Below are 53,554 nucleotides of genomic sequence, written 5' to 3' on the forward strand. Positions count from 1 at the left end.
TCGAGTCCCGGCGTGCCCGGATCACTCCGGCCATGGTCGGCATGCCCGTCGGCGGCGGGCTGCGCCGGGTCCCCGGTCTGCGCCGCGAAGAGGTCGCGATGCTCGCCGGCGTGAGCGTCGACTACTACAACCGGTTCGAACGCGGCAACCTCGCCGGCGCCTCCGAGGCGGTCCTCGAGTCGCTCGCCCGAGCACTCCGACTGGACGACGCCGAACGCCAGCACCTCTTCGACCTCGCGCGCGCCGCGAACCAGGGCCCGGTCCCCCGGCGCCGGCGGCCTGCGACGCCGCTCCGCAGTGGCGTGCAGCAGCTCCTGGACGGCATGACCGGCATCCCCGCCTTCGTCCGCAACGGGCGCATGGACGTCCTCGCCATGAACGACCTGGCCCGTGAGCTCTACCACCCCGGTGGGGACGCCCCCGAGCCGACGAACTACGCGCGCTACCTCTTCCTCGACGCGGCGGCGCACGAGGAGACGGCGGACTGGGACGGCATGGCCACCGACACTGTCGCCATCCTCCGGCAGGAGTCCGGCCGGGCTCCGCACGACGGCGACCTGGCCGCGCTCATCGCCGAGCTCAGCGCCGGGAGCGCGGAGTTCCGTGCGATGTGGGCCTCCCACGAGGTCCGCTTCCACCGCAACGGCGTCAAGCACTTCACCCACCCCGCCATCGGGCAGTTCGACCTCTCCTTCGAGGCCATGGAGCTCCCCGGTGACGACGGACTGACCCTCATCGCGTACTCGGCCGAGCAGCAGTCGCGCTCGCACGACGCCCTCGCGCTGCTGTCATCCGTGGTGGCGACGGCCCGCGAGGACCAGCGTCGGTGACGTCGACCGCCTCCGTCCGGAGGCGCCTCGTCCTCGACTCAGTCGTCGGGGTGCAGGCTCGCGTCTGCCGGTCCGGTCCGCCACGCGGTGAAGTGGACCGTGAGGTCGTCCCGCGACGGAGCGCAGCACATCGGTCCCGCGGTGACGACGGCGTCCGGGTCGAGCGGCGCCACCCGCACCAGGCGCCACGGCTCGTCGTCCACCCGGGCGCGGACGGTCAGGGCGTCGCCGGAGCGGCTGGCGCGGACCGTGACGACCCGGTCGTGCCAGCCGGGGACGGGTGAGAGCGACCAGTCCGAGACTCCCCGAGTGACGACCGCGCCGAGGCTGTCCTCGCCGTCGCTGCGTTCCACGCCGGTCTTGATCCAGGTGCTGTCGTCGACCTTGACGAAGACGCCGGCCTGGTCGAACTGCGCGGAGAAGTCCAGGAGGAACGACACCTCCACGGCGGTGTCCTGCTCGAACGGGGCCAGGAGCGCGTGCTCGGTGTCGTGCACGAAGCCGTACGAGGTGATCCGCCAGGCATCGCTCTCCTCGACGGCGGTGACGTGCATCCCGTCGTCGGCGATCTCCACGTGCGCGGGCGCGGTCGTCCAGGTGCCGGAGTCCCAGTCGATGTCGGTCATGGCCCGAACGTACCGGCCGGCCGATCGACCGGTGGTGGAACCGGCCGCCCGACGCAGCCGCGGTACCGTCGACCCCGTGAAGTGGTTGATCGGGTTCTCCTCGCTCCTGAGACTGCCGTTCCTGGTGCTCGCGGCTGTGGCAATCGTGCTGTTCGCCACTGCTCACGGTGACCTCGGACGGGTCGGACAGGGTCTCCTGGCCGCGGCGGGCGCGGCGGTCTGCCTCGCGGGGATGTGGCTCGCTGAGCGAGCGGCTCGGAACCGCGCGGCGGACGACGCCATCGCTCGGCGCATCGAATGGGATGCCGCTGCGGATGGTGAGGGGGCGGCTTCGGCCGACAGCGACCCGGACCGTCCGGAGAGCGAGCGCCCGGGCGTCGGTACCGAGCCGTAGGCTGAACACGGCTCGCCGCCGCCGGGGAGGACCCCGAGCTCGGGCGCCCGACACCTGCGTCGGGCCTGGAGCCCAGGGAAGGAACCGCAATGAGCATGGAAGGCGTGGCCTGGAGCTCGCTCTACAAGATCTCCACCGCCAGGGACGGCAAGCACGGCATCTCCCGCGAGTCCGTGCGGCGGATCATGACGTTCGCCGTGCCGTACCGGTCCAAGCTGGTGGTCTTCATCATCCTCTCCGTCGTCGGGGCGGTCCTGGCGGTCGCGACGCCGGTGCTCGCCGGCCAGGTGGTCGACGTCATCGCCGCCCGGGGCGCGGTCGGCACGATCGTCTGGCTCGCCGTCGTCATCGCCCTGGTCGCCGTCGCCGACGCCGCCGCGTCGCTGGTGACCCGCTGGTACTCGGCGCGGATCGGCGAGGGCGTGATCCTGGACCTCCGCACCGCCGTCTTCAACCACGTGCAGAAGATGCCGATCGCCTTCTTCACCCGCACGCGCACGGGCGCGCTCGTGAGCCGGCTCAACAACGACGTGATCGGCGCGCAGCAGGCCTTCAGCGGCACGCTGTCCGGCGTGGTCACGAACATCGTGGCGCTGGTCCTCACCCTGGCCGTCATGCTCAGCACGTCCTGGCTCGTGACCGTGCTCGCGGTGGTCATGCTCCCGGTCTTCCTCATCCCCGCGCGCCGGATGGGCAGTCGTCTCGCCGCGCTCCGCCGTGAGGCCGCCGACCACAACTCCGCGATGAGCACGCAGATGACCGAGCGGTTCTCGGCGCCCGGCGCCACGCTCGTCAAGCTCTTCGGCCGTCCCGACGAGGAGGCGGAGGAGTTCCGCGTCCGCGCTGCCCGCGTCCGCGACATCGGGGTCCGCAGCGCACTGCTGCAGTTCGTCTTCGTCACCGCGCTGACCCTGGTCTCCGCGCTCGCACTCGCGCTCGTCTACGGGGTCGGCGGTTCCCTCGCCCTCGGTGGCAGCCTGAACACCGGCGACGTGGTGACGCTGGCCCTCCTGCTCACCCGCCTGTACGCGCCGCTGACCAGCCTCGCGAACGCCCGGGTGGAGATCATGAGCGCCGTGGTCAGCTTCGAGCGCGTGTTCGAGGTGCTGGACCTCGAGCCGCTCATCAAGGAGAAGCCCGACGCCGTCACCGTGCCCGAGGGGCCGGTGTCCGTCGAGTTCGACGACGTCCGCTTCGCCTACCCGTCCGCGGACAAGGTGTCCCTCGCCTCGCTCGAAGAGGTCTCCACGCTGGACACCCGCGGCGGCGACGAGGTGCTGCACGGCGTCTCGTTCCGGATCGAGCCCGGGCAGACGGTCGCACTCGTCGGCACGTCCGGCGCCGGCAAGTCCACGGTGGCGCAGCTCCTGTCGCGGCTGTACGACGTCGACAGCGGGGCCGTGCGCCTGGCCGGCACGGACGTCCGCGACGTGACCTTCGCCTCCATGCGGCACACGATGGGCATGGTGACCCAGGACGGCCACCTGTTCCACGAGACCATCCTCTCGAACCTGCGCCTGGCGCGGCCCGAGGCGACCGAGGACGAGGTCTGGGACGCCGTCCGCCGTGCGCGGCTCGAACCGCTCCTCCGGTCCCTGCCGGACCAGCTGGACACCATGGTCGGAGAGCGCGGCTACCGGCTCTCCGGCGGTGAGCGTCAGCGGATGACCATCGCGCGGCTCCTGCTCGCCCAGCCACGTGTGGTCATCCTCGACGAGGCGACGGCGGCGCTGGACTCCACGTCCGAGGCCGCCGTGCAGGAGGCCCTCAGCGAAGCACTCGAGGGACGGACCGCGATGGTCATCGCACACCGTCTCTCCACCATCCGCAGCGCGGACCTGATCCTCGTGGTCGAGGACGGCTCGATCGTGCAGCGCGGGACCCACGAGGAACTACTGGCTGCTGGCGGGCGCTACGAGGAGCTGCACCGGACCCAGTTCGCGGTGCAGAAGGACGTCGCGCCCGACGAGGAAGCACTGAGCGGGACCGAGTCCGCCAGCCGCGTCTAGGGTCGGCGCACCAGGGCGGATGAGACCGTCCACAGTCGCTCCGCCGCCACCGGGTCGAGCGCCCAGGCCTTGACGCCGTGCGGGTGGTCAGCGAGGTCGGCGTCGTCCGGCACGGTGTACGCCTCCTGCGCGTCGTCGAGGTAGTGGCCGCCCGTGTGCGCCAGTTCCGGTCGGACGGCCGCGACGATGGTGGTCGCGGCGCCCTGCTGCACGGTCTTCCAGGAGAACACTCCCGCGGCCTCGGCAGCGTCGAGTGAGGCCTTCTGCCCAGGTGTGAAGTGGCGCTGGAGCCCGGTGGCGACTCCCCCGGGGTTGACCGTGTTCGCGACGATCCCGTCCGACGACCACCGACGGGTGGCCTCCACGGCGAACAGCGAGTTCGCCGTCTTCGCCTGCGCGTACGCGATCTGCGGGTCGTACGGGCGGTGCTCGAAGTGCAGGTCGTGGAAGTCGATCCCCGACCGCATGTGCGCCGTCGAGCTCAGCGACACGATCCGAGCACCGTCCCGCTCGGCGGCACCTGACGCCAGGGCACGGTGCAGGCCGACCGTCAGCGCGAAGTGCCCCAAGTGGTTCGTCGCGAACTGGAGCTCCCAGCCCTCCGGCGTGCGCTCGAGTCCCCCGGTCACGAGTCCGGCGTTGTTCACGAGCAGGTGCAGCGGCCCGTCCCAGGAGCCGACGAACCGGGACACGGACGCCTGGTCGGCGAGGTCGAGCAGCGCGACCTGCGGTCGATGGGGTGCGCCGAGCCTCGCGATCTCGTCCGCGACGGCGTCGCCCGCGGCCAGGTCACGGACAGCGAGCGTCACGACGGCACCCGCGGCGGCGAGGGCGCGCGCGGTCTCCCGGCCGAGGCCCGACGACGAGCCGGTGACGACGGCCCAGACGCCGCCGAGGTCGACGCCACGCAGGACGTCGTCGGTCGTGCTGTCGGCGGTGAAGGGCGTCGCGATGCGGGGTCTCGGGGCAGTCATGAGGACGACTGTACGCGTTGGTCTCGTTCTGTTTAGTGCGTCCAGCGTTGCGCTACGCTCTGGTCATGCCCGAACACGACGTGACCACCAGCGACGGAGCGGGGCGACGCGAGTCCGTCCTCGACTCGGCGATGCAGACGTTCGTGCGGTTCGGGTACCGGAAGACCTCGATGGACGACGTCGCCCGCGCGGCACAGGTGTCCCGCCAGGGGCTCTACTTCCTGTTCGACTCCAAGCCAGCCCTCTTCCGCGACGCCGTGACGCGAGCACTCACCCGCGATCTCGACGCCGTCGCGGACACCCTCAGCGACGGACGCCCGCTCCGTGAGCGGCTCCTCACCGCGTTCGACCGGTGGGCCGGCTCCTTCATCGGCCCGCTCACCGACCAGACCGGGAGGGTGCGCGACTTCGACCCGGCACTGCTCGGACCGATGCTGCACTCCGCCCCGCGACGCTTCGAGGACCTCGTCACCGCCGCGATCGCCGAGTCGCATCCGACGGATGCTCCGGACCGCGCACGCACACTCATCAGCGCCTCCATCGGGATCAAGCACCAGGTGCAGACGCGGGAGCAGTACTCGGAGTCGATGGGGATCGCCCTCGACTTCGTCGTCGGCGCTCCGCCCCGCGGCTGACCGCTGAGGACGGGCGCGACCAGGAGCCGGACGGGAGGCTCGGTGCCAGCTGGTACCGAGCCTCCAGTCCGGCGGCTGGTCACCGCACGGCAAGTGCTTGTGCCTCCACTGTGTTTCCGGGCATCATGTCGGTGAACCGCGGTGTCGTGGCGATCGTCGAAGCCCAGGCCGACTTGTCTGCCGACAGATCACACGCACCGCGTCGGAGGCATCGTCCATGGCGACTGCACGCGTTCTCCTGCCCGCGGCGCTCAGGCTGCTCGGGTCCGCCACAGCTCGGTACGGCAGGGTCCTCAGCCAGCCCGGGGCGCTGGCGTTCGTCCTCCCGGCGGCGGCGGCACGACTCGGTGTCGCGATGACCGGGCTCGGGCTGCTGTTCTCCACACAGCACGCGACAGGGTCGTTCGCCGTCGCGGGTGGGGCCACGGGCGCCTTCGCCATCGCGGAGGCTGCGGCGGGGCCGCAGGTCGCGCGCATCGTGGACCGTTGGGGCAGACGGCGACGGTACCGGCGGCGGTCCTCGTCCACGTCGCCGCCATCGTGACGGCAGTCACCACCGCGGGGAGCGCCCCGGTCGGGGTCACCCTGGCAGCTGTCATCGTCGCGGGTGCCGCGATGCCGCAGCCCGGTGCGCTGTCTGCCGCGCGCTGGTCGGTCCTCATCCCGGAGGCGCCGACTCTGCGCGCCGCGTTCTCGGTCGAGGCGGGCATCAACGACGTGGTGTTCCTGTCCGGTCCGATCCTCGTCACGCTCGCCAGCACGCTCCTCCTCCCCTGGGCCGGTTCGGCGGCAGCCGCCGCGTTCGTCGCCGTCGGCTGCGGAGCGCTCGCGCTGCAACGCCGGACCGCCCCGGCCCCCCGCGGCGCACGGGGACACCGCGAACGGAGCGTCTCGCACTCGCTCCGCGCCCCCGGGTTCCTGGCCACGCTCGGCGTGAACCTCGGGTTGGGATGCTTCTTCGGCGCTGTCCCGCTCCTCGTGACCGCGGCGGCGTCAGCGGAGGGGCTGCGCTCGCTCACCGGTCTCGTGCTCGCCCTGTCCAGCGCCGCGAGCATCGTCGCCGGACTAATCTACGGCACACTCCGTTCCGCCCCGCGCCCGCAGATGGTCCAGCTGATCGCGACGATCGTGCTCACCGTCGCGGTGCTCGCCGCCGTCGTCTGGCCCACCATGCTCGGACTGGCGGTCATGCTCGTCATCGGCGGGACCGCCGTCGCACCGCTGCTGGCCTCGTCGTCCCAGATCGTGCAGGCGACGGTCACCGGGACCGAACTGACCCAGGGCTTCACGTGGATCAACTCGGCGTCCGCCGCCGGCATCGCCCTGGGCGCAGCGCTCACCGGGACGCTCGTCGCACACGACGGGACACGGGCCGCGGCCGCCCTGCTCGTGGTCCTGGTCCTGACCGCGGTGGCCTCCGCGGCACTCGCCGCGCAGCCGCGTCGTACTGTGGGCGGATGCCGTCGATGATCGTCCTCGTCATGGCCGAGTACATGGTCGATGACTCCCCGCTCTGGTACCGAGGGTCACGAGAGTTCATCGGGGTCGCTGCGGCCGAGGACCTCGGGCTGAGCGATGCCCTGCGGCGGGACCTGCGGGCGTGGAACGACGCCTTCGAGCAGGCCATGAGCGACGTCTTCGACGATCGCCACGGATCGGCCCCCGTCCGGTCGTCCGCCTCGGACTCCGCCGAGGTCTGGGACGGTCACCAGGTCGATGCGTTCGCCCTCGCGAGCCGCGTCCAACTCGAGCTCGGCGACGACGTCCACGTCTGGTGTGGCGGGGGCGGTGGCATCGACATGGTGACCGAGTCCGGGACCGCAGTCGTGTTGCCGAGCGAGCGACCGGGGACGGACGTCGAGTTCCTGCGTGACGGGAGGCGCGACGTCAGGTCCGCACGTGCTGCGGGCGCTCGTGAGGGGACGGCCAAGGCACTCGTCCACTGGCGTGCTCTGACCGAACGAGCCGGGACCCCGTTCGGTGACGCTGAGACCCGTGCCCTCGGACTCCGGACTGCCGGGCGGCTGCAGGACGACGTCCGGGCACAGGCGCAGGTCGTCTTCCACGCCGGCGCCGCAGGGCCGTACTGGCACGACGAATTCGACTGAGGACCGGGGACACGGACGGTGGACGGTGCCGCTCCGTCGGGTCATCCCGTGATCGCCCACAATTCGATGGGTTGCGCCGCTTGTTCTACATAGGTAGATTCAGGGGATGGACCCGATCAGACGCGTGACAGCCCCCACGCTCGACGTGCTCGATGCACTCCTCGCGAGCGACGGACCGACCTGGGGGCTGCTCGTCATCAAGGCGACGGGACGACCAGCCGGCACCGTGTACCCGATCCTGGAGCGCCTGGAGCAACAGGGCTGGACGCGTTCCTCGTGGGATGACGACGCCGACCGCTCCGGTCCACGGCGACGACTCCACGAGTTCACGGCCGACGGCGCGGTGGCTGCGCGCGAACTGGTCCAGGCTCGCGGCGAAGCCGCCCGTGCCGCAGCACGCGCTGCCGGGACCGCCCGCCCGACCCACCGGCCGGTGACCCAGTGAGCGCGCTCGACCGGCTGCTCATCGCAGCTGCCGTCGCCGCGTCGCCGCCGGAACAGCGTGCCGCCCGGCACGAGCAGTGGCTCGCGGACGTCCGCGACGCACACGAGCTCGACCTCTCGCCGACCGCCCTGGCGCTCGGCGCACTCACCACGGTGCTCTTCCACCGACGCGCCGGCCACCGATCCACCTGGGGGGACACCATGACCACGATGCCCGGCACCGTCCGCAGCACACCGCACACGATCCCGACGATCCCGGTCCTCCTGACCCTGGCCGTCGTGTCCTTCCTTGCCGGCAGCGTGGGACTCGGGCTCGTGCAGCGCTACAACGGACTCGCGGGCATCGTCCCGGCGTTCCTGCTGATCTCGATCGTCCTCACCGTGGTGCCCGGGCTCGCCGTGGCCGCGAGTGTCCTCCTCGTCACCGGGGCGCCGATCCGCCGCCGGGCGACGGGTGCACTGGTCGTCCTGGCCGTGACGGCTCTCTGGTGGTCGATCCAGACCGGGTTCTTCAACCCGCCGGTGCACCCCGCACTCTCCCTGGGGATCATCACGGGCGCATGGCTCGCCGTCTGGCTCGTCGTCCTCCGACGGCCGGGTTGGACCTGGTCGCTGCTGCTCCTGCCGGTCCTGGCCTCGGTCCTCGTGTTCCCGCTGTCCACCGGCGTGTACGGAACCCAGCTCGCCTTCTCGCTCAAGGCGGCGGTGTCCTCCGCGACCGCGCTCGTGCCCTTCCTCGCCGCGCTCCTGGCCGCGACGATCGCCGGACGGCTGTCCACGGATGCCCCCGCCGGGCCGGTCCAGCGCCCAGACGCCCTGGCGGGCAGCAGCGCCTGACCGCGCTCGACGATCGTCAGTCGGCGTCCCAGCGCAGGACGTCGCCGGGCTGGCAGTCGAGCACGCGACAGATGGCATCCAGGGTGGAGAAGCGGACGGCGCGCGCACGACCGTTCTTGAGCACCGCGACGTTCGCGGGCGTGATCCCCACGGCTGCTGCGAAGTCCCCGACGCTCATCCCACGCTCCGTGAGGAGGTCGTCGAGGAGGACCTGCACCGCCATCAGACGACCTCGTCGAGCTCGAGGCGCATGGACACCGCGTGCCGGAGCAGCGAACGCAACACCAGCACGACGAGGACGACTGCGGTCCCCGTGATGGTCGCGCCGAGGACGGCCAGTGCGAGCGCGGGAGGGCCAGGGACCGCCGGGAGGACGGCCGCGACGACCACCGTCGCCGTCGCCAGGGCGACGACCAGCGCGTCGACGAGCCGGAGCGCCCACCGTTCGAAGATGCGCCCGCTCCGGATCGCGCCGATCAACAGCGCGGTGACCGCCAGGACCACCTCGAGGCAGAGACCGAACGCGACGGCGGCTACGAGCAACGGGCCCTGCAGATGAGCGAACTCCGGGTACTGGCTGGTCAGCGAGCCTGCGGTCTCCACCGTGACGACCTCCGCGAGCACGATGCCGACAGCGAGCACCCCGAGCGCGATCCAGGAGAGGAGGGACGTGATCGGCGCAGCGACCTGCGGAGGGTGGTCCATCTATCGATATTCGATGGATACCGATCGGAAGTCAAGGGCAGGACCTCATGGTGGGGAGGGTGACTGCATCGTCGTCCTCCTTGCCGGCATGCAGTCGCTGGACGAGGGTGCGGAGGATCGTCCCCGTCACGAGCCGGTCGGCGATGCCGCGGGCGACGAGACCGGCTCGGGTCCGCGGGTAGGCGAACCGGACGAGTGCCTTCGGGGTGCGCCCGACCCGGTCGGCCATGGGCCGCATCCGGCGTTCGTAGGTGGCGAGGGCGCTCACCGGGTCGGCGTTCACGTCGTCGGTCAAGGCGGCGGCGAGGGTGTACCCGCCGATGAGCGCGAGGGAGGCCCCGCCGCCGCCCATCAGGGTCACGCACCAGGCAGCGTCGCCGACGAGGACGACTCGGCCGCGGTGCCACTGGTCGACCCGGATCTGCGTGAGCTGGTCGAAGTAGAGGTCGTCCGCGTGCTCGAAGGCGTCGAGGACGCGCAGTGCCTGCCAGCCGACGTCGGCGTACCGCGTCCGGACGCGTGCCAGCGCTTCTCGACGATCGACACCGAGGAGGTCCTCGCCGGGGGCGTAGGCGAGGATGGCGCGGGTGGTGCCGTGGTTGTCGGGGCGCAGGTGGACCGAGCGCCCGCCGACGGCGTTGTACCACCGCCAGGTCTGGTCGTCCGTGTCGATGCGCGGGATCGTCCCCACCGCCATCGTGATGTCGAGGTCCCGGCGGTGGATGGTCGCCGCGGGGAAGACCCGGTCGCGCGTCCTCGACCGAGCGCCTTCGGCGACGACGAGGAACTCGGCGTCGAGGCGTCGCCCCGCGGTGGTGACGACCTCCACCCGGTCGTCGTGCTGTCGGACCTCGGCGACGGTGTCGCCGTACACGAGCTCGACCTCGGGGACGGCGTCGAGGATGATCTTCGCGAGGTCGCCACGGAGCACCTCCAGCTCAGCGGTGGCGCCCTCCGGTCCGTCCGACGGGAGGGTCGCGCGCACCGTGCCGTCGGTGTTCACGACGACCGTCCCGGTCTCGGTGGTGTTGGCCGCCCGCACCGCGTCGAGGAGTCCCATCCGCTGCAGGACCTCCCGGGCGAGCCCGCGGACGTCGACGTTCTGTCCGCCGTCGCGGAACTGCGGGGCACGCTCGAGGACGGTCACGTGCCACCCCGCACGGTGCAGCCAGAACGCGGTCGACAGGCCGGCGATGCTCGCCCCCGACACGATCGCGCGACGCTGTTCTCCTGGTTGTGCCATGGTCCTGCTCCTCTGGAACGTCTCACCGCGAACCGAATGATTGCGCTGTTTATGACGTTAGCAGATCGACTACGCTGTTTGTGTGCCTCGTCTCAAGGAATCGACTCGACTGGAGCGTCGCCGGCAGATCGCGGCCGCTGCGACGCAGTGCTTCGCGGCCAACGGCATCAGCGGGACGTCGATGGCGGACATCATCCGAGCCTCCGGGCTGTCGTCCGGTGCCATCTACTCGCACTTCGACAGCAAGGCGGAGCTGCTCCGCCACGTGATGGCGACGATGCTCGAGGACCGCTTCACTGCGGTGGCGGCGGAACCGGACGGGTCGGCGACGACCGTCACCCCGGAGGCGCTCCTGGCCCGCCTGCTCGCCGGCCCGTCGGCGAACCAGGCGCAGACGAGCGTGCTGGTACAGGTGTGGGGCGAGATGTCCAGGGACGCGGACCTCGTGGTCGTCGCGGAGGACAACGTCGCCCATCTCCGCGCGCTGCTCGTCCGGACGCTGACACCGTGGGCGGTGCAGCACGCCGACGCGGATCAGGTCGACGGCCTCACGGCACGCACCGCGGACTGGCTGATCGCGGTCACGTTCGGCTTCGCCACCGTGCTCGCGCTGCAGTCAGCTGGCGAGCCGGAGGCCTTCCACGACAACCTGCTGCAGGCTGCTCGCTCGATCGGCGGCCACGACCACCGTTCGTGAGGATCGGGACGCCGTTCGAGCCCCCGCTGCATCACTGTCCTGTCCCTCACTGGTCCGCGGCTCCCGCTCCGGCAACGAGGTTTCGGACCGCCGTCGCGATGCTCTCGTGGCGAGACGCTGGCGTGACATCGGTTGGCTCCGCGAAGGCCGGTGCCGGGATCGCCCAGGCGAGCACGAGTGCGAACACGAAGGCGAGCAGGTGGGATGCGGGCATCCCCGCAGCGCGTTGCACGCCCGTCGCCTCGATGGCGGCGATCATCTGCCGGTAGGTCGCGTCCTCGAACTCGGGTGCCGTCGTCAGCTCGACGTTGCGCCACGAGAACAGGCGGAGGCTCGTGGTGTCGGTCATCCAGTGGTCGTAGAGACGAACCGCGTACCCGGGGAGGTCGTCCGGGGTGAACTCGACGGCCGCCCCGACACGGCGCACGTTGTCCGCCACGACCTCTTCGAACAGTGCGTTCTTGGAGCCGAAGTAGGCGTAGATCATGCGCTTGTTCGTCTCGGCGGCGTCCGCGATCGCGTCGACGCGACCGCCCGCGAGACCGTTCCGTTGGAACTCCTCGCGGGCGGCTTCGAGCAGCTTGGCCTTGGTCGCGGTCGACCGAGCGGTGCGGCCGTCAACCACGGTGGACCTGCTGCTCAGGCGTCGACGACGTGCGGGGCCTGGAGCTCCTGGAGCAGGGTGTGGTTGTCGGTGCGGACGTACTCATGGAGCAATCGTCCCGCATCGTCCGTCACGAAGACGTTGATGAGGTCGAACACGATCCGTCGACCGTTCGGAGCGAGGGGGCCCACGGGTGACTGCGTGAACTCCCGGACGAAGGTCCCCTCGATCCAGGTCTGACAGGCGATCGCGGTGCCCTCGACGACGACGATGCCGCGGCGGATCGACCGGTCGTCGAACGCCTTCCGGAGGGACGCGAAGTACGCCAGCAGACCGTCCAGGTCCGACTCGAACCCGCCTGGCCCGTGGAACGCGAAGTCCGGGGAGAAGAACCCCACCATCTCGTCCGGCTGCTCGCCGGACACCAGCAACTCTCCTGCTCGGACCAGGCGCGCGACGGCTTGCTCTCGTTGTGGTCGTTCTTCTTCTGCAGCTTCCATGATGGGTAACTATACAGTTACTTACTTCTGGGTGTCGAGGACACGACACCACCGTCGCTCCGCGAATCCGACGACCGTCAGGGCATGAGCACCGCGATCGACAGCCCACGCACCTGCTCAGCCCGCGTCAGCGCTGCAGTGGGATCGTCGATGCCGACGGTCGTGACCTCCAGCGCACTGAGGTCGATGACGCCCGCCTGGACCTGACGCCACACCCGGAACGCGGTCTCCTCCGAGCACATCCACGACCCGCGGAGGGTGATCCGGCGGCGCATCAGCTGGTCGTACGGGATGGGGAGGGACTGGCGGACGCCTCCGAGGAGCACCACCGTGCCGTCGGTCCGGACCGTGTCGAACCCCGCCATCGTGAGGTCGGAGGTCGGCGTCGGACCGAGTGCGTCGATCACGACGTCCGCCTCCCCGTCGAGCGCCAAGCTGATCGCCGCGGCGTCACCGGCGCGACCACCTACGGACCGGACAGCGCACACCCGACGGTCCAGGGCCTCCAGGCGGTCGAGGCTGGCGGCGTCACGCCCGACGGCGACCACTCGCGCCGCGCCGCGCGCGAGCGCCAGGAGCACTGCGGCGCCGCCCATCTGCCCGCTCGCTCCGAGCACGACGACCCGGTCCCCCGCGGCCATCCCACTGCGCTCCACTGCACCAGCCGCGACGCTCAACCAGGGCAGGAACGCGAGCTTCGTCGGATCCGGGTGCGCGTCGGCGCCGGGCAGCGCGAGGACTGCCGAACCGGGCATCAGGGTGCGCTCGGCGAACGTGCCCGTCCGCCACACCCGCCGCATCCGCTCCGTGGTCGCTGTCGTGACCCCGCGACCGCCGATCCCCGTCCAGCCGAGCAGCACCTCCTCGGGTTCGGCGACCCGGCCGCTCCGCAGGAAGCCGGTGCACAGCGCCGTCTCACCGACGCGGACCGTGGTGACGTCGTCCGCGACCTCCTCCACGATCCCGATGCCGCCGATGCCGAGGACCGTCGGTGTCGCGATCCCACCGCGCCCGCCCTGGACGAGCATGCGCGTGTAGGCCGGCACCTGCACCGCGAGCATCCGCAGCACCACACCGCCGCTCCGGACCAGGGGGTCGGGCACCTCCTCGAGCGTGAGTGCCGAGCCGAGTTCGTCGAGTGTCCATGCCTGCATGTCGACAGTCTTCGGCGCGACCGGAGCAGCATCCAGAGCCGCCGCATACTGGTACCCAGACCACCAGGGAGGAACCGGCGTGAGCGACGTCAGCGAGCAGCAGCGCCGGGAACTCGGCGCGTTCCTGCGGGCGCGACGCGAGCGCACACCTCCGGAGGACGTCGGGATGCCGGGCTCGCCCCGGCGACGCACACCGGGCCTCCGTCGCGAGGAACTGGCGATGCTCGCCGGAATCAGCCCCACCTGGTACACGTTCCTGGAACAGGGACGCGACATCCGGCCGTCACACCAGGTGCTCGACGCAGTCGCCCGGGCCCTCGGACTCGGCGACGCCGAGCGGACGCACCTGTTCGCGATCGCCGGGCACGCAGCCGCCGACTCGCGCCAGGGTCGACCGCTGGACCCGGAGGTCGCGCGGATCGTCGACCGCCTCGATCCGGACCCGGCGTACGTGACCGGGGAGACCTTCGACCTGCTCGCGTGGAACAGCGCGGCGGCCGATCTGTTCCGCGGTGCCTTGACCGACCACGAACACCCGAACCTGGTCCGGTGGGTGTTCCTCTCCCCCGACGCCCGCGAGGTCCTGCCCGACTGGATCGACGTGGCACAGAGCCTGCTCGCACGGGTGCGCACGCGCGCCGGGCGACAGCTGGCTCGCGCGTCCCTCGCGGAGCTCGAGGCCGAACTGCGGAGCGCCAGCCCGGAGGCCGACCAGTGGTGGCCGCGGTACGACATCGGCACCGAGGGGGCCGGCATCAAGCGCGTGCGTCTCGTCGACGGGGAGGAACAGCGTCTGGCGTTCACGTCGTTCGAGGTCGCAGAGCACCCGGGGCAGACCATGACCGTGTACCGACGGCTCTGACGCCCGCCCGCCCGCTCGGTACGGTGGAGGCGTGACCGCCCGTCGTCCTCTCAGCCCACTGTTCTGGACCCTCGCACAAGTCGGGTCGCGGGTCCGCGCCGGGTCTCCGCGCGGCCTCCCGGAACCGAGCACGCCGCTGCCCGCCCCGGCGGAACTGCAGATCCCGACGCGGCACGGCTCGATCCGTGCGGTGGTGCAACGTCCCGCCGTCGACACCGAGGACGCTCCGGTCGTGCTCCAGCTGCACGGCGGTGGGTTCGTCAACCGGTACCCCGAACAGGACCTCCACATCGCCCGAGTGATGGCCGACCGGCTCGGTGCCGTCGTGGTGCTGCCCGACTACGACACCGGACCGCGTGTGCAGTACCCGGTCGCGGAGGAAGAGGCGTACGACGTCGCCCGGTGGCTTCGTGACGAGGAAGGTGCCGGGTGGTCCGGTGACCGGCTCCTGCTCAGCGGCGTCAGCGCCGGAGCGAAGCTCGCGATCAACGTTTGCCAACAGCTGTATGCCGCGTCGTTGCCGGCGCCCACCGCCGTCACACTCGTCGTCCCGGTGACCGACGTCACGCGCACGGACCGGACGTCGGACATCCGTCGCCCCGCGATCAGTCCGTTCGTGCAGCGCTTCTCCGGGTGGGCGTACTTCCCGGACACCGTCCGTCAGCAGGAGCCGCTCGCGTCGCCGTCCCGCGACAGCGCGCTGCCCGAAGCGATGCCACCGACGCTCGTGCTGACCGGCGGTGACGACACGCTCGCCCCCGAGGGGGCCGAGCTCGTCGCGCAGCTCCGGAACGGGGGCGTCCACACGGAGCACCACGTCTTCGTCGGGTCGGACCACGACTTCGTCGCGGGCCGCGACCGGGCGGTCATCGTGGAGACACTCGACCGGCTCACTGACTTCTTCGCTGCGCAGCTCTCGCGCCCGGGCCTGGACCCGAGCGCCGACCCGGACCCGGACCCGGACGAGCGGAACGTCCGGTAGTCGACTGACCACCGGGCGGAGCCCCGTCGCAGCGCCGTGCGGCCCGCTCGTCACGTCCCTGCAGCCTGCTGATCACATGCTGCGGTCTGCCGATCCCATCGCGAGGAGCTGCGCGTTCCGGGCTGCGATCTCCTCGTCGGTGTCCGGGGAGATCATCGGCAAGCCGAACTCCTCGGTCTCCATCTGGATCTTCTCCGCGGTGGGGCGGAAGCTGCACTCGTACTCGGCGAAGGCGGCGAGGACGTCACCGTCAGCCGTGACGAAGGCGTCGTAGAGGGCGGTCGCACCGAGGATCGCGACGGACCCGCCCATGCCGGCAGCGGGTGAGGGGCAGTAGGCAGCATCACCGACGAGCGCGATCCGGCCCGCCGACCACGTGGGCAGCCGGTTCTGGCTGAGCTTGTCGAAGTAGAAGTTGTCGGCGTTCAGGGCCTGGTCGAAGACGTCCGAGAACGGCTGTCCGGCGTCGGCGAACACCTCGCGGATGATCTGCTTCTGCGCCTCGACGTCGTGGTGGTCGTACGCGATCTCCTCGTCGGACTGGAACATGAACACCACGTCGGTGCTGTGCTCGTACGAGTTCAGCAGCAGCGTGCGGCCGGGTGCGTTCTGGATGCGCGACGTCCACGGCTGGATGAACATGTCCTGGACGACCGTGACGGACGTGTAGTGGTGCAGGAAGTGGCTGTGGTCCGATTCCGGACCGAACGAGAGCCGCCGCACGGTGGAGTGGTTGCCGTCGCAGCCGAGCACCATCGCGAACTCCCGCTCCGGCCCGTGGCGGAACGAGGCTCGCACCCCGTCGGCTGTCCCGACGAGTGCGGTGATCGAGTCGCCGAACGTCACCTCGACGGTGTCCTCGATCTCGGCGAACAGGATGTCGAGCAGGTCGTCGCGGTGGACCTCGACGTCGTCGAAGCGGTGGATCTCGTACTCGTCGATGACGATGCTCTCGTCCGACGCGTCCGGGTCAGCGGTCACGACGGGGGTGCCGTCGAGGTCAGCGATCACGGTGGTCCGCGGCGGCAGCGCCTTCGCGCGGACCGCCGGGAGGACGTCCATCCGCTCGAAGATCTCCATCGCGTCGCGCCGGAGGTCGACCGGCGTCCCGCCCCTGCGGAGCCCCGGCGCCTGCTCCACGATGGTGACCTCGTACCCGAGGCGTCGCATCCAGATCGCGGTCGTCATCCCCGCGAAGCTCGCCCCCGAGATGAGGACCCGGTCGGGCTGCTGTGTGGTCTCGATGCTCATGGTGTTCCTCCCTGGCGGACTGCCAGAATCAATCGTGGAGTGACTCTACTTTTACAGCGTAGCACCGTTCTTGGAGTGACTCCACGTTTGTGGGAGGATGACGTCGTGCAGGATCAGATGGGTCTCCGGGAGCGCAAGAAACTCGAGATGCGGCAGCGGCTGGCCGACGTCGCCGCGCAGCTCTTCATGGATCGCGGGTACGACGCCGTGGCCATGTCGGACGTCGCGAGAGCCGCCGGGGTGGCAGACCAGACCGTCTACAACTACTTCCCGACCAAGCCGAACCTGGTCCTCGACCGAGCCGGCGACATGCTCGAACGCGCACGTCGCACCGTCCTCGAACGGGAGCCGGACACGACCCCGGCTGAGGCCCTGAGCGCGCAGGTGCACGGTGACATCGACCACTTCGCGGCACGTGATGCCGTCTTCGCACGCGGCGAGTTCCCCGCGCAGTCAGTCATCAGCGACTCGCTCCGCCGCCATGCGCTGGAGTTCCGCCACGACCAAGCCGCGGCGATCGCCACGGCCATCGGACAGACGGATCCCGACGTGCCCGCCCTCGTCGCCCGTGTGCACGCCGGCGCGCTCACGACCGTCATGCAAGCGGTCACCGATCGCATCGGAGCAGCGATCCTCGCCGACGCAGACCTCGCTGCGGCAGCCCGCGAACTCCACGTCGACGCCGACGTCGCACTCACGGACGCCTCGGAGGCGTTCCGGGCCACCAGAGCACGGTTCGCAGGGCCGTCCTGAGGTCGACGCGACCGAGCAGCGGCGCTCGTGGACCTGGTCCTGACGGGCACTGGGACGTCATCGCAGCATGGGTGATCGCGACGACCTGGCTGGCGGACCGCGGGCTCGGAGTCACCGTCGGGTCAGGTGAGCACCACCTGCGCGTGGACGAGGATGTCGTGCAGGTCCGGACGGAGCGTCTCCTGCGAGGGCGTCTGCACCTTCACGATGAGCGCCGCGCCGGGCTTCGCGAACGCCCGGGCCACGGTTGCCGACCACGACCCGTCCGTGGTGTGCCCAGCGATGGAGAGGAACTGCGCGGTGCCGCCGGTCATGGTCGGCAGGAGCTGCTCCTCGAGCTGCTCGGCGGGCATCCCCGCTGCCGTGAACAGCTGCTCGGTGGCGGCGCGGTCCCCCATCGACGGGTCGAGGTCGGTGATCCGCTGCTGCGTGATGGTCGCGACCGAGCCGTCGGACTTCGTGTACTCCCGCGACCCCACGGAGGAGTCCTCCCCCGTCTGCTCCCACCCGTCGAGCGCTGAGACCTCGAGACCGAACGCGGGCAGCGTGCTCGCGGACAGTGCGGCGCCGTCCTCGAACGTGAGGTCCGTGGCCGCTGCCGCTGCGTCGGTGGTCTTCGTCGGCGCCGGCGTCCGTTCCGCAGACGACGGCGACGACGACTGCGACGACTGCGAGGACTGCGACTTCGACGGTGACTGCCGGGCCTCCGGCGCACTGCCGCTGGTTCCCGCGCACCCGGAGAGCGCGACGACGGCGAGCACGACGGCCGCCCCCACGATGGTGGCCCTGCGCGTGACGGGCAGGACGGTCGTTCTGGACATGTGGTTCCCCCTTGACTCCGCCGTGCGCCCCGTGCACCGGCGAGTACGGCACCGAGCCTACGGGTCATGGCCGAGGAGGGGCTTCACGGGGCCGTGCGGACGGGATGATCACGTCCACGGACCAACCTCGACAGCGTCAAGACCGGTCCCCAGCCGTCACGAACGGCAGTTCGGACGTGTCCAGGTTCGGGTTGTCGTCCTGGGTACGCACGAGTTCACGTGCTTCCTCGGTCGTCTCGACGGCGGGCATCGACCCGGGCAGCGGCCTGCGGGAGGACTCCCGCATCCACAGCACGCCGACGGCTCCGACCACGCTCGTCGCCATCAGGAAGTACGCCGGCGCGAGATCGTCGCCGGTGGCCTGCAGCAACGCCTGCACGATGAGCGGCGTCGTCCCGCCGAAGACGGCGATCGCGATGTTGTAGGCGAAGCCCATGCCGGCGTACCGCGTCGCCGTCGGGAAGAGCGCCGGCAGCGAAGCCGCCTGGTTCGACACCCACAGCGCGGTCATCAGCGCCAGCAGCGCCAGTCCGAGGAGAGTGGACCACTGCGCACCGTGCCCGATCAACAGGAACGCGGGGACCACGAGCACCACCGTCGTGGCCGCTCCGATCCACATCACCACACGGCGACCGACCCGGTCCGACAGTCGTCCCGTCAGCGGCAAGAGCACCGCCAGCAGGATCAGCACGGGGATCGTGAGCAGGGTGCCGTCGATGGGCGAGTAGCCCAGGGCGTCGGTGAGGTAGGTCGGCATGTACGACGTCAGGGCGTAGCCGACGGTGTTCGACGCCGCCACGAGCATCATCGCGATGACGATCGGTCGCCAGTACTGGCGGACCATCGCCCACACGGAGCGCGGTCGACCCTCCGCCTCGGCCTGCCGTTCGGTGGCCTCGGCCTGGGCTGCCTGTGTCGCTCGGAACGCCGGGGACTCCTCGATCCGGAGTCGGAACCAGATCGCGACGACGCCGATCACGCCAGCAAGCAGGAACGGGAGGCGCCAGGCCCACGACGTCATTGCCTCCTGACCGAGGGCGAGCTGCAGTGCGGTCACCACGGCGGCGCCGAGCGCGAAGCCCATGTAGCTGCCCATGTCGAGGAAGCTCGCGAAGAACCCCCGGCGACGATCCGGTGCGTACTCGGTGATGAACGTCGTCGCCCCTGCGTACTCGCCGCCCGTCGAGAACCCCTGGAGCAGCTTGAGCACGACGAGGAGCACCGGAGCCGCCGCCCCGATCAGCGCGTAGGTGGGCAGTACGCCGATCAACATCGTCGACGTCGCCATCAGGATGAGCGTCGTCGCGAGCACCTTCTGTCGCCCGACCCGGTCACCGAGCCGCCCGAACACGATGCCGCCGAGCGGCCTCGCGATGTAGGTGGCGGCGAAGACACCGAGACTGAACAGGATCTGCACCGCTGGTTCGGCGGTCGGCAGGAACACCCGGCCCATGGTGACGGCCAGGTAGCCGTACACACCGACGTCGTACCACTCCATCGTGTTGCCGACCACCATGCCGCTGACGGCCCGGCGCATCATGCCCTTGTCGACGACCGTCACGTCGCTCACGCGGAGTCGACGGGAGGGATGTCGGCTCTCGGTACTGCTGGGGTCGGACCGCATGCACTGCTCCTCGCGTCGTCTGGCCGGGCCTCATGCCCGCTGGGACAGCCATCGACGCTAGCGAGATGTCGGCGCGGACGTCGGCTCCGATCCCGAGGAATCCACCGGATCGGGCACGACGCCCCCACCCGCTTCCGCAGCCTGGTGGCGATCCGACGAGGTGGATCACATCCCTGTAACGCTTGTCGCCCGACCGGTCAGCGGGTCACCGACGGCACTGCTGGAGCAGGGGCAGTCGCCGCGCCTCGGCCCCCTCACAGCGCGTCGTCGTACCGGAGGAAGACGATCGTGCGCCCGTCGGCGGTCCCGGCGAAGACCCCGACCGGGCCCGCGGTCCGACCGGTGAGATCGGCGGCGGCGGCGCTCCGCAGTGCGTCCTCCGCACGCCGGGTCAGGGCACTCGGGACGCCCTCCGCGAGCTCCGGGACGTCGACACCCGCCGGGAGGCGCACCAGGGCGCCGACGTAGCTGCCGTCCCGGGTCGCGGACGACCGCAGTCGCTCCGCGCCGTCCGGCAGGCGCACCCCGGTGCGTTGCTCGACCGTCGAGAGCGGCGTCCCGGTGCAGGGCCCGATCCGCGCGCAGTCGCCCAGTGTCCCGACCCGTGTCGCGTTCCACCGCACACCAGCGACACCCGCGGTCAGGACGGCGACGAGCAGCACCACGAGGACCACCAGTGCGGTCAACGACCGGACGACGGACGGCGGGCGGACGAGTGCCACGGCACCCGAGACGTCGTCCAGCCGTGGCCGTCGGCGGCGCAGGACCACGGCGGGGACCGGGTCGCTTGGTGCATCGGGGACGATGGGCGGTTCGTCGCCGTCGAACGGCAGGACGAGCAGCGTCGGGTCATCGCGGAACCGCCTGGAGACGACGGCCTTCGCTCGTGCTTCCATGACGGTCACCGCGGTTATGTCGGTCCGGGTCCCGCCCTGGACGACTCGGAATCTCGGCATCCATCCAGCATCGCGGACCGCGGACGGGTTCGTGTGGGGTCGTTGCCGGATCGCAACATGCCGCCCTGGCGGCGGCAGGGAACGTACCGCGGGCGGGAAGGTGCGAGGAGGAGGAACGCAACCACGGGGCGGCCGGGAGGCTCGGTACCGGGCCGTCACGAGCCTCCCGTCCGGTGGGTGGCGCGGCGCGGCGCGGTGCGCCACCCTGCACGGTGCGGACTCCTCCGGCCGGTGCGAGGTTCATCGCTCCGTGCGGGGCACAGCCTCGTACGGGGTGCGCAACCTCGCACCATGTGCTCGCGATCAGCGGTTGGTCTGCGCTTCGAGGAAGTCCGGGTAGCGTCCGCCGACGATCTCGACGGAGTCGGAGAGCGCCGTCAGGCGGTCGACGTCGGCAGCGGACAGGTCGACGTCCGCGGCCCCGGTGTTCTCGGTGAGCCGGTGCGGCTTCGTCGTGCCGGGGATCGGGACGATCCACGGCTGCCGGGCCAGGAGCCAGGCCAGCGCGACCTGTCCCGGCGTCGCCCCGAGTCCGCTGGCGATCTCCTTCACGCCGTCGACGAGCGCGACGTTCGACGTGAGCGCCTCGCCCCCGAACCGCGGGATGCTCGCGCGCAGGTCGTCGTCGCCGAACGTCGCCGAAGCGTCGATCGTGCCGGTGAGGAACCCCTTGCCGAGCGGGCTGAACGGCACGAAGCCGATGCCGAGTTCGGCGCAGGCGTCGAGGACCCCGTCCTCCGGGCGGCGCCACCAGAGCGAGTACTCGCTCTGGATCGCGGTCACCGGCTGTACGGCGTGTGCGCGCCGGATGGTCGTCTCGGCGGCCTCGGACATGCCGTAGCGGAGGACCTTGCCCTCGGCGATGAGGTCGCGGACGACGCCGGCGAACTCCTCGATCGGGTGGTCCGGGTTGACGCGGTGCTGGTAGTACAGGTCGATGTGGTCCGTCCCGAGGCGTCGGAGCGACCCCTCGGCGGCGGCGCGGACCTCGTCCGGGCGGAGCAGGCGTCCGAGCGGCTCGTGGGTGTCGGGATCGATGGCGTTCGCGAACTTCGTGGCGATCGTCACGCGGTCGCGGACCGGCGCGAGTGCTTCGCCGACGAGTTCCTCGTTGCGGTGCGGGCCGTAGGTCTCGGCGGTGTCGAACAGGGTGACGCCCTGGTCGACGGCGCTGCGGATCAGGTCGACCATCGCGGAGCGGTCGGGACTGCCGCCGTACCCGCCGGTCATCGTCATGCAGCCGAGGCCGATCTCGGCCACGTCGAGGTCGGTCCCGAGGGTCCTGGTCTTCATGGGCGTCCTTCTCTCGGTCGGGGTTCGGCCGCGGCGTGGAGTGCGTCGCGGCGGTCGGTCGCGTCGAGTGCGTCGCGGCGGTCGGTGGCGTCGAGTGCGTCGCGGCGGTCGGTGGCGTCGACGGAACCGAGCAGCCGGAGCGCGTCGGCGGTCGGGGAGCCGGGTTCGGCGGTGTACACCAGGAAGCTCAGGCTCGGGTCGCTCATCAACCGGGCGCCCTCGAACACGAGGTCGAGCGCACCGACGACCGGGTGGACGAAGTGCTTCTCCCCCGTCGCGTGCCGGCGGACGTCGTGCGCGCCCCACTTCGTCCGGAACTCCGGGCTGCGCGTCGAGAGCTCGCCGATGAGGTCCTGCAGGTCCTTGTCGTGGGGGTCGTGCCCGGCTGCGGTACGGAGGATCGCGACGCTCTGGTCGGCGGCGAGGTCCCAGTCCGGGTAGAACGCGTCCGCCCAGTCCCGGTCGAGGAAGGCCGCGCGGGCGAGGTTCGGGCGCTCCGCCTTCCGGAAGAGGTCGGCGTAGAGGGCCCGTCCGAGTGCGTTCGCACCGAGGAGGTCGAGGTGGTCGTTCCGGATGAACGCCGGACCACCGGTGAAGGCGTCGAGGGTGAGCTGCAAGCTGAGGCGGAGCGTCTTCGGCGTGGTCGAGCGTCGTCCGGCGCGGACCGGGGAGGCGTTCGCGGCGCGAGCGAGGTCGAACAGGTGGTCGCGTTCGGCGTCGTCGAGGAGCAGTGCGCCGGCGATGGCGTGCAGCACGCTGTCCGAGGCTCCGGAGAGGCTGCCGCGTTCGAGCCGGGAGTAGTACTCGACGCTGACGTCGGCGAGCATCGCGACCTCTCCGCGACGGAGGCCGGCCACCCGGCGGTTCGGACCCGTCGGCAGGCCGACCTGCTCCGGGCGGACCCGGGCACGGCGGCTGACCAGGAAGTCCTTGACGTCCTCGCTGTTCGTGCTCATGAGGCGACCCTACGAGTGCCGGTCGGGGCGCGGGCTGATGCGGACGGTCGCCGAGGTCGGTCCGTCCTGCAGCATCGGGGGCAGGTACTGGCTGCCCGCGTACTTCGTCTCGTAGGCGGCGTCGATCCGGCTGTTGAGGTCCGGGCCGATCGCTTCGAACGTCACCTCGTGGTCGGCTCCGGCGACGGTGATCCTGCCGGCACCCTGCTCGACGGCAGAGCGGTACCAGCGGGAGCGGCGCCCGTTGTACGCGCGGACGTAGAGGTCGCCGTCGACCACCACCGACCAGATCCACGTGGGGGTGCCGTACGTCGTGCCGTCGGCGCGGAAGGGGCTGACGTGGAGGTCGTCGCTGGCGGCGATCGTCGCGATGGTGTCGGGGGTCCAGTCGGACATGGTGCTCCTGTTCAAGCAGTCGGTGGGAAGGATCCCGTTCGTCAGTGGCCGGCGAGGTCCTCGTCGGCGACGTGCTCGAGCCAGGTGGTCGTGGTCGAGGGGTCGTCGGCGTTCTCGAGCATCGCGAGGTGCTCCATGAACGTCCCCTCGGCGGACGCGTGGAAGTGCTCCTCGCCGGGTGAGACGTGGACGGTGTCACCGGGGTGGGCAGTGATGACCGCGCCGTCACGGGTCCCGAAGTGCGCGACCCCCTGCGTGACGCGCAGGAACTGCCCCCGGGCGTGCGAGTGCCAGGCGGTGCGAGCACCGGGAGCGAACCTGACGAGGGCGAGCGTGGCGCGTTGGTCGTCGTTCTGCGGGGCGGCGATGAGGTCGACCCAGACGTCACCGGCGAACTGCTCGGGCGGGTTCTTCACGGTCGGTGTCTTCGGCAGGATCTCCTGCGACATGGTGGTCCCTTCGGGTTCGGTGTCCTGGCGGCGCCCGGGGTCCAGCGTGGGTGGACGGCCCGGCGTCGTCCACGCTACGAGCGGGGGCAGCGCTGAGGGATGCCCTGACGGGGCAGCCCTCACCGCTGACTCACTGGTCTTCGGCGGGTGCGGCCGCGTTCACCTGCGCGAGCCCGTTCAGGGTGCGCGGGTAGCCGATCTGCGGCAGGAGGACGGTGAGCACGTCGAGGAGCTGCGCACGGGTGTTGCCGACGTTGCGGTTCGCGGCGACGTGTCCCTTGACCTGTGTGTCGGCACCGCCGAGCGCGACGAGGAGCGCGAACGTGATCAGTTCCCGCTGCTGCAGGTCGAAGCCGGTGCGCCTGTAGTGGTCGCCGAAGCAGTTGGCGGACAGGAACCGCTGGAACCGGAGTGCGTCCGCTGGAGCGTTTTCGTACATGCCGTCGACGGTCTCCGTGCCGACGATCTCGCGCTGCACCGCGATCCCGAGGTGCATGCGGTCCTCCGGCGTCGTGGTCGACTGCCCGGGGAGGGGCAGCGTGACACCACGTGCCGTGAGCACCTCGTTGGTGATCGTGGTGAAGTCGACGACGCGGGCGACCCCGACGTACGCGACGGCCTGGTACGTCAGCTCCTTCACCTGGACCGGAGTGACGCCGTTGTCGAGCGCGGCTCCGAGCAGGCTGCGGAACGGGGCGTGCGCACCGACGGCGATCGTCGCTGCGAGCTGGTAGGTGAGGCGGTCGGCACGGCTCAGCGAACTGTTCGCGAGCACGTCGCCGTACGCGAAGTCGGCGTGGTACGCCCAGAACTCCGGGTCGGTCTCGCCGAGCGAGGTGGTCGTGTCCGGGAACAGCGTCGCGAGTTCCTGCTGTGCGTCGTCATGGGTGGTCATCGGGAGCTCCTGTCGTCCTGGGGGTGCAACCGGCGCTCCGGCTGCACCCGTTCGACGCTAGGAGCGGGTGCGCTGACCTGGGACGCCCTGTCAGGGGACGCCCTGTCAGGGAACGCCCTGTCAGGGCACGCCGTGTCAGGGCACGCCTGTCAGGGCACGCCTGTCAGGGCACGAGGGCGGCGAGGCGCCGGAGCCGGATCGCGGACTCGGAGTCGGGTGCCACCGTCCAGAGCACGATCTGCTGGTCCGGGTCCATCGCTGAGGCGAGGATCTCCCAGTCCAGGGTCAACTCGCCGACCACCGGATGGTGCAGGGTCTTGCTGCCGGTCCCCCGGCCAGCGACCTCGTGCGCCGTCCAGATGGCGGCGAACTCGGGGAACTGCGCCGAGAGCTCGTCGACGATGCGGGTCAGTTCGGGGTCGTCCGGGTACCGGGCGCTGTCCCGACGGAGTTGCGCGATCGCGAGTTCCACGACGCCCGGCCAGTCCGCGTAGAGACTGCGCATCGCAGGGTCCGCGAACAGGAGCCGGATGAACGTCCGGTCGTGTTCCGGGACGGCGGCGAAGTCGGTGATGAGCGCCGCTCCGAGCCGGTTCCAGCCGATGACGTCGGTGCGTCGTCCGAGGACGAACGCCGGCGTCGTCGCGAGGTCGTCGAGCGCGCGCTGCAGCGGGGCCTGGACGACCTGTCGTCGGGGCCGGGGCGGCTCGAGCTCGGGCTTCCCGGCGAGTTCGAAGAGGTAGGCGCGGTCCTCGTCGGTGAACCGCAACACGCGAGCCAGGTCGGCGAGCACCGGCGCGGACGCGGCCATCCTCCCCTGCTCGATGCGGGTGTAGTACTCCACGCTGATCGCCGCTGCGTCCGCGACCTCCCCGCGGCGCAGCCCCGACACGCGTCGTGCGCTCCCCGCTGTCGGCACCCCGAACGACCCGGGGTCGAGTTCCGCACGACGGGCGCGGAGGAAGTCGCCCAGTTCACGAGCTCGCACGTCCATGGCCATCTGGTGATCCTGCCATCCGGAAGGGGGCAGAGAACTCTGCCCTGCACGACCGAGACGCGCGCTGTCAGCATCGTCACAATCACCCTGCGTCGTGAGGAGACACCATGAAGGTCATCGGTCTGACCGAGTTCGGAGCGGCTTCCGTGCTGCGCCCCCTGGACGTGCCGGAGCGGCACGCCGGCCCCGGAGAGGTCCGCGTCCGCGTCCGTGCCGCCGCCGTGAACCCGGTGGACGCCATCATCCGCGCGGGAGGCTTCGCCGGGAACGACCGCGCGGTCGCCGAGCCGGTCGTCCCCGGGACGGACGTCGCCGGCACCATCGACGAGATCGGCACCGACCAGCCTGACGGGTTCGACCTCGTCGTCGGCGACGCCGTCTCCGGGTTCGTCGTCCCCGACGGCAGCCACGGGGGCTACTCCGAGCAGATCGTGCTCCCCGCGCTGTCCGTCACGCGGATGCCGTCGAACGGTGGGTACGCCGAGGGCACGGCGTTCCTCTCGAACGCGCTCACGGCGGAGATCACCCTGGAGCACCTCGCCCTCGACCCCGGTCAGACCCTCGCCGTCACCGGGGCGACCGGCGCCGTCGGCGGGTACCTCGTCGAGCTCGCCGCACAGCGGGGCATCACCGTCATCGCTGATGCCCGGGCTGCGGAGTCCGACCGTGTCCGCGCACTCGGTGCCTCGGTCGTCCTGGACCGCGACGACGACTTCGTGGCGGGTGTCCTCGCTGCGACGAACGGTGTCGGCGCCGACGCGCTCGCCGACCCGGCGATCCTGACCGACCGGGTCATCGGCGCCGTCCGCGACGGTGGGCAGGTGGCCTTCTACCTCCCCACCGACGTCGACCCGGGGCGCGGCATCCGTGTCTTCGGGTCGTACGTCATGCGCTCCAACCTCCGGCACGACGCCATCGAACGACTGGCCCGGGCGGTGGAGCGCGGCGAGCTCACCGCGACCGTGGCGGGCACGCTCCCCGCCGACGAGGCGTCGACCGCCCACGAACGTCTCGCGCACGGCGGCTTCCGCGGCCGCCTCGTCCTCGAGTTCTGACGTCGGCGGACAGTTCATCCAGCTGGTCGGCAGCTGGACCCGCGTCCGCTGAACGGGCGATCCGTCGAGGCGCGCGTCGCCGCCACGGCGGCAGTGACCATCGTCAACGCCACCCTGTGACGGACTGGAGGCTCGGGACCAGCTGGCACCGCGCCTCCAGTCCGTCACCGGCCCCGGTCCGTCGCGTCGATGGCGGCCGACCTCGTGGACACGCTGCCGTCCGGACTCGACGCGATCGTCGGGCACTCCCTCGGCGGCCGGGTCATCGCCGACGCCGTGGCGCAGCTCCGACCTCGACGTGCGGTCTACCTCGACCCCGGCTTCGGCCTCACCCTGCCGAGGTCGGGTGTCGTCGCCGCGCTGTTCTGGCGCCTCCCGGGCCTGGGGCGCGTCCTGGCCTGGGCGTACGACCGGGCCGACCAGGCCACGGGTGCCGCGAACGTCGCGCTCGTCGAGGCCGCGCACCGCACCTGGGACCGCTCGATGGTGGCGGACCTGCTGCACGACGTCGCCGTGCACCCGGTGGCGCCAGCACCGCCGGTCGTCCCCTCGACACTGGTGCTGTCCGACGACGGCCGGCTCGTGGTGCCGACCCGGGATCTCCGCCGGTTCGCCGAGCTGGGCTGGGACCTGCTCCGGATGCGCGGCATCCGCCACGACGTGTTGCTGCTCGACGGACAGCGGACGGCGCGGGCGATCCGCGAGGTCGTGGGCACCTGAAGGAAGCGTCCCCGCGGCTGCCGGTCCGTCCGTCCGTCCGTCGGACAGCTGGACGTCTAACGAGCGGGACCTGCCGACGCGCGTCGCGGTGCTGGGCCAGCCGACGCCTGCTCGTAGCGGGGAAGCGTCCAGGCACCGCCTCGGTCCGTCGTGGCTCGTGCCGCGATCCGTTCGGGGATGCGGAGCGCGCAGGCGACGGCGAACGCCGCCTGGAGGGCAGCGACGGCGATCCTCGGTCGCGGGAACCCGAAGGCGAGCAGGCGGGGCTTCACGGCGGCCTGGATCTCGTCGACGAAGGGGCGGAGCGTCGAGTCGTACCGGGCGAGGGCGCCGACCAGGTCGTCCGGTGTGGCGTTGACCTCACCGGCGAGGACGTACGCCCCCACCAGGCCGCCGGAGATGCCCATGCCGCTGTAGGGCGACGCGCAGTGCGCCGCGTCTCCGAGCAGGACGACGCGACCCGTCGACCAGGTGTCGGTGCGGACCTGCAGGACCTCCTGCGAGTAGAAGAACGGTGCTTCCGCCATGCCGTCGACGAACCGCTGCGTCTGCCAGCCGGCACCCCGGAACCGGTCAGCCCAGAACCGCTGCTGGTCCTCGACCGGAGCGCGGTGGACGGCGGAGGCCTCGGCCGACGAGTCGCGGAGGATGAAGTACGCCTGCGTCTCGGTCGCGTTGTGGCTGCGGCGCATGATCTGCCGACCACCGGGAGCCGCGTAGGTCTCGCGCATGTCGCTGTCGGAAGCGACTCGCGGCACGAACCAGTAGGCCATGTGCAGTCCGGTCCGCCAGGACACCTCCGCTCCCTCGGGGAGGACGTCGCGACGGATCCGGGATCCCTGGCCGTCAGCACCGACGAGCAGGTCGAACGTCTCGTCCGAGCCGTCGGAGAAGTGCGCGACGACCTCGTCCTGCGTCTGGTCGAAGCCCTCGACGGTGAGCCCGAAGCGGTAGTCGACGTCGTCCTTCGTGGCGTCGTGGAGGATGCGGACGAGGTCGCCGCGCATGATCTCGAACTCCGAGGTGAGCGTCTGCTTCCCCTGACCGGAGGTGTTCGCCATGATCGCTCCGAGTCGTCGGCCCGACCCGTTCACGAACGCGACACCCGGCTCGGCCACGAGGTGCGCCCGGACCTCGTCCAACAGGCCCATCGCTGCGATCGCCTCGATGCCCTGCCCGCGCAGGTCGACCTGGGCCCCGGTTGCCCGGAGCGCGGGGTACCGCTCCGCCACCGCGACGTGGTGACCGGCTCGCGCGAGCCAGAACGCCAGCGCTGGACCGGCGACTCCCCCGCCTGCGATGAGCACCTTCAACGACTTCGTGTCCTCTGCGACCATGGTGCGCCTCCTGCTTTCCCTATCAGTGATAGTGGGAGTGTGCGCCTATCAGCGATAGTCTGTCAACCATGGCGAAGATCGAGTGGGCTGCGGCGGTCCGGGAAGCGTTGGCGTTGCTCGACGAAGTGGGGCTCGACGGGGTCAGCACGCGCGCGGTGGCGCGGCGGCTCGGGGTGGAGCAGCCGTCGCTGTACTGGCACTTCAAGAACAAGCAGGAACTCTTGGCGGCGATGGCCGCGGCAGCGCTCGAGCGACACGATGAGCTCCCCGTGCCGCAGGCGGGTGATGACTGGAAGGCGTGGTTCCTGGAGAACTACCGGAGCTTCCGCAGCACCCTCCTGGCACATCGCGACGGGGCGCGCCTCCATGCTGGTTCCGTCCCGGACGGCGCCTCCAGGGAACGGCTCCTGCAGAAGTTCGCGTTCCTCGTCGATGCCGGTGTGGCCCAGCAGGACGCGATCGCGGGGATGCTCGCCGCGAGCCGGTTCACCGTCGGCAGCGCCCTCGAGCAACAGGCCGACCCGGACCCGGACCCAGACCCGGACGAGGCAGCAGTGGCCGGGCAGCCCGTCGCCCCGACGCACGAGCACGCCTTCGAGGCGGGCCTCCTGATGCTGCTGACCGGTCTCGAGGGCGTCGGCACTGCCGCCGCAGCCCGGCAGCACTGACGGGCGGCGAACCCTGGCGCAGCACGATCGGGCGTGGCAGCATGACGACACGCACACCGGTTCGAGAGGGGCTCACTCATGACCGAGACACGGCAGCCGTACCGGGCAGACCCGACAGCGACGACGCGCACGCTCCAGCAGGGCAGCCCTGGTGGCAGTCCGAGGACCTACATCGCCCCCGAGCAGGCAGGTCCTGACCACGGCGAGCCACTGGTGCCGCTGAGCACCGCGTCGCGGGTGTTCCGCGTGGTCGTGGCGCTCGCGCTCGGGGTGCTCGGGATCCTGGCCGTGATCAGGATCGTCGCCCTGAGCATCACGCTCGCAGCACTCTGGAACGCCACCACGGGGACACCCGACGCCGGCTCGACGACCACGGCGCTCGTCGGCAACGTCGTCCTCGCGGTCGTGTTCCTGACCTACCCCGCGATCGCCGTCCGGCGTCTCGTCCGAGCCCGTCGCCGACGTCGCTCGTGACCCCGTCCGCGCGCGTGCGCTGACGCCGGCGTCGCGCGGTTCCTTGCTCGTGGGGCTGCGGTCTGCCAGCGTTGCCACATGGACGACGACGTGACCACGCTGCGTCGCGTGCCCGGGTTCCGCTCGTACTGGTCGGCGGCGACCGTCTCGTCGTTCGGATCAGCGGTGAGCGCGGTGGCCGTCCCGGTCCTCGTGGTGACGGTGCTGCACGCCACGCCGTTCGAGGTGGGACTGGTGAACGCTGCGCAGTTCCTCCCGTACGCCGTGTTCGGTCTGCTCGTCGGCGCGTACGTCGACCGCTTCCGCCGGAAGCCCCTGCTGATCTGGGCGAGCGTCGGTCGCGGCGTGTGCCTCGGCGCGATCCCGGTCCTCTGGCTGATGGGGCTCCTGGACCTCTGGGTGACGGCGGCGGCGTTGTTCGTGTTCGGCGTCCTCTCCGTCGTGGGCTTCGCCGCGACGCAGTCACTCCTGCCCCGGATCGTGCCCCGTCCGCTCCTCCTGGCGGCGAACGCGCGGGTGGACCAGAGCGACGCGGCGGCGCAGACGGTGGGCCCGGCGCTCGGAGGCGTCCTGGTCAGCATCGTGACGGCGCCGGTCGCGATCGCCCTCGACGCGCTGAGCTACTTCGTCGACGCCGTCCTCATCGCCCGGGTCCGTGTCGTCGAGCAGCAGCCGGCACGCCGCGCCGAGGGACGACTGCGGAGCGACATCGCCGACGGCCTGCGGTGGACCTACGGCCACCCGACGCTCGCTCCGCTGGCGCTCTCCACACACCTCTGGTTCCTCGCCAACGCCGCCGCGCTCACGGTCTTCGCGACCCTCGCGCTCCGGACGCTCGCGCTCCCAGCGGCGGTGTACGGGACCGTCCTCGCCGTCAGCGGCATCGCGATGCTCGTCGGTGCGACTGCGGCGCCGCGACTCGGTACCCGCTTCGGAGCAGGCCGGACGATCATCGCCGCTCGAGCCGCGTACCCGATCGCGTGGGCGGCCATCGCGATCGCGACCCTCGACGTCGGGGTCGCACCGCCGCCGACGACCGTCGTGGTCCTGTTCGTCGCGTTCGCCGTGCACGGCGCTGCCGCAGGGTGTGAGAACGCGAACGAGATGAGCCTCCGCCAGACCGTCACTCCCGACGCGCTGCTCGGTCGGATGAACGCCACGATGCGCAGCGCGAACCGGACGCTCGCCGCTGCGGGAGCCGTGGGTGGTGGCGCGCTCATGACGGTCGCCGGCGCTGGTCCCGCGCTGCTCGTGGTGACCCTCGTGTTCGTCGGCGCCGTCGTGGTCGCGGCGTGCTCCCCGCTGCGGGTGAGCGCCGTGCGGTAGCCGACGGGCAGCGACACGACAGGACAGTCCCCTGCCTCCGGAGACCTGGAAGCAGGGGAATGCACGCACGACTACCGCTTCAGGTTCGTCAGCTCCTGCAGCACCTCGTCCGAGGTGGTGATGATGCGGGCGTTCGCCTGGAAGCCGCGCTGCGCGACGATCAGGTTCGTGAACTCCTGCGACAGGTCGACGTTCGACATCTCGAGCGTGCCCGACGCGAGCGACCCGATGCCCGCGGAGCCCGGGGTGCCGACGTTCGCCTGGCCCGAGTTCGCGGTGGTGCGGTAGCCGGACGCGCCGGTCTTCTCGAGGCCGGCCGGGTTCGCGAAGGTCGCGAGGGCGATGCGGCCGATGGCGAGCGACGAGCCGTTCGAGAAGCTGCCGACGACGGTGCCGTCCTTCGAGATCGAGTAGCCCTTGAGCGACCCGGCCTCGTGGCCGTTCTGCGACGAGATGGACGCCGTGTTGAGCGTCGCGAAGCCGGAGAGCTGCGTCATGTCGACGGTGATGCCGCCGACCGCGATGGTGCCGCCGGAGGCGATGCTGCCGTCGGCCTTGAAGGTCATGTCACCGGTCTTCGAGAGGCCCTGGCCGTTGGAGGCCGTGACGGTCCAGCCCGTCGTCGTGCGCTGGTACGCGAGCGACATCGTGTGCTTGGTGCCGTACTGGTCGTACACGGTGGCGTCGCGGTTCAGCGTCTGGCCGACGGCGGTGTCGGAGGGCAGGTTGCCCGTGACGGTCGCCGAGCTGGTCGCCGTGGCGGGGGCAGCGGCCTCGATCGGCAGGGTGATGTCGGTGAGCGCGCCGCCGTCGTTGACGACGCCGTTCGTGGCCGGGTAGCCCTGGACGACCTTGCCGTCCGAGCTGACCAGGCGGCCGTTCGCGTCGAAGTCGAACGCGCCGGCGCGGCTGTACACGGTCTCGTTGCCGAGGCGGGTGACGAAGAACCCGTCGCCGGAGATCATCAGGTCGGTCGCCTTGCCGGTGGCCTGGGCCGAGCCCTGCGCGAAGTTGGTGGAAACGCCGGCGACCTGCACGCCGAGGCCGATCTGGGCGGGGTTCGTGCCGCCGATGCCGGTCTGCGGCCCCCCGGCGCCCTGGGTCATCTGCGACAGGGTGTCCTGGAAGACGGTCGACGAGGCCTTGAAGCCGACGGTGTTCACGTTGGCGATGTTGTTGCCCGTGACGTCGAGCATCTCCTGGTGCGAGCGGAGGCCGGAGATCCCGGAGTAGAGCGAGCGGAGCATGGTGTGTCCCTTTCAGGGAGGAAGAGGAAGTGGAAGAGCAGGGGGAAGGTGGATCAGGAGGCGGTCTTGATACCGGAGATCACGTCGAGATCGACCTCCTTCCCGTTCACGGTCACGGTCGGGACGCTCTGCGCGTACGAGACCGCGGATGCGGTCCCGGTGATCGAGGCCCCTGACACGGCGTCCGTGTAGCTGACCTGCTTGCCCACGAGGTTCGCCGCGGCGATCCGCATCTGCAGGGAGAAGTTCTCGTTCCCCGTGGTGGTCTGGTTGGTGACCTGTTCCATCATCGCGAGCTGCGTCTGCTGGCTGATCATCTGGTTGGTGTCCATCGGCGAGGACGGGTCCTGGTTCCGCAGCTGCGTGACGAGCAGCTTCATGAAGACCTCGGAGTCCATCGTCTGGGACGTCTTGTTGGTGTTCGCAGCGAGTGCGGCGGCCTGCGCGGCCTGGTCCACACTCCCGGTGATCCCGTCGATCGGCATGGTGTCTGTTCCTTGTCGTCAGGCCTCAGGCGAGGACGTCGAGTCCCGCGGTGCGGACGGAGGTGGGTGAGGGACGCAGGGTGCGCAGGGTGGTGGGGCGAGCCTCCCGGTCGTCGTCGGCCCTGTCCGGACCGGTGGCCGGACGCCCGTCGCGACCGGCGGACTCGCCGGCCGGTCGGTCCGGGTGGTTCTGCGACGACAGGTCGAGCGTCGTCGCGACCCCGCTGCCGGCAGCGTCGCGGCGCAGGTCCGGCAGGACCTGGCGGACAGCGTCGCGCCCGGCGTCCGAGGCCGCGAACAGCTCGACGTGCATCCCGTGCGCCCCGACGGCTGCCCGCACCGTGACCGGCCCGAGCGTGTCGGGGACCAGGTGGACGGTCACGACGTGCTCACCGGTGCCGGCCTGGGCGAGCGTGAACAGCGGTCGCGCGAGCTGCTGCGCGAGCGGTGCGGGTGCTGGGGCCGCCGGGGCGGCGGGGGCCGTGGCCGACGCCGGTGCGGCGGGTGCGGTCGTCGGGAGCGCGAAGGCCACCTCCGGCGCGCGGCCGGTCGGTCCGGCCTGGAGGCTCGGCTCGGCCTGCGCGGACTGGCCCGCCTCCGCCCGGTGGCCGGGCTCGGACGTCGTGGTGGCGACGATCGCGGCGACGGCGGCCGTCGTGATGGTCGGCGTGGTCGGAGCGTTGGCGGTCGTCGGCGCGGCAGCGGCCGCCGTGCCGGACGTCGGCGCGGCAGCGGTCGTCAGCAGCGCGGCAGCAGCGGTCGGCGTGGCGGGGTCCGGCGCGGGCGCGGGCGGCGCGGCTGCCGCGCTGGCGGTGCCGGCCGGTGCCGATGCCGATGCCGCCGAGCTGGACGGGTCGGTCGATCCCGTCGCGGGCGAACCGGTGGTCGTCATCGTGCCCGCAGCCGTCGGGGTCGTCGTGGTGCTGGCACCAGTCGGGGTCGTCGTCGTCCGCGCCGCCGTGGTGCCCGCCGTCGTCGGGCCGGTCGTCGTCGGGCCGGACGTCGTGCCGGTGGGTCCCGTCGTCGGGCCGGTCGTCGTCGTGCCGGTGGGGCCCGTCGTCGTGGAGCCTGCCGTCGCCGTTCCCGCGGCCGTCGTACCGGCGGCCGTCGTGCCCGCGGCCGTCGTGCCCGCGGTCGTCCCGGTGGCCAGGCCTGCGGTGGTCCCACCTGCCGTGGTCGCACCGGCGGTCGTCGAACCCGCGGCCCGCGGACCCGTCGTCGCGGTGCCGCCCATCGCCGACGCCCCGAAGCTGGCTGCCGCCATGAGCACGGCCGCCGGCGCCGCCGGCGTGCCGGCTCCGCCGGCTGGCGGCGCGGCCTCGGAGGCCGAGTCTCGCGCTCCCGGACCGGACTCGGCGTCCGCGTCACGAGGAACGTCCGCCTGCGCGAGACTCGGCTCCGCGGTGGCGGTGGCCGCGGCCGCGTCGGCACGCATGGCGTCGTCGAACCGGGTGCCCGTGCCGGCAGCGCGGCCGGTGCCGGGCGTGGCCGGTCCCCCGCGGGCGGGCACGGCGGGCGCGATCGGTGCGGTGGTCATGCTCATGCGGCGGCCGTCCCGGACTGCAGCAGCGACATCAGCGCGGCGGTCTGCAGGTCGGTGCCGCCCGCGGTCGGCGCAGCGGAGACGGCCTGGGCGGCCTTCGTCGCGGCGGCGTCCTGCGCGGACGGCACGATGCGCCGGATGGTCGCGATGTCGCTGTCCTTGTACCAGTTGTCGACGATCCGGACGTCCTTGCCGGGGTGCGGCGCGTGCAGCACCTTGCCGTCGCCGACGTAGATGACGACGTGGCCCTCGCCCTTGGGGATGATGAGGTCCCCGGGCTGCGCGTTCGCGAGCGACCCGACCTCGGTGCCCATCTTCGCCTGGTCCGGGACGACGCGGGGCATCTTCACGCCGAGGTCCTTGAAGACGGTCTGCACGAGTCCGGAGCAGTCCATGCCGGCGGTCGTGGTGCCGCCGAACACGTACGGCACGCCGAGGTACTTCTTCGCGTCGGCGACGACGTCGTCCCCGGTGGCACCGCTGCCCGTGGCGATGGTTCCGGCGCCGGCGTCCACGGAGGTCGCCGGGGCAGCGGGAGCCACTGCCGCAGCGGCAGTCGCTCCGGCGGTCGTCCCGGCGCCCGTCGTCCCGGTGCCCGTCGAGCCGTTCGCGCCGGCGAGGGCCGAGGCGAACGCCGTCGACGAGTCAGCCGAACCGGGGGTCGCCGCCGTCCGGGTGGCTCCCCCGTTCTGCAGGGTGTCGATCTGGGAGCGGATCTCGGTGATCCGGCTCAGCACGGCGTCGAGGCTCATCGAGCACCACCTTCCACGCGGCCACGTGCCGCGATCTCGTCGAGCACGGTCTGTTCCGTGCGGAGTTCCTCGGCCGCCACGCGGGTGCCGTGCTGCTCCTCGAGCTTCTCGAGCCCGAGTGCCGACCGGCGTGCGGCGGTGTACTCGTCCTGCGCCCGGTCGGCGTCGACGCGGCGGTTCTGCACCACGGCGTCGAGCTCCTGGAGCATCCCGCGGGTCGCGGCGCGGGCAGCGGCCACGGCGCTCAGGGTCGCGGCGTCCTGGATCGGCATCGCGATGCCCGTGTCCTCGAGCGTGCGCCGGGCGGCGATGCGGGCGTCGGCGGCCTCGCGGACGCGGTCGTTCGCGGCCGCCAGGGACGCCGCGGCACGGTCCTGTTCGGCGTGCCGGAGACGCAGGAGCCCGGCGAGCGGGAAGCGGCGGTTCACCGGACGCCCCCGAACTGCCGGACGAGCCCGCCGAGGCGCTGCCACGAGTCGGCGGACGTGACGCGCTCGTCCATGCCCTGGCGCAGGAACGCGTTGATCGCGTCCTCGTGGTCCACGGCGGCGTCGACGAGCGGGTTCGAGCCGCGCTGGTACGCGCCGACGTCGAGCAGGTCCTGCGCGGCCTTCCGTGCGGCCATAACCGTGCGGAGTGCCGTGGCTGCGGCGCGTTCCTCGGCGGAGGTGACCTTCGACGCCACGCGCGAGATCGACCCGAGGGCGTCGACGGACGGGAAGTGCCCGGTCACGGCGAGCTTGCGGTCGAGCACGACGTGCCCGTCGAGGATGCTCCGCGCGGAGTCGGCGATCGGTTCGTTGTGGTCGTCGCCGTCCACGAGCACCGTGTACAGGCCCGTGATGCTCCCGACACGGTCGGTGCCAGCACGCTCGAGCAGCCCGGCGAGGACGGAGAACGTCGACGGCGGGTAGCCCCGCGTGGCCGGCGGCTCCCCCACGGACAGCCCGATCTCCCGCTGCGCCATCGCGACGCGGGTGAGCGAGTCCATCATCAGCACGACGTCCTGCCCGGCGTCGCGGAACGACTCCGCGATCCGGGTGGCGACGAACGCGGCACGCAGGCGCATCAGCGCCGGCTCGTCCGAGGTGGACACGACGACGATCGAGCGGGCGAGGCCCTCGGCGCCGAGGTCGTCCTCGAGGAACTCGCGCACCTCGCGGCCGCGCTCCCCGACCAGGGCGATCACGTTGACGGCGGCGTCGCTCCCCCGCGCGATCATCGACAGCAGCGAGGACTTGCCGACGCCGGAGCCGGCGAACAGCCCCATGCGCTGCCCGCGGCCGACGGTCGTCAAGGTGTCGAGCACCCGGACGCCGAGCTGCAGCGGGGTGTCGATGCGGGTGCGGGCCATGGCGTTCGGGGTGGCGTGGTCGAGCTCGACCCAGCCGTCGGCGTCGAGCGGCCCGCGGTCGTCGATCGGCCGCCCGAGTCCGTCGAGCACGCGGCCGAACAGCCCGCGGCCGGTCGGCACCAGCACCGGACGACCGGTGGGTCGCGCCGGGGTGCCGGCGGTGATCCCGGTCAGGCGCCCGAGCGGCATGCAGCGGACCCCGGTCACGTCGGTGGCGACGACCTCGACGGCGGTCTGCGGTCCGTCCTCGTGGCCGACGAGCACGACCTCGCCGATGCGGGCGTCGAGGCCGGCGACGGTGAGGCCGAGTCCGACCGCGCTCGTGACGACGCCGACCCGCTGGGGTGCGGCGAGGGCGACGGCCGCGTCGAGCGCGCGGGGACGGAGGAGCGTCGCGGTCATGCGGACACCCCCAGGGCAGCCTTCGCGCGGTCGAGCGCGACACCGATGCGGGCGTCGAGGACGCCGTCGGGCAGGTCGACGACGGCGTCGCCGTCGGCGAGCGTCGCGTCCGCGCGCACCGCGACCGGCAGGTCGAGGGCGGCGACCGCGGCGGCGTCGGCCGGGCTGAGCCGGACCGCGATCGCGACCGTGTGGTCGACCAGGGCGAGGGCGCGGCGGACGGTGGCCTCCGCGCCGGACGCAGGGACAGCCTCCTGGCCATCGGCGGTGCCACCCACCGGACGGGAGGCGCGGATCGCGTACCCGACTGCGGCCTCGGCGAGCTCCATGGCCGCGTCCACCACCGACTGCTCGGCGGACTCCAGGACCGGCACGGTGCGCGCGAGGAGCGCGTCGGTCGCGGCGGCCAGCGCGGCGACCCGACGGGCCGTCTCGGCCTCGAGGGCGGCGGAGCGGGCGGCGTGCGCGGCGTCGAGCTGCGCACGGAGCGCCTCGGTCTCGGCGTGCGCGGCGCGCAGCCCGGCGGCGTACCCGGCGGCGTGGCCACGGACCTCGGCGCTGGCGACCCGGTTCGCGAACCCGGCGTCGGCCACGACGGGGAACGTCAGGCGCTCGAAGGCGGTGTCAGTCAACGAGCTCGTCCTCCTCGGCGCGGTGGACGGTGATGACGCCCTGCGCCTCGAGCTCGCGCACGGAGCGGACGACCTCGGCACGCGCTTCCTCGACCTGCGAGACGCGGACCGGGCCCATCGACTGCAGTTCGTCGTCGAGCAGCTGGCGGTTGCGCTCGGACACGTTGGCGCGGATGGTCTCGGTGACGGGACCCGCGGCGCCCTTCATGGCGGTCGCGAGGATCTTCGAGTCGATGCCGCGCAGCACCTGCTGGATGTCGCGGGACTCGAGCTTGACGATGTCCTCGAAGGTGAGCATGCGGGAGCGGATGTCCTCGGCGAGCTCGGGGTCGCGCGCCTCGAGACCGTCGAGCACGGCCTTCTCGGTGGCGACGTCGGAGCGGTTGATGATGTCGACGAGCGGCTGGATGCCCCCGACGACCTCGACGCTCTCGCGCGGCGACACGACGGCCCCGGCGCGCTGGCGAAGCACGCCGGCGACGATCCCCACCGACTCGGGCGTGGCGGAGCCCATGGTGGCGAACGCCTGCGCGACGTCGGTGCGGGCCTGGTCGTCCACCCCGGCGAGCACGGCGCTGGCCTGTGCGGGCTTGAGGTGGGCGAGCACGAGCGCGATGGTCTGGGGCAGCTCGCCCTCGAGCAGGGACACGACCTGTCCGGGTTCGGCGTCGTCGAGGAAGTCGAAGGACTGGCCCGCCAGGTTCGAGGCCAGGCGGTCCATCACGCCGGCGGCGCGCTCGGAGCCGAACGAGGCCTCGAGCAGGCCCATCGCGGCGTCCTTGCCACCGCGGCGCTGGCGACGACCGCTCTGGGTCATCCGGTGGAACTCGCTGAGGGTCTGGTCGACGACGGTGTCCTCGACGCGGCGCATCCGGACGATCTCGGCGGAGATCTCCTCGGCCTCGAGCTCGGAGAACTGCTTCATCACCTCGGCGGCGCGGTCGGTCTCCATCTGCATGAGGATCAGCGCGACCTTCTGCGCGCCGCTCAGCGAGCGGTCGCCGGCCTTGACGGCGGGGCCGTTCACACCGGGCTCCGGTCGTCCAGGAGCCCGCGGAGCAGGTCGGCGGTGCGCTTCGGGTCACGCTCGGCCAGGGCGGAGATGTCCTGGCGGCGGCGCTCGGCCGTGACCTCGTCGGTGGTGAGGATCTCGGTCGGGGCGTCGTCGTGCGGCAGCGTCGGCAGGGCGACGGTCGCCGGGTCGTTCCCGGCCAGCAGCCCGGCGCGGGCGTCGGCGGCGTCGACGGCCATCGGCAGTTCGAACGCGGTGCCGAAGGCGTCGAGCTCGCCGACGTCGACGCTCTCGCGCTCCTGGCGGCGGCCACGGCGGACGAGCACGATCATCAGCGTGATGAGGGCGAGCGCGATGCCGACCACGATGCCGGCGGTGCGGATCGCGGACCAGAGCGCTTCCTGCTGGTCCGACTCCTGCTGGGCCTTGAGCGCCTTCGCGGCGTCGTCGGCGGCGCTGGTGTCGAAGTCCATCATCGCGACCTTGACCTGGTCGCCACGAGCCGCGTCGGTGCCGGCGGCGGCGGACACCAGGTCGTTGATGCTCTGCAGGTTCGCGCTCTGCACCGACGGGGCCTTGCTGTTCAGCGCGACCGACACCGTCTGGCGGTCGACGGCACCGGCGGGGATCTGCGTCGTCTCGGTGGTGTGGTCGACGGCGTTGTTCTTCGTCGCCGACTCGTTCTTGTAGCCGTCGTCGCCGCTCGTGGCCCCGCTGGTGGCCGTGCCGTTCGGCACCGCGATGTTGTCCGGGCCGAGGACGCCCGTCGCGCCCTTGCCACCGGCGGCAGCGCCGGCGCCGTACTGCTCGGTCGTGGACGACTCGTTCAGCGCGACCGGGCCGGTCGTCGGGGTCGTGTACGACTCCGCCGTGCGGGTGCCGGTGTTCTGGTTCATCGTCGCCGAGACGACGACGCTGGCGTTCCCGACACCGAGCGTGGTGTCGAGCAGGTCCTGGATCTTCTTGCTCGTCGCGGCGTCGTAGTCGGCCGCCTGGTCGCTGCCGGACCCGGTCGCGCCGGTGCCGACGGCGGAGAGCGTCTGGCCCTTCTGGTCGACGACGGAGACGTCGGTGGTCTGCATGCCCTCGACGGCGGCGCTCGTCAGGTGCACGACCGCCTGGACCTGGTCGGTGGTCAGCTCGGTGCCGTTCTTCGTGGCGATGAACACCGACGCGGTCGGGTCCTTCTCCTCGGACACGAACACCGACTTCTTCGGGATCGCGAGCTGCACGGTGGCGGTCTGCACGCCGTCCATCGCGGAGATCGTCTTCGCGAGCTCGCCCTCGATCGCGCGCTTGTAGGTGACGTCCTGCTGGAACTCGGAGCTGGTGACGCCCATCGTGTCGAGCAGCGAGTAGCCGCCCTCGTTCGACGACGGCAGCCCGTTCGACGCGGCCTTGAGCCGCTCCGTGTAGACCTTCGACTGCGGCACGAGGATCGTCGCCCCGCCGTCGGTGAGTTCGAACGGCACGCCGTCGGTCGTGAGCTGGTCGGTGACCGAGCTCGCGTCCGCCGCGGCCAGGCCGGTGAACAGCGGCGCGTAGGACGGCTTGCCGAGCCACGACGCCAGCGCGAAGCCGCCGAGGACGAGCGCGGCGACACCGATGATCGCGATGGTGCGCTGGGCGGCGGTGAAGCCCTTGACGTAGGCGCCGAGGCGGCCGAACAGGGTCTGCAGTGCAGCGGGCATCAGGCCTGCATCCTCATGATCTCGTTGAAGGCGTCGACGCCCTTGTTGCGGACCGCGGCGACGAGCTCGAGGGTGACCTGCGCGCGGGTGGACGCGATGGTGGCGTCGTGGATGTCGTCGAGGTTGCCGGTGACCGCCTTGAGCGCGAGCGTCTTGGAGTCGCTCTGCAGCTGCTGCAGGCCGTCGACGGCGTTGCCGAGCGACGCGGCGAACCCGCTGCCGCCGGTGCCGGACGTGGCCGAGGTGCCGAGGTCGCTGCTCGTCCCGGAGACCGAGGTGAGCGCGTTCGTCATGGCGTTCGTGGTGACGCCGTTCACGCCGTCGATGGGCATCAGTTCTTCCCGATCTGCAGTGCCGCTTCGTAGGCGGTCTTGGCACGGTCCACCACGGCGGCGTTCGCCTGGTAGCCGCGCTGGGCCATGATGAGGTCCGCCATCTGCGTCCCGAGGTCGATGTCCGGCATGCGGACGTACCCCTCGGCATTCGCGAGCGGGTTGTCCGGGTCGTAGGTCACTCGACCGGCGGCGCTGCCGAACGCGGCGCCCTTGACGTAGGCGCCGGACACGCCGTTGCCCTCCTGCACCTCGACGTAGCGGGCCTGGAAGGCGGAGTCGTCCATCGACTTGACCGTGTTGACGTTCGCGATGTTGTCGGAGATCGCGTCGAGCCACTTGCGGTGCACGGTGAGGCCGGTGCTCGCGATCCCGATCGCGTCGAACGTGGTCACGAGTTCGTCCGCATCGCCGCGCGGACGCTGGTGAGCTCGGAGTTCATCGCCTGCGTGGCGAACTGGTACCGGAGCACGGTGTCGATGTTCGACAGCGTCTCCTCGTCCAGGTTGACGTTGTTGCCGTTCGTGTTCGTCGGCTCGAGGCTCCGCGCCATGGTCGGCGTCGTCGAGCCCTTGCCGTCGACGATCGACTTCGCGAGCGCGTCCTCGAACTGCACCTTCTCGGCGTGGTAGTTCGTGGTGTTGATGTTCGCGATGTTGTTCGCGATCACGCGCTGGCGCATCGACAGCCCGTCGAGCGCGCTCTGCAGCGCTGCCGACGTCACGGAATCGAACACAGGGGTCCCCCTCGGACGCGGCGCCGTCTCAGGTCGTGACGTCGCCGTGCGGTGGTGGCCGATCCCTGGCCGGTGGTCGAGCGATCCGTGCTCGTGTGGCGCTATCGGAGCCCGTCGCCGAGCCCGTTAGCGCTCGCCCCGAACGGGGGCCGGGTGCGGCTCAGGCGGAGGCGTCGAGGTACACGGAGCGCTGCGGCGCGCGGGTCGCGTCGACCTGGCGGAGCGCACCGAGGTGCTCCAGCGCCTGCCGGCGGTCGCCGTCGAGCGTCGCCATCCGGTCCCGCTGCGCGGCGAGCAGCCGGGAGGCTCGTCCCGCCAGCGCGCGCGGCATCGGTCCCAGCCCGGTCGGCTCGTGCCAGGGGGCCGGGTCGCCGTCGACCGTCGCCTGCTCCAGCGACGTGAGCACGGCCTCCCAGGCGGTGTGACGGTCGGCGTCGGTGCCGGTGCCGGTGCCGGTGCTGGTGGTGTCAGGCGACACCGAGTGCTCCGCCCGCGTGCTGACCGATGACGGCCGGGGCGGCCGGCATCGCGGCGGCCGCGTCGTGCCACGCCTGGCGGAGCGGCTCGAGGATGCGGACGCAGTCGCGGGTGGCCTGCACGTCGCGGTGCACGTTCGCGGTGATGAGCGACGTCGATGCGTAGTTGTAGATGGCGAGCAGCCCCTCGCCGCCGTCCCACGCGTCGATGCGCAGGGTCGACGACAGTTCGCCGACGATCGCCTGGGCGTGCAGGAGCTGGTCGCGGGCGGCGTCCCAGTCGGTGCTGACCTGGGCGGCCTCGGCACGGTGCAGGTCGAGCAGCAGCCGGTCGTAGAGCATGGTCACGAGCTGCGCCGGCGTCGCGGACAGCACCGACTCGTTCGTGTACTGCGCGCGGCGCTGGTCGGTCACGCTGCGGGGCTGCGCGGCCTGGCGGAAGGCGGCGGCGCCGCTGAGGTCGTAGGCGTTCATGTCGGTTCTCCTGCGGCTCAGCTGGACAGCGCCGAGAGCTGACCGGCGAGCCAGCTGGACTGCGACTGCAGCTTGCTGAGGCTCGTCTCGAGCGCGGCGTACTGCGTCTGCAGCGTCGCTCGGCGCAGGGTCAGTCGGTCGGTCCACGAGTCGATCTGCGTGTTGAGGTCCTTGACGACGGACTGACTGCCCGTGATCGCGGTCGTGATGGAGCCGGTGTACTTGTCGCTCGCGGCGGTGGCGGCGTCCGAGACGGTCTTCGCGAGACCGGACATGATCGCCTGGGTGCCCACGGGGTCGGCGGCCAGGGCCTTCTGGAAGACGGCGGCGTCGAAGTCGAAGTCGCCGTCCTTCGAGATGACGATGCCGATCGACGACGGTGACTTCCCGTTGACCGGCGTCGACATCGCACTCGTCAGGCGCTGCACGGCCGAACGCGTGGTCGCGTCGCCGAGCAGGACGCCGGCGGTGGTGCTCGTCGTGCCGTTCGTCGGGCTGGTCGTGCTCGTGACGCCGGTGTTCGAGCCGTAGTAGGCCGTGACGGCGTTGAGCGCGTCGACGAGCCCGGAGGCCACCGCCTGGGCCTTCGAGCTGTCCCGCCCGACGGTGACGGTGACCGGGTCCGTGGAGGCCTTGGACACCGTCACGTCGACGCCGGGGAGCAGCCCGGTGAAGGCGTTCGTGGCGCTCGTGATCGTCTGCGCGGCAGCCGTCCCGGCCCAGAGGGTGACGGAGGCGTCGGCGGCCTTCGTCACCACGGCGGCCCCGGGCTCCGCGAGCACGTCGGTCGCGGTGCCCGCCGTGACGTCGGCTGCGGTCCCGCGGTGCAGGGTGAAGCCGTTCGCGGCACCGGTCGCGGTGCTCGTGAGCTGCAGCCGGTAGAGCTTGGTGCCCGAGGCGTCGGTCCCCGCTGCCACCTTCGTGGCGGTGACCCCGGCGGCCGAGCCGTTGATCGCGGTCACGGTGTCGTCGAGGGACCCCGAGGCCGGCGTGACCGTGGTGCTCGTGCCGTCCGGCTTCGTGAACGTCAGGGGTGACGCGTCGGACGCCCACGAGGACATCGCGGCCGTGACCCCGACCTGCGCGGCGGCGGTCTGGCCCACGGTGAAGGACACGGACCCTGCGGCGGCCGTCGCGCTCGCGGAGACGGTGGCGTTCGTCGCGCTCGAGGTCGCGGTGAACAGGTCGAGCGAGCCGGCCTTCGCGGCGGCCGAGGCCTTCGTCGCGAGGGACTGCACGAGCCCGTTGATCGTCTGCAACGACGAGATGAAGGAGTTGGTCGTGGAGACCTTCGCCTTGAGCAGTGTCTGCGGGACCTGCTCGACGCTCATCAGGGAGTTGATGAGGTCGGTGGTCTTGAGCCCGGAGACCAGGCCGTCGATCGCGAGCGAGCTGCTCGTGGCGCTCGTGGTGGACATCGCTGGCTCCCCTGGGGGCTGCTGGTCGGAGTGAGCCGGGGCTCGAGAGGGTCAGGGGGTGGCCACCACCACCGAGGACGACCTGATCGGGTCCCCGGTGGTGGCGGCCGGTCCGGCTAGCGGAGCAGCGACAGGACGCCCTGCGTGCTCTGGTTCGCCTGTGCGAGCATCGACGTGCCGGCCTGGCTGAGGATGTTGTCGCGCGTGTACTTGACCATCTCCTCCGCCATGTCGACGTCGGTGATGCGGGACTTCGCCGCCGTGAGGTTCTCCTTGGCCACGTTCGTCACGTTGATGGCGTGGTCGAAGCGGTTCTGGATCGCACCCAGGTTGGAGCGAGCCGACGAGACCGACGCGATCTGGGCGTCGATCAGCTTGATCGATGCCTGGGCGTTGTCGGCCGTGTCGAAGGCGAGGCCACCGGTCGACGTGGCTCCGGGCGTGCCCGCCGCGACACCGGTGCCCGGTGCTGCGACGGCGACGTCGCCACCGTTGTTCGCGGTGATGGTCAGGCCGGTGCCGGCGCCGTTCGCGTCCTTGTTCACCGTGACGGTGAAGTTGGCCGAGAAGTTCGCGTCCGCCTTGAGGGCGTCCGCGTAGCCCTGCACGCTCTTGAAGGAGCCGGCAGCGCCGAGGTCAGCCGTGGTCACCGAGGTGGTCTCGCCGCCCTTGGACACCTCGAAGGTCGCCTTGCCGGTGAGCTTCGAGACGTCCGCGATGTCGAACTTGGTGCCGGTCGCCGAGGCGCCGCCCGCCAGGTTGTCGACGATCTTGGAGACGTTCGCACCCGAGAGGTCGACCGCGATCTGGCTGTCCGCACCGGCGTTCGCGCCGACCTGGAACTTCAGGGTGTCGTTGCTGTTGAGCAGCGAGGTGCCGTTGAAGTTGGTCGACGTGGCGATGCGGCCGAGCTCCTTCTGGAGCTGCCCGACCTCGGTCTTGATGGCGTCGCGCGAGGTGGCGTTGTTGGAGTCGTTGCCAGCCTGGACGGCGAGGTCACGCATGCGCTGGAGGATCGAGTGGGTCTCGGTGAGGCCACCTTCAGCGGTCTGCACGACGGAGATGCCGTCCTGCGCGTTGCGGGCGGCGACCGTGAGGCCACCGACCTGGGACTTCAGCCCCTCGGAGATCGACAGACCGGCCGCGTCGTCGGCAGCACGGTTGATGCGGAGGCCGCTCGAGAGCTTCTCGAGGGACTTCGACAGGTCGTTCTGCGTGGAGTTGAGGTTCCGGTACGTGTTGAGTGCCGAGAGGTTGGTGTTGATGGACATACCCATGGTGAATTCCTCCGTGAAGTGTGGGTCTTCGCCGGCCCGTCCGTGGGCTGGCATCGTTGCCTGTCGGCCGGGCGGCCGGAGGCGTTAGGAGAACGGGGACGGATTTCTCCGACACCTCCTCCTGGTCTCAGCTCGCGACCACCTGGTGGCTCGCGGCCGCGTGCTGCACGGCGCGGGCGACCCCGGCCGTGGCGTTCGCGGCCACGCGGGCCAGGTAGGCGCTGCGGCGCGCGGCAGTGGTGCGCGACGCGGGCTCCGGGGCCGGCTGGCCGTCGCCGTAGTGCGTGGCGAGGCCGTCGCGGAGCAGGCGCATCGCCTCGGAGCGCTGCTGCGAGACGGCGGAGTGCGTGATGCCGAGCTCGGCGGCGACGTCGGTGACCGAGCGGTCGCCGAAGTAGACGGCCTCGACGACGAAGCGCATGCGCTCCGGCAGCGCCTCGACGGCGGCACGGAGGTAGCGGTCGCGCTCGGTGTCGACGAGGTCGTCACCGGGGAGCGGCAGGTCTGCGGCGACGGTGTCGTGCACGGTCTCGTCGATGGGGCTCGTCGTGCGGCCGGCGTCGCTCATGGCGTCGACGGCGGTCTGGCGGTCCACCCCCATCGCGTCGGCGATCTCCTGCACGGAGACGCTCCGACCGAGGCGGGCGGACAGGGCCTCCTGCGTGGCGAGGACCTCGCGGATGCGCTTGCGGGTCCCCCGGCTCGCCCAGTCGGCGGAACGCATGTCGTCCGCCAGCGCGCCGGTGATGCGGGTGCGGGCGTAGGCGCCGAACGGCACGCCGAGGGTGGGGTCGAAGGCGTCGGCGGCCGCGACGAGCGCGAGCGAACCGACGGCGGCGAGGTCGTCGCGGTCGAGGTGGGTGGCGCGGGCGCGGACGTCGGCGACGATGTAGCCCACGAGCGGCAGGTGCTCGACGATCATCGCGTTGCGTTCGGTGCGGTCCATTGGTCTTCCCCTGGTCGTCTCGTGCTGACTGACCCCGTCCGTGGGCACGACGAACACCGGCCGCGTGGTGGCCGGTCGGTACGCCGAGGTCCCGCCCGGTTCCCTCCGAGCGGTGCACCTGCGTCGCTTCCGACGCGGTCCGGGTGTCCCCCGGTGGTGCGGTTCCGAATGTATCGGCTGGCAATCCGCCGGACACCCCTGTGAACGGCCCCAATGCGGGGGGACGAGGGGTCGGGAAGGGTCCCCATTGCAGAGGACATGGCGAGGAGAACGACCGTTCCTGTCCCCTGTTCTGAGGGTGGCGGCGGGCCGCGCGGGACGTCCTGCTTACGCGCTTCCCGGACTGGCCGATAGTCCATCGTGTCCAGCCGGACGACCGACAACGGGAGGAGAAGATGAGCGTGAACGACCTGTCCGCCGTGCTCTGGCGTGAACGAGAGCTGCTCGAACTGCTCACCTTCAAGCTCGAGGAGGAGCAGCTCCTGCTCGCCGCGGGCCGCTCCCGCTGGGTGTCGCACGCCAGCCGCGAGGTCGAGCAGGTGCTCGCCCGCCTCCGCACCACCGGCCTCGAGCGCAGCGCCCAGAGCGCCGCCGTCGCCGAGGAGTGGGGCGTCGACCCCGACGCACCCCTGCGCGACGTCGTCGCCGCCGCGCCGTCCGGCCCCTGGGGCGAGATCCTCGCCGCCCACCTGCAGGCGATGCTCGAGCTCACGACGCAGATCGGCGCGCTCCGCGACGAGAACGACCGCTTCCTCCGCACCGCCGCCCAGGCGACCGAGGAGACCCTCGCCGGCACCGTCGGCGACACCGCGACCTACGACGCGACCGGCTCCTCGGGGCAGTCGGCCGGCGAGGCCCGACTCTTCGACGGGAGCCTCTAGACCATGGTGAGCACCTTCGGGTCCCTCGCGACCGCCTACTCCGGGCTGAGCGCCGCCCGCGCCGGCCTCGACGTCACCGGGCAGAACATCGCGAACGCCGGCACCGCCGGGTACACGCGGCAGCGCATCACACAGTCGTCCGTCCCCACCGTGCAGACCGGCTTCATGCGCGGCACCGCGGCCCTCGCCGGACAGGGCGTCTCCGTCGACGGCATCGCCCGCCTCGGCTCGATGACCCTCGACGCCGGTGTCCGCGCCGCCGCCGGGTCCTCCGCCTACGCCACGGCCAGGTCGGGCGCGCTCGACCAGCTCGAGGACGGGCTGCACGAGCCCGGCACGAACGGACTGTCGGCGAAGCTCGACGGCCTCTGGTCCGCGTGGAGCGAGCTCGCCGCCCACTCCGACGACCCCGGCGCCGCGAGTGCCCTCCTCGGCGCGGCCGGCACCGTCGCGACCACCCTCGCCAGCGGCTCGAAGGCCGTCAGCGCGCAGTGGGACGGCCTCCGTGCCACGGTCGCCGGCCAGGTCGCGCAGCTGAACGACGCCGCGGTGCAGGTGGCCGGCCTCAACGACCGGATCCGCTCGACGCTCGCCGGTGGCGGCAGCGCCAACGAGCTCATGGACCAGCGCGACCAGCTCACCCAGCAGATCGCCTCGCTCGCCGGTGGCACCACCCGCACCAACGCCGACGGCACGGTCGACGTGCTCATCGGCGGCAACCCGCTCGTGCAGGGCACCGACGCCCGCTCCGTCGCCCTCGGTGGCGGCGCCCGCCTCGCCGACGTCGCAGCGGTCACGCTGACGTGGACCTCAGGGTCCGGGGCCGCCGTCGCCCTCGACGGCGGGTCGATCGCCGGCAACGTCTCGCTCCTCGCACCGGCGGACGCCAGTGGCACCGGCGGGGCGCTCGCGCAGGCCTCGGCCGCGTACGACGCCGTCGCCACCGCGATCGCGACGAAGGTGAACGCCGCGCACCACGCCGGCAGCACCCCCGCCGGCACCACCGGCGTCGACTTCTTCGCGCTCCGCGCCGGCGTCCCCGCCGCGCAGGGCCTCACGGTCGTCCCCACCGACGCCAGCGGCATCGCGACGCGGAACGCGGCGGGCGACCACGACGGCTCCGTGGCCGACGCGATCGGCCGGATCGGTTCGGCCGTGGACGCACCCGACCGTACCTGGGCGACGTTCGTGTCGGGGGTGGGCACGGCCTCCCGGTCGGCCACGTCCGAGGCGACGCTCACCGGACTCGCCCTCGGCAACGCGCGGACCCAGCAGCAGTCGGGTGCCGGCGTCGACCTCGACGAGGAGAACGTGGCCCTGCTCACCTACCAGCACGCCTACCAGGGCGCGGCACGCGTCCTGACGGCCGTCGACGAGATGCTCGACACCCTCATCAACCGTGTCGGCCTCGTCGGGAGGGGATGACGATGATCACCCGGGTGACCACCCAGATGTCCATGGCGGCCGCGACGAACCGGCTGCAGGCCGGCGCCGCGAAGCTCGCGCAGCTCACGGAACAGGCGACGACCCTGAAGACCATCGGCCGACCCTCCGACGACCCCGTCGGCACGGCGTCCGCGATGCAGGTCCGCAAGGAACAGGCCGCGAACGCGCAGTACACGCGCAACGCGAACGACGCCGCCGGCTGGCTCGCGAACACCGACAGCGCGCTCAGCGACGTCCACTCCGTGCTCTCGAAGGTGCGGGACCTCACCGTGCAGGCCGCGAACGCCGGCACGATGAACAGCGCCGACCGCGAGGCCATCGCCACCCAGCTCAAGGGCCTGGCCGCCGACCTCGCCGCGAGTGCGAACGCCACCTACGGCACGCGCTCGGTCTTCGCCGGGTCCTCGACCGCGGCGACCGTCTACGACCCCGCCACCGGCTGGGCGTCCTCGACCGCCCCGGTCGACCGGCGGATCGGCGACGGCTCCACCGTGCGCGTCGACACCGACGGCACCGAGGTCTTCGGGTCAGGGGCCACCTCGGTCTTCGCGACGATCGGCTCGATCGTCGACGACCTGCAGCAGGGCGTGGACGTGAACCCCCGGCTGAAGGACCTCGACGCGCACCTGACGACCGTCCGCGGCGCCCAGGCGGACGTCGGCGTGCGGCACGCGGCGGCCATCGCGGCGCAGTCCTCGCTGAAGTCCTCCTCGGTGGACCTCGAGGCCCGCCGGTCGTCGATCGAGGACAAGGACCTCGCGAAGGCCGTCCTCGACCTGCAGCTCCAGCAGACCAACTACCAGGCAGCACTCGCGGTCACCGCGAAGGTGCTCCAGCCGACCCTGATGGACTACCTCCGATGAACATCGCCCTCACCTTCACCGTCGCGCCGTTCGGCCTCGAGCCGCTCTCCGCCTTCGTCCTGTCCCCGGTCGCGGACGCCGACGGCCTGTTCGCGCTGGTCGGCTCGGGCACCACCGGCACCGGGGTCGAGGACCCGCGGCTGTTCCTGCTCGACGCCGCGGTGCACCTGCCGTCGTACGCGCCGGAGCTCTCGGACGCGCAGGCCGCCTCCATCGGGCTGGACTCGGCCGCGGACGCGATGCTGCTCGTGGTGGCGAACGCCGGCGCCTCTGGCGGTGGTTCTGGTTCTGGTTCTGGTTCTGGCATGACCGTCAACCTGCTCGCGCCCGTGGTGGTCAACGCCCGCACGGGTGTCGGCGCCCAGTTCATCCTCGACGGACAGGACCTGCCGCTCCGCGCCGAGCTCGTGCGCGGGTAGCGCGGGGGCGGGCGGGCGCGGTGCTCGCCTCTCCAGGCCCCGGCCCCAGCCCCCCCCCCCCCGGCCCCGACTCGGAACGACAAACTCGCTGTCGTACGACATCGACGTTGTCGCCCGATGCTCCCACCGCGTGCTCCCCCACGGGTCCGCGACAAACTCGCTGTCGTACGACATCGACGTTGTCGCCCGTCCCGCCGCGCGCCTCCACCACAGCCTGGAGGCTCGGCTCGTCATCCACAGATGAGGCACGACCGCCTCGTAGTCGCCTTGGGAACGCGATCGTGGACCCATGCATGAACGAGTTCTGGCCGTGCCGCTCATCCGGACCGCCGACCACGACAGCGCCGAACGGCGAGCACTGCAACGTCGTGCCCGACGCGGCGAACTCCACGTGGTCCGACCTGGCGTGTTCGCTCCCGTGGACGCTCTGGGTCAGCTCCTCCCGGAAGAGCACCACGTCCTCCTGGCCCGTGCATCAGCGCCGGTGATACGTCCTCCGCGGACCTACTCGCACGCGACCGCGGCGGCGATCCACGGACTGCCCTTCGTCGAACCGCCCCCGCGTCGCCTGCAGGTCAGGGACCCCCGTCGTACGCTTCCGGACTCGACGACGCTCCTGCTCGTGCGTCCAGGAGGTCGCACGACGCAGTCGAGTCGATGGAGTGGCCTGGAACCGACCTCGTCGACCACCTTCTGCGGCGCGTCGGTCACTTCGCTCGTGCGGACGCTGGTCGACGTCGCTGCCACAGCGCCTGCCATCGCCTCGGTGCCCATGATCGACGCAGCACTCGGCCGCCGGCTCGTCCTGCCGGAGATGCTGGTCGACGAGTTGTCCGCCGTCGATCCGAAGGAGCATGCCCGCGCCGACCGGGCGGTCGCGATGGGGTCACCGCTGTCCGGCTCACCGGCGGAGTCGATCGGCCGTGTGCGCTTCCGCCAGGTGGGAGCGCCCGACCCCGTGCAGCAGCAGGAGTTCACCCGTCCTGGCGAGCGGCGCGTCGTCGTCGACTTCTGGTTCCCCGACCAGGGCGTCGTGGTCGAGGTCGACGGCCGCGCCAAGTACGAGGACCCCGCACTGCTGGGCGGCAGGACGACCGCCGACGCCCACTGGCAGGAGAAGCGGCGCGAGGACTTCCTCCGGTCGTTCCCCGAGGTCAGGTTCGTCGTCCGCTTCAGCTGGGCCGACCTGATGGACCTCGAGGCCGTCCGGGCAGCCCTCGTCCGTGTGGGCATCCCGTGCCGATGACCAGCCGCAGTCGAGCGCGCACGACGATGTGGAGCGCGTGTTCCGGCGCCGTCCAGCGAGCCCTCCGCCTGCTCGGCGTAGCGTGGCGGCATGGCCCCGAAGCAGAACAACCGGTCGGACCAGCGGGACCAGGCGATCATCCCCCTGCCCTCCGCGACGATCGACCAGACGAACCCCAAGCCCGACGTCCCCACCACCACCAAGGGCTGGGCCAAGATGCTCGACCGCGTGATCGACGTCCAGCGCCCCGTCGTGATCGCGCACGTCAACGCCGTGCGACGACGTCATCCGAACGCGTCACCCGCCGAGATCATCCAGATCCTGGAGCGGCAGTACCTCGCGGCGGTGACGACCGGCGGCGCTGCGGTGGGTGCGAGTGCGGTGGTACCCGGCATCGGCATGGTCGCGAGCTTCGGCCTCAGCGGCGCGGAGACCATCGGCTTCCTCGAGACCACGGCGCTGTTCGCCCAGTCCGTGACCGAGGTCCACGGCATCGCCCTCGACGACCCGGAGCGTTCGCGCACCCTCGTCATGGCGATGATCCTCGGCGCACCGGGCACGCAGCTCATCAAGCAGCTCGCCGGCCAGGCAGCCGGTGGGCAGGTCCGCACGGCCTTCTGGGGCGAGATGGTGACGTCGTCGCTGCCCAAGCAGGCGGTCAGCGGGATCGGCAAGCAGATCCGCGACTCGTTCATCAAGCGCTTCGTGGCCCGGCAGGGCACCTCGATGCTCGGGCGCGCGCTGCCCTTCGGCATCGGCGCAGCGGTCGGCGGGATCGGCAACCACGCGCTCGGGCGCAAGGTGATCCAGGCCTCGCGCGAGGGCTTCGGACTCCCGCCGACGCAGTTCCCGATGGTCCTCGACCAGAAGACCCCGAAGCAGCTCGGCCGCGCCCTCCCGTGGCGTCGGAAGGGCAAGCAGGACGACGCCGAGGACAGCGACGACCAGCAGCGGCGGTCCGGCACCGCGCTCTGACCCCACCGCCGACCGGACGGGAGGCTCGTGGCGACCCCGCCACGCGCCTCCCGTCCGCAATCAGGCCGGCACGACCGCCAGATCGGCAGTCACGTCGGGGGACCGCGCCTGCGGGCTCGCGGGCCGCGCCGGCGGAACCACGCCGTCAGCCCGGCAGAGCGGGAGCCCCCTCAGCGCCGCGCCTTCGCGGTCGCCCGCGCGTTCGCCTTCTTGATCGCCTCGACCAGCTCGTCCTTCGTCATGGAGGACCGCCCGCTGATCTCGAGCCGCTTCGAGACGTCCATCAGGTGCGCCTTCGACGCGTTGGCGTCAACGCCGTCCTCGGTCGTGCCGGAGCCCCTCGTCCCCGCCGCGCCGGAGTCCGACGGCCCGGAGGACTCCTTCTCCTCCCAGTGGTCGCCGACCTTCTCGTACTCGTGCTTGACGGCCGCGAAGGCAGTGCGGTGCGCCCGCTCCCCCTCGCCGTACGTCTCGTTCGCAGAGCCGAGCGTCTTCGCGTAGACCTCCTGCGCGTGCTCCGGCGACCGCTGCAGAGTGCTCGGGATGTCGTCCTTCGCTGGCATGTGTCCTCCTCGGTGTCCTGTCACCGGTACTCCCAGGGCCTGGCAGCCCTCGGAGAGCAGCGGGTAGACCAGACCCATGGACTACACACACCTCGGACGGACAGGGTTGTCGGTGTCACGAGCAGTGCTCGGCACCATGAACTTCGGACCGGAGACCAGCGAGGACGACTCGCACGCGATCATGGACCGGGCCCACGAGCTCGGCGTGAACTTCTTCGACACCGCCAACGGCTACGGCGGCTCGGTGGGCAAGGGCGCCACCGAGGAGATCATCGGCCGCTGGTTCGCCAAGGGCGGTGGCCGCCGCGAGAAGACCGTGCTGGCCACGAAGGTCTACGGCGAGATGATCCAGTGGCCGAACGGCGGCAAGCTGTCGGCGTACAACATCCGGCAGTCGCTGGACGCCAGCCTCCGTCGCCTGCAGACCGACCACATCGACCTCTTCCAGATGCACCACGTCGACCGGGACACCCCCTGGGACGAGATCTGGCAGGCCATGGAACTCGCCGTCGCCCAGGGCAAGGTGCTCTACGTCGGATCGTCGAACTTCGCCGGGTGGCACATCGCCCAGGCCCAAGAGGCCGCGAAGCACCGCAACTTCCTCGGCCTCGTCAGCGAGCAGTCGATCTACAACCTCGTCGTCCGGGACGTCGAGCGCGAGGTCCTGCCCGCAGCACGGCAGTACGGCCTCGGCCTGATCCCGTGGTCCCCGCTGCAGGGCGGCCTGCTCGGCGGCATCATCGAGAAGACCGAGCAGGGTTCACGTCGCCTCAGCGGCCGCAGCGCCGAGTACGTCGAGGGCCACCGCG

At 71.5% G+C, this 53,554-nt stretch carries 62 protein-coding genes (2 of these 62 running past the window's edge); 25 read left to right on the forward strand and 37 right to left on the reverse strand.

Features of this window, described 5'->3' with window-relative positions; all coding sequences use genetic code 11:
- Window positions 1-830, forward strand: partial view of a helix-turn-helix transcriptional regulator gene (locus BIU98_RS10440; protein WP_071275616.1) — the 3' portion only. The gene continues 31 nt to the left of window position 1, outside the view; 830 of the gene's 861 nt are visible here — the last part of the coding sequence; its start codon lies beyond the left edge, outside the window; the stop codon is at window positions 828-830.
- A gap of 38 nt (window positions 831-868) precedes the next feature.
- Here BIU98_RS10440 and BIU98_RS10445 read toward each other — a convergent pair whose 3' ends face one another.
- Window positions 869-1,456: a DUF1349 domain-containing protein gene (locus BIU98_RS10445; protein WP_071275618.1), complete on the reverse strand. Its 588-nt coding sequence runs from the start codon at window positions 1,454-1,456 to the stop codon at window positions 869-871.
- Between the two features lie 76 nt (window positions 1,457-1,532).
- Here BIU98_RS10445 and BIU98_RS10450 point away from each other — a divergent pair, with 76 nt between their 5' ends.
- Window positions 1,533-1,850 carry a hypothetical protein gene (locus BIU98_RS10450; protein ID WP_071275621.1) on the forward strand — a complete coding sequence of 106 codons (318 nt, stop codon included), beginning with the start codon at window positions 1,533-1,535 and terminating at the stop codon, window positions 1,848-1,850.
- Between the two features lie 89 nt (window positions 1,851-1,939).
- The gene (locus BIU98_RS10455; RefSeq protein WP_071275623.1) at window positions 1,940-3,859 is read left to right on the forward strand and encodes an ABC transporter ATP-binding protein; all 1,920 of its coding nucleotides are present in this window, start codon (window positions 1,940-1,942) and stop codon (window positions 3,857-3,859) included.
- Here BIU98_RS10455 and BIU98_RS10460 read toward each other — a convergent pair.
- Window positions 3,856-4,833, reverse strand: a complete 978-nt coding sequence (locus BIU98_RS10460) for an SDR family NAD(P)-dependent oxidoreductase (protein ID WP_071275625.1) — start codon at window positions 4,831-4,833, stop codon at window positions 3,856-3,858. The genes BIU98_RS10455 and BIU98_RS10460 overlap by 4 nt on opposite strands.
- Before the next feature lie 65 nt (window positions 4,834-4,898).
- Between BIU98_RS10460 and BIU98_RS10465 the strand changes: the two genes are divergently transcribed.
- The 6 genes from BIU98_RS10465 to BIU98_RS10485 all read left to right on the forward strand — a co-directional run bounded on the left by BIU98_RS10465 (window position 4,899) and on the right by BIU98_RS10485 (window position 8,857).
- Window positions 4,899-5,468 carry a TetR/AcrR family transcriptional regulator gene (locus BIU98_RS10465; protein ID WP_071275627.1) on the forward strand — a complete coding sequence of 190 codons (570 nt, stop codon included), beginning with the start codon at window positions 4,899-4,901 and terminating at the stop codon, window positions 5,466-5,468.
- Window positions 5,469-5,685: 217 nt separating this feature from the next.
- Complete coding sequence (locus BIU98_RS18515) at window positions 5,686-6,012, forward strand: hypothetical protein (RefSeq protein WP_083393161.1); 327 nt, start codon at window positions 5,686-5,688, stop codon at window positions 6,010-6,012.
- Complete coding sequence (locus BIU98_RS10470) at window positions 6,009-6,938, forward strand: MFS transporter (RefSeq protein ID WP_139200660.1); 930 nt, start codon at window positions 6,009-6,011, stop codon at window positions 6,936-6,938. The genes BIU98_RS18515 and BIU98_RS10470 overlap by 4 nt, the downstream gene beginning before the upstream one ends.
- The gene (locus tag BIU98_RS10475; RefSeq protein WP_071275629.1) at window positions 6,926-7,576 is read left to right on the forward strand and encodes a hypothetical protein; all 651 of its coding nucleotides are present in this window, start codon (window positions 6,926-6,928) and stop codon (window positions 7,574-7,576) included. Before BIU98_RS10470 ends, BIU98_RS10475 begins: the two co-directional genes overlap by 13 nt.
- Window positions 7,577-7,682: 106 nt before the next feature.
- Window positions 7,683-8,021 carry a PadR family transcriptional regulator gene (locus BIU98_RS10480; protein ID WP_071275631.1) on the forward strand — a complete coding sequence of 113 codons (339 nt, stop codon included), beginning with the start codon at window positions 7,683-7,685 and terminating at the stop codon, window positions 8,019-8,021.
- Complete coding sequence (locus tag BIU98_RS10485; protein ID WP_071275633.1) at window positions 8,018-8,857, forward strand: hypothetical protein; 840 nt, start codon at window positions 8,018-8,020, stop codon at window positions 8,855-8,857. Before BIU98_RS10480 ends, BIU98_RS10485 begins: the two co-directional genes overlap by 4 nt.
- 16 nt (window positions 8,858-8,873) lie before the next feature.
- Here BIU98_RS10485 and BIU98_RS10490 read toward each other — a convergent pair whose 3' ends face one another.
- Genes BIU98_RS10490 through BIU98_RS10500 form a run of 3 tightly spaced genes read right to left on the reverse strand, consistent with a single transcriptional unit; the run spans window position 8,874 to window position 10,805 of the window.
- Complete coding sequence (locus tag BIU98_RS10490; RefSeq protein WP_071275635.1) at window positions 8,874-9,080, reverse strand: helix-turn-helix transcriptional regulator; 207 nt, start codon at window positions 9,078-9,080, stop codon at window positions 8,874-8,876.
- Window positions 9,080-9,562 carry a DUF2975 domain-containing protein gene (locus BIU98_RS10495; protein WP_071275637.1) on the reverse strand — a complete coding sequence of 161 codons (483 nt, stop codon included), beginning with the start codon at window positions 9,560-9,562 and terminating at the stop codon, window positions 9,080-9,082. The genes BIU98_RS10490 and BIU98_RS10495 overlap by 1 nt, the downstream gene beginning before the upstream one ends.
- 31 nt (window positions 9,563-9,593) lie before the next feature.
- A complete protein-coding gene (locus tag BIU98_RS10500; protein WP_071275639.1) occupies window positions 9,594-10,805 on the reverse strand; it encodes an FAD-dependent monooxygenase in 1,212 nt (403 codons plus the stop codon).
- A gap of 82 nt (window positions 10,806-10,887) precedes the next feature.
- Between BIU98_RS10500 and BIU98_RS10505 the strand changes: the two genes are divergently transcribed.
- A complete protein-coding gene (locus tag BIU98_RS10505) occupies window positions 10,888-11,502 on the forward strand; it encodes a TetR/AcrR family transcriptional regulator (RefSeq protein WP_071275641.1) in 615 nt (204 codons plus the stop codon).
- A gap of 46 nt (window positions 11,503-11,548) precedes the next feature.
- Here BIU98_RS10505 and BIU98_RS19715 read toward each other — a convergent pair whose 3' ends face one another.
- From BIU98_RS19715 to BIU98_RS10520, 3 genes are all read right to left on the reverse strand, one after another.
- Window positions 11,549-12,127, reverse strand: a complete 579-nt coding sequence (locus BIU98_RS19715; RefSeq protein WP_071275643.1) for a TetR/AcrR family transcriptional regulator — start codon at window positions 12,125-12,127, stop codon at window positions 11,549-11,551.
- 14 nt (window positions 12,128-12,141) lie between these two features.
- Complete coding sequence (locus BIU98_RS10515; RefSeq protein ID WP_071275645.1) at window positions 12,142-12,606, reverse strand: ester cyclase; 465 nt, start codon at window positions 12,604-12,606, stop codon at window positions 12,142-12,144.
- Window positions 12,607-12,683: 77 nt separating this feature from the next.
- Window positions 12,684-13,760: a zinc-binding dehydrogenase gene (locus BIU98_RS10520; RefSeq protein ID WP_071275647.1), complete on the reverse strand. Its 1,077-nt coding sequence runs from the start codon at window positions 13,758-13,760 to the stop codon at window positions 12,684-12,686.
- Window positions 13,761-13,839: 79 nt separating this feature from the next.
- Here BIU98_RS10520 and BIU98_RS10525 point away from each other — a divergent pair, with 79 nt between their 5' ends.
- Together BIU98_RS10525 and BIU98_RS10530 are read left to right on the forward strand one after the other, a co-directional pair.
- Entirely contained in the window at window positions 13,840-14,622 is a 783-nt protein-coding gene (locus tag BIU98_RS10525; RefSeq protein WP_071275649.1) for a helix-turn-helix transcriptional regulator, read from the forward strand.
- Window positions 14,623-14,653: 31 nt separating this feature from the next.
- Window positions 14,654-15,604, forward strand: a complete 951-nt coding sequence (locus tag BIU98_RS10530) for an alpha/beta hydrolase (RefSeq protein ID WP_071275651.1) — start codon at window positions 14,654-14,656, stop codon at window positions 15,602-15,604.
- Between the two features lie 72 nt (window positions 15,605-15,676).
- Here BIU98_RS10530 and BIU98_RS10535 read toward each other — a convergent pair whose 3' ends face one another.
- Window positions 15,677-16,855 (reverse strand): FAD-dependent monooxygenase, encoded by a 1,179-nt coding sequence (locus BIU98_RS10535; RefSeq protein ID WP_071275653.1) that lies wholly within the window; start codon window positions 16,853-16,855, stop codon window positions 15,677-15,679.
- Between the two features lie 105 nt (window positions 16,856-16,960).
- Here BIU98_RS10535 and BIU98_RS10540 point away from each other — a divergent pair, with 105 nt between their 5' ends.
- Window positions 16,961-17,608, forward strand: a complete 648-nt coding sequence (locus BIU98_RS10540) for a TetR/AcrR family transcriptional regulator (RefSeq protein ID WP_139200661.1) — start codon at window positions 16,961-16,963, stop codon at window positions 17,606-17,608.
- Window positions 17,609-17,730: 122 nt separating this feature from the next.
- Here BIU98_RS10540 and BIU98_RS10545 read toward each other — a convergent pair whose 3' ends face one another.
- The 9 genes from BIU98_RS10545 to BIU98_RS10585 all read right to left on the reverse strand — a co-directional run bounded on the left by BIU98_RS10545 (window position 17,731) and on the right by BIU98_RS10585 (window position 25,998).
- A complete protein-coding gene (locus BIU98_RS10545; protein WP_139200662.1) occupies window positions 17,731-18,429 on the reverse strand; it encodes a hypothetical protein in 699 nt (232 codons plus the stop codon).
- A 136-nt stretch (window positions 18,430-18,565) separates the two neighbouring features.
- A complete protein-coding gene (locus BIU98_RS10550) occupies window positions 18,566-20,053 on the reverse strand; it encodes an MFS transporter (RefSeq protein WP_071275659.1) in 1,488 nt (495 codons plus the stop codon).
- Between the two features lie 254 nt (window positions 20,054-20,307).
- A complete protein-coding gene (locus tag BIU98_RS10555; RefSeq protein WP_139200663.1) occupies window positions 20,308-21,009 on the reverse strand; it encodes a hypothetical protein in 702 nt (233 codons plus the stop codon).
- Window positions 21,010-21,312: 303 nt separating this feature from the next.
- Window positions 21,313-22,302 (reverse strand): aldo/keto reductase, encoded by a 990-nt coding sequence (locus BIU98_RS10560; RefSeq protein ID WP_071275663.1) that lies wholly within the window; start codon window positions 22,300-22,302, stop codon window positions 21,313-21,315.
- Window positions 22,299-23,258, reverse strand: a complete 960-nt coding sequence (locus BIU98_RS10565) for a helix-turn-helix transcriptional regulator (RefSeq protein WP_071275665.1) — start codon at window positions 23,256-23,258, stop codon at window positions 22,299-22,301. The genes BIU98_RS10560 and BIU98_RS10565 overlap by 4 nt, the downstream gene beginning before the upstream one ends.
- 9 nt (window positions 23,259-23,267) lie before the next feature.
- Window positions 23,268-23,654, reverse strand: coding sequence for a DUF2255 family protein (locus BIU98_RS10570; RefSeq protein ID WP_071275667.1), 387 nt, complete (start codon window positions 23,652-23,654; stop codon window positions 23,268-23,270).
- Window positions 23,655-23,695: 41 nt separating this feature from the next.
- Entirely contained in the window at window positions 23,696-24,103 is a 408-nt protein-coding gene (locus BIU98_RS10575; RefSeq protein WP_071275669.1) for a cupin domain-containing protein, read from the reverse strand.
- A 130-nt stretch (window positions 24,104-24,233) separates the two neighbouring features.
- Window positions 24,234-24,998 (reverse strand): carboxymuconolactone decarboxylase family protein, encoded by a 765-nt coding sequence (locus BIU98_RS10580; RefSeq protein WP_071275671.1) that lies wholly within the window; start codon window positions 24,996-24,998, stop codon window positions 24,234-24,236.
- Window positions 24,999-25,161: 163 nt separating this feature from the next.
- Window positions 25,162-25,998 carry a helix-turn-helix domain-containing protein gene (locus tag BIU98_RS10585; protein ID WP_139200664.1) on the reverse strand — a complete coding sequence of 279 codons (837 nt, stop codon included), beginning with the start codon at window positions 25,996-25,998 and terminating at the stop codon, window positions 25,162-25,164.
- Window positions 25,999-26,102: 104 nt separating this feature from the next.
- Between BIU98_RS10585 and BIU98_RS10590 the strand changes: the two genes are divergently transcribed.
- Complete coding sequence (locus BIU98_RS10590) at window positions 26,103-27,050, forward strand: NADP-dependent oxidoreductase (protein WP_071275673.1); 948 nt, start codon at window positions 26,103-26,105, stop codon at window positions 27,048-27,050.
- A gap of 189 nt (window positions 27,051-27,239) precedes the next feature.
- Window positions 27,240-27,770, forward strand: coding sequence for a hypothetical protein (locus BIU98_RS10595; protein ID WP_071275675.1), 531 nt, complete (start codon window positions 27,240-27,242; stop codon window positions 27,768-27,770).
- 56 nt (window positions 27,771-27,826) lie between these two features.
- On the opposite strand, the gene BIU98_RS10600 is transcribed toward BIU98_RS10595, so the two are convergent.
- Window positions 27,827-29,107: an FAD-dependent monooxygenase gene (locus tag BIU98_RS10600; protein WP_071275677.1), complete on the reverse strand. Its 1,281-nt coding sequence runs from the start codon at window positions 29,105-29,107 to the stop codon at window positions 27,827-27,829.
- Between the two features lie 68 nt (window positions 29,108-29,175).
- Here BIU98_RS10600 and BIU98_RS10605 point away from each other — a divergent pair, with 68 nt between their 5' ends.
- From BIU98_RS10605 to BIU98_RS10615, 3 genes are all read left to right on the forward strand, one after another.
- Window positions 29,176-29,775: a TetR/AcrR family transcriptional regulator C-terminal domain-containing protein gene (locus BIU98_RS10605; RefSeq protein WP_071275679.1), complete on the forward strand. Its 600-nt coding sequence runs from the start codon at window positions 29,176-29,178 to the stop codon at window positions 29,773-29,775.
- 78 nt (window positions 29,776-29,853) lie between these two features.
- Window positions 29,854-30,249 (forward strand): hypothetical protein, encoded by a 396-nt coding sequence (locus tag BIU98_RS10610; RefSeq protein ID WP_071275681.1) that lies wholly within the window; start codon window positions 29,854-29,856, stop codon window positions 30,247-30,249.
- Window positions 30,250-30,327: 78 nt separating this feature from the next.
- Window positions 30,328-31,575, forward strand: coding sequence for an MFS transporter (locus tag BIU98_RS10615; protein WP_071275683.1), 1,248 nt, complete (start codon window positions 30,328-30,330; stop codon window positions 31,573-31,575).
- Window positions 31,576-31,646: 71 nt separating this feature from the next.
- Here BIU98_RS10615 and BIU98_RS10620 read toward each other — a convergent pair whose 3' ends face one another.
- The 17 genes from BIU98_RS10620 to BIU98_RS10700 form a co-directional block, all read right to left on the reverse strand.
- Window positions 31,647-32,822, reverse strand: coding sequence for a flagellar hook protein FlgE (locus tag BIU98_RS10620; protein ID WP_071275685.1), 1,176 nt, complete (start codon window positions 32,820-32,822; stop codon window positions 31,647-31,649).
- A gap of 53 nt (window positions 32,823-32,875) precedes the next feature.
- On the reverse strand, window positions 32,876-33,307 hold the full coding sequence (locus tag BIU98_RS10625; RefSeq protein WP_071275687.1) for a flagellar hook assembly protein FlgD: 432 nt from the start codon (window positions 33,305-33,307) through the stop codon (window positions 32,876-32,878).
- Between the two features lie 25 nt (window positions 33,308-33,332).
- Window positions 33,333-34,850, reverse strand: a complete 1,518-nt coding sequence (locus BIU98_RS10630) for a flagellar hook-length control protein FliK (protein ID WP_139200665.1) — start codon at window positions 34,848-34,850, stop codon at window positions 33,333-33,335.
- Window positions 34,847-35,602, reverse strand: a complete 756-nt coding sequence (locus tag BIU98_RS10635; RefSeq protein WP_071275691.1) for a C40 family peptidase — start codon at window positions 35,600-35,602, stop codon at window positions 34,847-34,849. The genes BIU98_RS10630 and BIU98_RS10635 overlap by 4 nt, the downstream gene beginning before the upstream one ends.
- On the reverse strand, window positions 35,599-36,030 hold the full coding sequence (locus BIU98_RS10640) for a flagellar FliJ family protein (RefSeq protein WP_071275693.1): 432 nt from the start codon (window positions 36,028-36,030) through the stop codon (window positions 35,599-35,601). Before BIU98_RS10640 ends, BIU98_RS10635 begins: the two co-directional genes overlap by 4 nt.
- On the reverse strand, window positions 36,027-37,358 hold the full coding sequence (locus BIU98_RS10645; RefSeq protein WP_071275695.1) for a FliI/YscN family ATPase: 1,332 nt from the start codon (window positions 37,356-37,358) through the stop codon (window positions 36,027-36,029). The genes BIU98_RS10640 and BIU98_RS10645 overlap by 4 nt, the downstream gene beginning before the upstream one ends.
- A complete protein-coding gene (locus BIU98_RS10650; protein ID WP_071275698.1) occupies window positions 37,355-37,990 on the reverse strand; it encodes a hypothetical protein in 636 nt (211 codons plus the stop codon). The genes BIU98_RS10645 and BIU98_RS10650 overlap by 4 nt, the downstream gene beginning before the upstream one ends.
- Window positions 37,983-39,017: a flagellar motor switch protein FliG gene (fliG, locus tag BIU98_RS10655; protein WP_083393165.1), complete on the reverse strand. Its 1,035-nt coding sequence runs from the start codon at window positions 39,015-39,017 to the stop codon at window positions 37,983-37,985. Before fliG ends, BIU98_RS10650 begins: the two co-directional genes overlap by 8 nt.
- A complete protein-coding gene (fliF, locus tag BIU98_RS10660; RefSeq protein ID WP_071275700.1) occupies window positions 39,014-40,693 on the reverse strand; it encodes a flagellar basal-body MS-ring/collar protein FliF in 1,680 nt (559 codons plus the stop codon). The genes fliG and fliF overlap by 4 nt, the downstream gene beginning before the upstream one ends.
- Window positions 40,693-41,025: a flagellar hook-basal body complex protein FliE gene (gene fliE, locus BIU98_RS10665; protein WP_071275702.1), complete on the reverse strand. Its 333-nt coding sequence runs from the start codon at window positions 41,023-41,025 to the stop codon at window positions 40,693-40,695. The genes fliF and fliE overlap by 1 nt, the downstream gene beginning before the upstream one ends.
- Window positions 41,025-41,420, reverse strand: coding sequence for a flagellar basal body rod protein FlgC (locus BIU98_RS10670; protein ID WP_071275704.1), 396 nt, complete (start codon window positions 41,418-41,420; stop codon window positions 41,025-41,027). The genes fliE and BIU98_RS10670 overlap by 1 nt, the downstream gene beginning before the upstream one ends.
- On the reverse strand, window positions 41,417-41,761 hold the full coding sequence (locus BIU98_RS10675) for a flagellar basal body protein (RefSeq protein ID WP_071275706.1): 345 nt from the start codon (window positions 41,759-41,761) through the stop codon (window positions 41,417-41,419). Before BIU98_RS10675 ends, BIU98_RS10670 begins: the two co-directional genes overlap by 4 nt.
- Before the next feature lie 160 nt (window positions 41,762-41,921).
- A complete protein-coding gene (locus BIU98_RS10680) occupies window positions 41,922-42,239 on the reverse strand; it encodes a hypothetical protein (protein ID WP_071275708.1) in 318 nt (105 codons plus the stop codon).
- A complete protein-coding gene (fliS, locus tag BIU98_RS10685) occupies window positions 42,229-42,711 on the reverse strand; it encodes a flagellar export chaperone FliS (protein ID WP_083393166.1) in 483 nt (160 codons plus the stop codon). The genes BIU98_RS10680 and fliS overlap by 11 nt, the downstream gene beginning before the upstream one ends.
- A gap of 17 nt (window positions 42,712-42,728) precedes the next feature.
- Window positions 42,729-44,129 carry a flagellar filament capping protein FliD gene (gene fliD / locus BIU98_RS10690; protein ID WP_071275710.1) on the reverse strand — a complete coding sequence of 467 codons (1,401 nt, stop codon included), beginning with the start codon at window positions 44,127-44,129 and terminating at the stop codon, window positions 42,729-42,731.
- Between the two features lie 116 nt (window positions 44,130-44,245).
- On the reverse strand, window positions 44,246-45,406 hold the full coding sequence (locus BIU98_RS10695; protein ID WP_071275712.1) for a flagellin: 1,161 nt from the start codon (window positions 45,404-45,406) through the stop codon (window positions 44,246-44,248).
- Window positions 45,407-45,533: 127 nt separating this feature from the next.
- Entirely contained in the window at window positions 45,534-46,352 is an 819-nt protein-coding gene (locus tag BIU98_RS10700) for a sigma-70 family RNA polymerase sigma factor (RefSeq protein WP_071275715.1), read from the reverse strand.
- A 395-nt stretch (window positions 46,353-46,747) separates the two neighbouring features.
- Here BIU98_RS10700 and BIU98_RS10705 point away from each other — a divergent pair, with 395 nt between their 5' ends.
- From BIU98_RS10705 to BIU98_RS10730, 6 genes are all read left to right on the forward strand, one after another.
- A complete protein-coding gene (locus BIU98_RS10705; protein WP_071275717.1) occupies window positions 46,748-47,233 on the forward strand; it encodes a flagellar protein FlgN in 486 nt (161 codons plus the stop codon).
- 3 nt (window positions 47,234-47,236) lie between these two features.
- Window positions 47,237-48,658, forward strand: coding sequence for a flagellar hook-associated protein FlgK (gene flgK / locus BIU98_RS10710; RefSeq protein WP_175481335.1), 1,422 nt, complete (start codon window positions 47,237-47,239; stop codon window positions 48,656-48,658).
- 14 nt (window positions 48,659-48,672) lie between these two features.
- Window positions 48,673-49,542, forward strand: coding sequence for a flagellar hook-associated protein FlgL (gene flgL / locus BIU98_RS10715; protein WP_175481336.1), 870 nt, complete (start codon window positions 48,673-48,675; stop codon window positions 49,540-49,542).
- Window positions 49,539-49,961, forward strand: coding sequence for a flagellar assembly protein FliW (fliW, locus tag BIU98_RS10720; RefSeq protein WP_071275719.1), 423 nt, complete (start codon window positions 49,539-49,541; stop codon window positions 49,959-49,961). The genes flgL and fliW overlap by 4 nt, the downstream gene beginning before the upstream one ends.
- Window positions 49,962-50,733: 772 nt before the next feature.
- A complete protein-coding gene (locus tag BIU98_RS18940) occupies window positions 50,734-51,207 on the forward strand; it encodes a hypothetical protein (protein WP_139200667.1) in 474 nt (157 codons plus the stop codon).
- Between the two features lie 90 nt (window positions 51,208-51,297).
- Window positions 51,298-52,182, forward strand: a complete 885-nt coding sequence (locus BIU98_RS10730) for a hypothetical protein (protein WP_175481337.1) — start codon at window positions 51,298-51,300, stop codon at window positions 52,180-52,182.
- A 170-nt stretch (window positions 52,183-52,352) separates the two neighbouring features.
- Here BIU98_RS10730 and BIU98_RS10735 read toward each other — a convergent pair whose 3' ends face one another.
- Window positions 52,353-52,745 carry a ChaB family protein gene (locus tag BIU98_RS10735; protein WP_071275723.1) on the reverse strand — a complete coding sequence of 131 codons (393 nt, stop codon included), beginning with the start codon at window positions 52,743-52,745 and terminating at the stop codon, window positions 52,353-52,355.
- 76 nt (window positions 52,746-52,821) lie between these two features.
- On the opposite strand from BIU98_RS10735, the gene BIU98_RS10740 reads away from it, so the two are divergent.
- Window positions 52,822-53,554: the 5' portion of an aldo/keto reductase gene (locus BIU98_RS10740; protein WP_071275725.1), read on the forward strand. Its footprint extends 239 nt past the window's final position; only the first 733 of its 972 coding nucleotides appear in the window; it begins with the start codon at window positions 52,822-52,824; the stop codon falls past the right edge of the window.

The sequence above is a fragment of the Curtobacterium sp. MMLR14_010 genome, assembly GCF_001865015.1.
Classification (GTDB): domain Bacteria; phylum Actinomycetota; class Actinomycetes; order Actinomycetales; family Microbacteriaceae; genus Curtobacterium.

What these genes read in the sequence shown, in the direction of transcription:
- BIU98_RS10465 (WP_071275627.1), top strand. Translation starts at nt 4,899, where the DNA reads ATGCCCGAACACGACGTGACCACCAGCGACGGAGCGGGGCGACGCGAG.
- BIU98_RS10565 (WP_071275665.1), bottom strand. Translation starts at nt 23,258, where the DNA reads ATGAGCACGAACAGCGAGGACGTCAAGGACTTCCTGGTCAGCCGCCGT.
- BIU98_RS10630 (WP_139200665.1), bottom strand. Translation starts at nt 34,850, where the DNA reads ATGAGCATGACCACCGCACCGATCGCGCCCGCCGTGCCCGCCCGCGGG.
- BIU98_RS10605 (WP_071275679.1), top strand. Translation starts at nt 29,176, where the DNA reads ATGGCGAAGATCGAGTGGGCTGCGGCGGTCCGGGAAGCGTTGGCGTTG.
- fliS (WP_083393166.1), bottom strand. Translation starts at nt 42,711, where the DNA reads ATGAACGCCTACGACCTCAGCGGCGCCGCCGCCTTCCGCCAGGCCGCG.
- BIU98_RS10545 (WP_139200662.1), bottom strand. Translation starts at nt 18,429, where the DNA reads ATGTCCAGAACGACCGTCCTGCCCGTCACGCGCAGGGCCACCATCGTG.
- BIU98_RS10475 (WP_071275629.1), top strand. Translation starts at nt 6,926, where the DNA reads ATGCCGTCGATGATCGTCCTCGTCATGGCCGAGTACATGGTCGATGAC.
- BIU98_RS10700 (WP_071275715.1), bottom strand. Translation starts at nt 46,352, where the DNA reads ATGGACCGCACCGAACGCAACGCGATGATCGTCGAGCACCTGCCGCTC.
- BIU98_RS18515 (WP_083393161.1), top strand. Translation starts at nt 5,686, where the DNA reads ATGGCGACTGCACGCGTTCTCCTGCCCGCGGCGCTCAGGCTGCTCGGG.
- BIU98_RS10535 (WP_071275653.1), bottom strand. Translation starts at nt 16,855, where the DNA reads ATGAGCATCGAGACCACACAGCAGCCCGACCGGGTCCTCATCTCGGGG.
- BIU98_RS10620 (WP_071275685.1), bottom strand. Translation starts at nt 32,822, where the DNA reads ATGCTCCGCTCGCTCTACTCCGGGATCTCCGGCCTCCGCTCGCACCAG.
- fliD (WP_071275710.1), bottom strand. Translation starts at nt 44,129, where the DNA reads ATGTCCACCACGAGCGCCACGAGCAGCTCGCTCGCGATCGACGGCCTG.
- BIU98_RS10595 (WP_071275675.1), top strand. Translation starts at nt 27,240, where the DNA reads ATGGCGGCCGACCTCGTGGACACGCTGCCGTCCGGACTCGACGCGATC.
- flgK (WP_175481335.1), top strand. Translation starts at nt 47,237, where the DNA reads ATGGTGAGCACCTTCGGGTCCCTCGCGACCGCCTACTCCGGGCTGAGC.
- BIU98_RS10705 (WP_071275717.1), top strand. Translation starts at nt 46,748, where the DNA reads ATGAGCGTGAACGACCTGTCCGCCGTGCTCTGGCGTGAACGAGAGCTG.
- BIU98_RS10520 (WP_071275647.1), bottom strand. Translation starts at nt 13,760, where the DNA reads ATGCAGGCATGGACACTCGACGAACTCGGCTCGGCACTCACGCTCGAG.
- BIU98_RS10480 (WP_071275631.1), top strand. Translation starts at nt 7,683, where the DNA reads ATGGACCCGATCAGACGCGTGACAGCCCCCACGCTCGACGTGCTCGAT.
- BIU98_RS10735 (WP_071275723.1), bottom strand. Translation starts at nt 52,745, where the DNA reads ATGCCAGCGAAGGACGACATCCCGAGCACTCTGCAGCGGTCGCCGGAG.
- BIU98_RS10455 (WP_071275623.1), top strand. Translation starts at nt 1,940, where the DNA reads ATGAGCATGGAAGGCGTGGCCTGGAGCTCGCTCTACAAGATCTCCACC.
- BIU98_RS10445 (WP_071275618.1), bottom strand. Translation starts at nt 1,456, where the DNA reads ATGACCGACATCGACTGGGACTCCGGCACCTGGACGACCGCGCCCGCG.
- BIU98_RS10495 (WP_071275637.1), bottom strand. Translation starts at nt 9,562, where the DNA reads ATGGACCACCCTCCGCAGGTCGCTGCGCCGATCACGTCCCTCCTCTCC.
- BIU98_RS10580 (WP_071275671.1), bottom strand. Translation starts at nt 24,998, where the DNA reads ATGACCACCCATGACGACGCACAGCAGGAACTCGCGACGCTGTTCCCG.
- BIU98_RS10500 (WP_071275639.1), bottom strand. Translation starts at nt 10,805, where the DNA reads ATGGCACAACCAGGAGAACAGCGTCGCGCGATCGTGTCGGGGGCGAGC.
- BIU98_RS10570 (WP_071275667.1), bottom strand. Translation starts at nt 23,654, where the DNA reads ATGTCCGACTGGACCCCCGACACCATCGCGACGATCGCCGCCAGCGAC.
- BIU98_RS10585 (WP_139200664.1), bottom strand. Translation starts at nt 25,998, where the DNA reads ATGGCCATGGACGTGCGAGCTCGTGAACTGGGCGACTTCCTCCGCGCC.
- BIU98_RS10645 (WP_071275695.1), bottom strand. Translation starts at nt 37,358, where the DNA reads ATGACCGCGACGCTCCTCCGTCCCCGCGCGCTCGACGCGGCCGTCGCC.
- BIU98_RS10550 (WP_071275659.1), bottom strand. Translation starts at nt 20,053, where the DNA reads ATGCGGTCCGACCCCAGCAGTACCGAGAGCCGACATCCCTCCCGTCGA.
- BIU98_RS10615 (WP_071275683.1), top strand. Translation starts at nt 30,328, where the DNA reads ATGGACGACGACGTGACCACGCTGCGTCGCGTGCCCGGGTTCCGCTCG.
- BIU98_RS10625 (WP_071275687.1), bottom strand. Translation starts at nt 33,307, where the DNA reads ATGCCGATCGACGGGATCACCGGGAGTGTGGACCAGGCCGCGCAGGCC.
- fliW (WP_071275719.1), top strand. Translation starts at nt 49,539, where the DNA reads ATGAACATCGCCCTCACCTTCACCGTCGCGCCGTTCGGCCTCGAGCCG.
- BIU98_RS10560 (WP_071275663.1), bottom strand. Translation starts at nt 22,302, where the DNA reads ATGAAGACCAGGACCCTCGGGACCGACCTCGACGTGGCCGAGATCGGC.
- BIU98_RS10635 (WP_071275691.1), bottom strand. Translation starts at nt 35,602, where the DNA reads ATGAGCCTCGACGCCGTGCTGAGCCGGATCACCGAGATCCGCTCCCAG.
- BIU98_RS10610 (WP_071275681.1), top strand. Translation starts at nt 29,854, where the DNA reads ATGACCGAGACACGGCAGCCGTACCGGGCAGACCCGACAGCGACGACG.
- BIU98_RS10600 (WP_071275677.1), bottom strand. Translation starts at nt 29,107, where the DNA reads ATGGTCGCAGAGGACACGAAGTCGTTGAAGGTGCTCATCGCAGGCGGG.
- BIU98_RS10555 (WP_139200663.1), bottom strand. Translation starts at nt 21,009, where the DNA reads ATGCCGAGATTCCGAGTCGTCCAGGGCGGGACCCGGACCGACATAACC.
- fliF (WP_071275700.1), bottom strand. Translation starts at nt 40,693, where the DNA reads ATGCCCGCTGCACTGCAGACCCTGTTCGGCCGCCTCGGCGCCTACGTC.
- BIU98_RS10490 (WP_071275635.1), bottom strand. Translation starts at nt 9,080, where the DNA reads ATGGCGGTGCAGGTCCTCCTCGACGACCTCCTCACGGAGCGTGGGATG.
- BIU98_RS10515 (WP_071275645.1), bottom strand. Translation starts at nt 12,606, where the DNA reads ATGGAAGCTGCAGAAGAAGAACGACCACAACGAGAGCAAGCCGTCGCG.
- BIU98_RS10695 (WP_071275712.1), bottom strand. Translation starts at nt 45,406, where the DNA reads ATGGGTATGTCCATCAACACCAACCTCTCGGCACTCAACACGTACCGG.
- BIU98_RS10590 (WP_071275673.1), top strand. Translation starts at nt 26,103, where the DNA reads ATGAAGGTCATCGGTCTGACCGAGTTCGGAGCGGCTTCCGTGCTGCGC.
- BIU98_RS10460 (WP_071275625.1), bottom strand. Translation starts at nt 4,833, where the DNA reads ATGACTGCCCCGAGACCCCGCATCGCGACGCCCTTCACCGCCGACAGC.
- BIU98_RS18940 (WP_139200667.1), top strand. Translation starts at nt 50,734, where the DNA reads ATGATCGACGCAGCACTCGGCCGCCGGCTCGTCCTGCCGGAGATGCTG.
- BIU98_RS10730 (WP_175481337.1), top strand. Translation starts at nt 51,298, where the DNA reads ATGGCCCCGAAGCAGAACAACCGGTCGGACCAGCGGGACCAGGCGATC.
- fliE (WP_071275702.1), bottom strand. Translation starts at nt 41,025, where the DNA reads ATGCCCATCGACGGCGTGAACGGCGTCACCACGAACGCCATGACGAAC.
- BIU98_RS10575 (WP_071275669.1), bottom strand. Translation starts at nt 24,103, where the DNA reads ATGTCGCAGGAGATCCTGCCGAAGACACCGACCGTGAAGAACCCGCCC.